Annotated in this window: 43 protein-coding genes (1 of these 43 running past the window's edge); 15 read left to right on the top strand and 28 right to left on the bottom strand. The window is 68.1% G+C overall.

The genetic code is table 11. The features are described from left to right. The 4 genes from FBZ88_RS19700 to FBZ88_RS19685 all read right to left on the bottom strand — a co-directional run. Nucleotides 1–1,569, bottom strand: the start of a protein-coding gene (locus FBZ88_RS19700; RefSeq protein WP_145618874.1) for an MBG domain-containing protein. 9,009 nt of this gene lie to the left of the window's left edge; 1,569 of the gene's 10,578 nt are visible here — the first part of the coding sequence; it begins with the start codon at nucleotides 1,567–1,569; its stop codon lies off the left edge, out of view. 17 nt (nucleotides 1,570–1,586) lie between these two features. Beyond that, nucleotides 1,587–3,197: a ShlB/FhaC/HecB family hemolysin secretion/activation protein gene (locus FBZ88_RS19695; RefSeq protein WP_246138753.1), complete on the bottom strand. Its 1,611-nt coding sequence runs from the start codon at nucleotides 3,195–3,197 to the stop codon at nucleotides 1,587–1,589. A gap of 438 nt (nucleotides 3,198–3,635) precedes the next feature. Further along, nucleotides 3,636–3,917, bottom strand: coding sequence for a hypothetical protein (locus tag FBZ88_RS19690; RefSeq protein WP_145618872.1), 282 nt, complete (start codon nucleotides 3,915–3,917; stop codon nucleotides 3,636–3,638). A gap of 54 nt (nucleotides 3,918–3,971) precedes the next feature. Beyond that, on the bottom strand, nucleotides 3,972–4,352 hold the full coding sequence (locus FBZ88_RS19685; RefSeq protein WP_145618871.1) for a DUF4267 domain-containing protein: 381 nt from the start codon (nucleotides 4,350–4,352) through the stop codon (nucleotides 3,972–3,974). 96 nt (nucleotides 4,353–4,448) lie between these two features. On the opposite strand from FBZ88_RS19685, the gene FBZ88_RS19680 reads away from it, so the two are divergent. Next, nucleotides 4,449–5,018, top strand: a complete 570-nt coding sequence (locus FBZ88_RS19680; RefSeq protein ID WP_145618870.1) for a TetR/AcrR family transcriptional regulator — start codon at nucleotides 4,449–4,451, stop codon at nucleotides 5,016–5,018. Between the two features lie 167 nt (nucleotides 5,019–5,185). Continuing rightward, nucleotides 5,186–6,661: an AMP-binding protein gene (locus FBZ88_RS19675; RefSeq protein ID WP_145618869.1), complete on the top strand. Its 1,476-nt coding sequence runs from the start codon at nucleotides 5,186–5,188 to the stop codon at nucleotides 6,659–6,661. 1 nt (nucleotide 6,662) lies between these two features. Here the strand turns inward: FBZ88_RS19675 and FBZ88_RS19670 are convergent, their stop codons facing one another. Further along, complete coding sequence (locus FBZ88_RS19670; RefSeq protein WP_145618868.1) at nucleotides 6,663–7,343, bottom strand: TetR/AcrR family transcriptional regulator; 681 nt, start codon at nucleotides 7,341–7,343, stop codon at nucleotides 6,663–6,665. Between the two features lie 209 nt (nucleotides 7,344–7,552). On the opposite strand from FBZ88_RS19670, the gene FBZ88_RS19665 reads away from it, so the two are divergent. From FBZ88_RS19665 to FBZ88_RS19625, 9 genes are all read left to right on the top strand, one after another. Beyond that, a complete protein-coding gene (locus FBZ88_RS19665; RefSeq protein ID WP_145618867.1) occupies nucleotides 7,553–10,192 on the top strand; it encodes a TonB-dependent receptor plug domain-containing protein in 2,640 nt (879 codons plus the stop codon). A gap of 122 nt (nucleotides 10,193–10,314) precedes the next feature. Next, nucleotides 10,315–11,646, top strand: coding sequence for a spinster family MFS transporter (locus tag FBZ88_RS19660; protein WP_145618866.1), 1,332 nt, complete (start codon nucleotides 10,315–10,317; stop codon nucleotides 11,644–11,646). Next, nucleotides 11,646–13,283, top strand: a complete 1,638-nt coding sequence (locus FBZ88_RS19655) for a carboxylesterase/lipase family protein (RefSeq protein WP_145618865.1) — start codon at nucleotides 11,646–11,648, stop codon at nucleotides 13,281–13,283. Before FBZ88_RS19660 ends, FBZ88_RS19655 begins: the two co-directional genes overlap by 1 nt. A gap of 246 nt (nucleotides 13,284–13,529) precedes the next feature. Beyond that, nucleotides 13,530–14,480 (top strand): helix-turn-helix transcriptional regulator, encoded by a 951-nt coding sequence (locus FBZ88_RS19650; RefSeq protein WP_145618864.1) that lies wholly within the window; start codon nucleotides 13,530–13,532, stop codon nucleotides 14,478–14,480. A 485-nt stretch (nucleotides 14,481–14,965) separates the two neighbouring features. Further along, nucleotides 14,966–21,280, top strand: coding sequence for a HAMP domain-containing protein (locus tag FBZ88_RS19645; RefSeq protein ID WP_211102727.1), 6,315 nt, complete (start codon nucleotides 14,966–14,968; stop codon nucleotides 21,278–21,280). A gap of 14 nt (nucleotides 21,281–21,294) precedes the next feature. Further along, nucleotides 21,295–23,205 (top strand): response regulator, encoded by a 1,911-nt coding sequence (locus FBZ88_RS19640; RefSeq protein ID WP_145618863.1) that lies wholly within the window; start codon nucleotides 21,295–21,297, stop codon nucleotides 23,203–23,205. A gap of 91 nt (nucleotides 23,206–23,296) precedes the next feature. Continuing rightward, a complete protein-coding gene (locus FBZ88_RS19635) occupies nucleotides 23,297–23,662 on the top strand; it encodes a hypothetical protein (protein ID WP_145618862.1) in 366 nt (121 codons plus the stop codon). 4 nt (nucleotides 23,663–23,666) lie between these two features. After that, the gene (locus FBZ88_RS19630) at nucleotides 23,667–23,933 is read left to right on the top strand and encodes a DUF5985 family protein (protein ID WP_145618861.1); all 267 of its coding nucleotides are present in this window, start codon (nucleotides 23,667–23,669) and stop codon (nucleotides 23,931–23,933) included. Continuing rightward, complete coding sequence (locus FBZ88_RS19625) at nucleotides 23,933–24,235, top strand: DUF5985 family protein (protein WP_246138752.1); 303 nt, start codon at nucleotides 23,933–23,935, stop codon at nucleotides 24,233–24,235. The genes FBZ88_RS19630 and FBZ88_RS19625 overlap by 1 nt, the downstream gene beginning before the upstream one ends. Nucleotides 24,236–24,260: 25 nt before the next feature. Here FBZ88_RS19625 and FBZ88_RS19620 read toward each other — a convergent pair whose 3' ends face one another. The 3 genes from FBZ88_RS19620 to FBZ88_RS19610 all read right to left on the bottom strand — a co-directional run bounded on the left by FBZ88_RS19620 (nucleotide 24,261) and on the right by FBZ88_RS19610 (nucleotide 26,866). Further along, nucleotides 24,261–25,613: an amino acid permease gene (locus FBZ88_RS19620; protein WP_211102726.1), complete on the bottom strand. Its 1,353-nt coding sequence runs from the start codon at nucleotides 25,611–25,613 to the stop codon at nucleotides 24,261–24,263. Nucleotides 25,614–25,714: 101 nt separating this feature from the next. Further along, entirely contained in the window at nucleotides 25,715–25,954 is a 240-nt protein-coding gene (locus tag FBZ88_RS19615) for a hypothetical protein (RefSeq protein ID WP_145618860.1), read from the bottom strand. A gap of 138 nt (nucleotides 25,955–26,092) precedes the next feature. Beyond that, nucleotides 26,093–26,866 carry a DUF899 domain-containing protein gene (locus FBZ88_RS19610; protein ID WP_186464495.1) on the bottom strand — a complete coding sequence of 258 codons (774 nt, stop codon included), beginning with the start codon at nucleotides 26,864–26,866 and terminating at the stop codon, nucleotides 26,093–26,095. Nucleotides 26,867–26,985: 119 nt separating this feature from the next. On the opposite strand from FBZ88_RS19610, the gene FBZ88_RS19605 reads away from it, so the two are divergent. Then, nucleotides 26,986–28,206 carry a helix-turn-helix domain-containing protein gene (locus FBZ88_RS19605; RefSeq protein ID WP_145618859.1) on the top strand — a complete coding sequence of 407 codons (1,221 nt, stop codon included), beginning with the start codon at nucleotides 26,986–26,988 and terminating at the stop codon, nucleotides 28,204–28,206. 32 nt (nucleotides 28,207–28,238) lie between these two features. After that, nucleotides 28,239–28,874, top strand: a complete 636-nt coding sequence (locus FBZ88_RS19600; RefSeq protein ID WP_145618858.1) for a Vgb family protein — start codon at nucleotides 28,239–28,241, stop codon at nucleotides 28,872–28,874. A gap of 10 nt (nucleotides 28,875–28,884) precedes the next feature. On the opposite strand, the gene FBZ88_RS19595 is transcribed toward FBZ88_RS19600, so the two are convergent. Further along, entirely contained in the window at nucleotides 28,885–31,842 is a 2,958-nt protein-coding gene (locus FBZ88_RS19595) for an ATP-binding protein (RefSeq protein ID WP_145618857.1), read from the bottom strand. A gap of 245 nt (nucleotides 31,843–32,087) precedes the next feature. On the opposite strand from FBZ88_RS19595, the gene FBZ88_RS19590 reads away from it, so the two are divergent. Then, entirely contained in the window at nucleotides 32,088–33,299 is a 1,212-nt protein-coding gene (locus FBZ88_RS19590) for an MFS transporter (protein ID WP_211102724.1), read from the top strand. 22 nt (nucleotides 33,300–33,321) lie between these two features. Here the strand turns inward: FBZ88_RS19590 and FBZ88_RS19585 are convergent, their stop codons facing one another. The 18 genes from FBZ88_RS19585 to FBZ88_RS19500 all read right to left on the bottom strand — a co-directional run bounded on the left by FBZ88_RS19585 (nucleotide 33,322) and on the right by FBZ88_RS19500 (nucleotide 55,125). After that, the gene (locus tag FBZ88_RS19585) at nucleotides 33,322–33,786 is read right to left on the bottom strand and encodes a nuclear transport factor 2 family protein (RefSeq protein ID WP_145618855.1); all 465 of its coding nucleotides are present in this window, start codon (nucleotides 33,784–33,786) and stop codon (nucleotides 33,322–33,324) included. A gap of 38 nt (nucleotides 33,787–33,824) precedes the next feature. After that, nucleotides 33,825–34,355 carry a cytochrome P460 family protein gene (locus tag FBZ88_RS19580; RefSeq protein ID WP_145618854.1) on the bottom strand — a complete coding sequence of 177 codons (531 nt, stop codon included), beginning with the start codon at nucleotides 34,353–34,355 and terminating at the stop codon, nucleotides 33,825–33,827. Nucleotides 34,356–34,365: 10 nt separating this feature from the next. Next, entirely contained in the window at nucleotides 34,366–35,421 is a 1,056-nt protein-coding gene (locus FBZ88_RS19575; protein WP_145618853.1) for an alpha/beta fold hydrolase, read from the bottom strand. 113 nt (nucleotides 35,422–35,534) lie between these two features. Then, nucleotides 35,535–36,974, bottom strand: a complete 1,440-nt coding sequence (locus FBZ88_RS19570; protein WP_145618852.1) for an aldehyde dehydrogenase family protein — start codon at nucleotides 36,972–36,974, stop codon at nucleotides 35,535–35,537. Nucleotides 36,975–36,997: 23 nt separating this feature from the next. Continuing rightward, nucleotides 36,998–37,789 (bottom strand): alpha/beta fold hydrolase, encoded by a 792-nt coding sequence (locus FBZ88_RS19565; protein ID WP_145618851.1) that lies wholly within the window; start codon nucleotides 37,787–37,789, stop codon nucleotides 36,998–37,000. 29 nt (nucleotides 37,790–37,818) lie between these two features. Continuing rightward, nucleotides 37,819–39,087, bottom strand: coding sequence for an epoxide hydrolase family protein (locus tag FBZ88_RS19560; protein WP_145618850.1), 1,269 nt, complete (start codon nucleotides 39,085–39,087; stop codon nucleotides 37,819–37,821). A gap of 145 nt (nucleotides 39,088–39,232) precedes the next feature. Next, nucleotides 39,233–39,958: a GntR family transcriptional regulator gene (locus FBZ88_RS31395; protein WP_145618849.1), complete on the bottom strand. Its 726-nt coding sequence runs from the start codon at nucleotides 39,956–39,958 to the stop codon at nucleotides 39,233–39,235. 36 nt (nucleotides 39,959–39,994) lie between these two features. Beyond that, a complete protein-coding gene (locus tag FBZ88_RS19550; RefSeq protein WP_145618848.1) occupies nucleotides 39,995–40,879 on the bottom strand; it encodes an N-acetylmuramic acid 6-phosphate etherase in 885 nt (294 codons plus the stop codon). Beyond that, a complete protein-coding gene (locus FBZ88_RS19545; RefSeq protein ID WP_145618847.1) occupies nucleotides 40,880–42,466 on the bottom strand; it encodes a sodium:solute symporter family transporter in 1,587 nt (528 codons plus the stop codon). It abuts the gene before it with no gap. A 94-nt stretch (nucleotides 42,467–42,560) separates the two neighbouring features. Beyond that, nucleotides 42,561–45,293 carry a TonB-dependent receptor plug domain-containing protein gene (locus FBZ88_RS19540; RefSeq protein ID WP_145618846.1) on the bottom strand — a complete coding sequence of 911 codons (2,733 nt, stop codon included), beginning with the start codon at nucleotides 45,291–45,293 and terminating at the stop codon, nucleotides 42,561–42,563. Between the two features lie 190 nt (nucleotides 45,294–45,483). Then, nucleotides 45,484–46,611 carry an anhydro-N-acetylmuramic acid kinase gene (locus FBZ88_RS19535; RefSeq protein ID WP_145618845.1) on the bottom strand — a complete coding sequence of 376 codons (1,128 nt, stop codon included), beginning with the start codon at nucleotides 46,609–46,611 and terminating at the stop codon, nucleotides 45,484–45,486. Nucleotides 46,612–46,824: 213 nt separating this feature from the next. Then, nucleotides 46,825–47,694 carry a glucosamine kinase nucleotide-binding domain-containing protein gene (locus FBZ88_RS19530; protein ID WP_145618844.1) on the bottom strand — a complete coding sequence of 290 codons (870 nt, stop codon included), beginning with the start codon at nucleotides 47,692–47,694 and terminating at the stop codon, nucleotides 46,825–46,827. Then, the gene (gene murA, locus FBZ88_RS19525; RefSeq protein ID WP_145618843.1) at nucleotides 47,694–48,956 is read right to left on the bottom strand and encodes a UDP-N-acetylglucosamine 1-carboxyvinyltransferase; all 1,263 of its coding nucleotides are present in this window, start codon (nucleotides 48,954–48,956) and stop codon (nucleotides 47,694–47,696) included. Before murA ends, FBZ88_RS19530 begins: the two co-directional genes overlap by 1 nt. Nucleotides 48,957–49,044: 88 nt before the next feature. Then, the gene (locus FBZ88_RS19520) at nucleotides 49,045–50,127 is read right to left on the bottom strand and encodes a branched-chain amino acid aminotransferase (protein ID WP_145618842.1); all 1,083 of its coding nucleotides are present in this window, start codon (nucleotides 50,125–50,127) and stop codon (nucleotides 49,045–49,047) included. Nucleotides 50,128–50,149: 22 nt separating this feature from the next. Continuing rightward, the gene (gene lpdA, locus FBZ88_RS19515; RefSeq protein WP_145618841.1) at nucleotides 50,150–51,565 is read right to left on the bottom strand and encodes a dihydrolipoyl dehydrogenase; all 1,416 of its coding nucleotides are present in this window, start codon (nucleotides 51,563–51,565) and stop codon (nucleotides 50,150–50,152) included. 4 nt (nucleotides 51,566–51,569) lie between these two features. Beyond that, the gene (locus FBZ88_RS19510) at nucleotides 51,570–52,850 is read right to left on the bottom strand and encodes a dihydrolipoamide acetyltransferase family protein (protein ID WP_145618840.1); all 1,281 of its coding nucleotides are present in this window, start codon (nucleotides 52,848–52,850) and stop codon (nucleotides 51,570–51,572) included. Nucleotides 52,851–52,853: 3 nt separating this feature from the next. Beyond that, nucleotides 52,854–53,867 (bottom strand): alpha-ketoacid dehydrogenase subunit beta, encoded by a 1,014-nt coding sequence (locus FBZ88_RS19505; protein WP_145618839.1) that lies wholly within the window; start codon nucleotides 53,865–53,867, stop codon nucleotides 52,854–52,856. Between the two features lie 4 nt (nucleotides 53,868–53,871). Then, the gene (locus FBZ88_RS19500) at nucleotides 53,872–55,125 is read right to left on the bottom strand and encodes a thiamine pyrophosphate-dependent enzyme (RefSeq protein WP_145618838.1); all 1,254 of its coding nucleotides are present in this window, start codon (nucleotides 55,123–55,125) and stop codon (nucleotides 53,872–53,874) included. 132 nt (nucleotides 55,126–55,257) lie between these two features. On the opposite strand from FBZ88_RS19500, the gene FBZ88_RS19495 reads away from it, so the two are divergent. Further along, a complete protein-coding gene (locus FBZ88_RS19495; protein ID WP_145618837.1) occupies nucleotides 55,258–55,731 on the top strand; it encodes an Lrp/AsnC family transcriptional regulator in 474 nt (157 codons plus the stop codon). 56 nt (nucleotides 55,732–55,787) lie between these two features. Here FBZ88_RS19495 and FBZ88_RS31015 read toward each other — a convergent pair. Beyond that, a partial coding sequence (locus FBZ88_RS31015) for an autotransporter family protein (protein ID WP_246138751.1) occupies nucleotides 55,788–57,671 on the bottom strand: 1,884 nt, incomplete at its 5' end.

The raw sequence follows: 57,671 nt of genomic DNA, 5'->3' as shown, positions 1-57,671 counted from the left end.
GCCGCTGCCGGTGATGGCGGCCAGGGCCGCCGCCGACGTGACCAGGGTATAGGCCGTGCTGTTGACCGTCAGGCTGGTGGTCAGCGACACCGGGGCGGTCACCCGGAACACACCGCCGCTGCCGCCGTCATTGGTCAGGACCACCAGGCTGGTGCCCGACAGCGCGGCGTTGATGGACACGCCGTGATAGGCATCCAGCGTCAGGCTGTTGGCCGAGGACCAGGTGATGCCGGCATTGACGGCGATGTCGCCCAGGCCGCTGGCCTTGGTGACCCCGCCGGCGGTGACGCCGGTGTACCCCACGCTGGTATTGGTGGTCTGCAGCGTGACGCTGCCGCTGGCCAGCGCCGTTTGGATGGCGGCGGCATAGGCGGCGTTCACCGTCAGGTCGACGGGGTCCAGCAGCCAGGTGCCGCCCTTGCCATGGGCCGCCCCCACATCCACCGTCGCCCCGTCGAAGGCCAGCGCGTGGCCGGACGTCTCAATGGCGCCGCCGTCACCCCACAAGCTGCCGCCCCGGGCCAGCAGCACGCCGTGGGCGGCGGTGTCCTGGCTGTTGACCGTGACCGACCCGCCCTTGCCCGTCTCCGTGGCCGAAGCGTCGATGCGGCTGGCGGCATCCATGGTGACGGAGGCCGTCTCCGCCGTTCCCACCGTGACCGTGCCGCCGCCGGTGGCGCCCTTGGCGCTCAGCGTGGCGCCCTGCAGGGTGATGGGGCCGTTGGCGTCCAGGACCAGCTTGCCGCCCTCGCGGGTGAGGGAGTCGGCCTCGATGACGCCGGTGGCCTTGATGACGCCGCCGGCCACGATGTTCAGCGCCTGGGCCGTGAGGTAGACGGTGCCGCCGGGCGCGCGGATGATGCCACCAGCCTCGATCTGCGCCTCGACCGTGGCGGGATCCACCTTGAGGGGAGCGCCGCCGTCCGGCGTCAGCGTGACGGTCTCCCCCGCCGCCAGCACCACCGAGCCCAACTGCGCCTGGATCAGGCCCTGGTTGCGGATCTGCGCCGCCAGCAGCACCACCGAGCCATTACGGGCGGTGATGGTGCCGCCATTGACCACCGAGCCGGTGGCCGATCCCCGGTTGAAAACCAGCCGGCCCTTCTGGAAATCCTCATCCGCGATGTCCATGGTCGAAGCGACCAGGCCGCCCACGTCCACCGTGGCGCCGCCGCCAAAGACCACGCCGCCGGGATTGACCAGGATGACCGTGCCGGGCGCCTTGATCGCGCCCTCGATCAGGGAGGGGTCGCCGCCGCGTACGCGGTTCAGCGTCATGGCCGAGCTGTTGGGCTGCTGGAAATTCACCGTGGCGCCGGCGCCAACGTTGAACTGCTGCCAGCTGATGATGGCCTTGTCCGACGTTTGGGTGACGGTCATCACCGGACCGGTGGAACTGATGCCCGCCGTGCCGGCCTGGACCTGTCCACCCGTAGGCAATGTGCCCGGTGCCGGCGTGCCCGCCATGGCCGGCAGGGTCAACGCCTGCATCACCGACAGCACGGCGGTGCATCCCAGCAGCCTGGCGCGCAGGGGAAGGCGGAACGGAAGCGCGGAGCGGCTGGCCATTATTCCTCCTGGGCCCCCTAGACCGACAATACCACTTGCATCCAGGCCCGCAGTTCGCGCCGCCGGCCATCCAGATCCAGGTTTTGGGCGGTGCGCCCGGCGTCGGAACCGATGCGGTGGGCGACGGTGGCCTTCATCTGCACGTTGCCGGCCGGCGTCCATTGAACGCTGGCGCCAACCCCCTGCAGGAAATAGTGATTGTGCGGCGAGCCCACGCCCTCCCAGCCGCCCCAGGTTTCCTTGTGCTGCTCCACCCAGCCGCCGTCCCAGAAGGCGGAAAAGCGGACACTGGTGGACACCTGCTGCCCCACCTCCAGGTTCAGCATGGCGCCCTGGTCGCCCCCGCCCTGGTTCAAGGGATAGGCCCGGACGCCGGTGGGGCCGCCCAGGGAAAACTGTTCGGAACTGTTGAGGTTCTTGGACGCGACCTGCGCCGCCAGGGTAGCCAGCATGTCCCCGCCCCGCCACAGGGCCTGGGCGCGGCTGACCGACGCGCTGGCCTTGACATAGTGGCCCTGGGTGCGGGCGGTGGCCTGATCGATGGCCTGGTTGGCGGCATTGTGCGACAGGTCGACGTTGCCCGCCTTGACCTGCACATCGAAGGTGAAGGCGCCCCCACCCTGCCAGTCGTCGCGCATCAGCCGGTGGGCGGCCAGGGTCAACGCGCCCAGCCTGTTGGAGGCCGTAACCACGTCGGCCAGCTTGTCGCTGGTCCATTTGTGCTCCAGGCCGAACGCCAGGTTCACCGGTGCCGCGGAGCTGCGCAGGGCCAGCCAGCGCAGGGTCAGGGCGGCCGTCTGCGCGTCACCCGCGGGTGTGCTGGCGTTGATGTCTTCCGGCACGTCGTATTGCAGCACGGCGCCGCTGGCCTCCAGCCACAGGCCTTCGTGCCAGATGGGCGCCCCGACCAGCATCTGGCCGTATTTCGACGACTGGCTGGCCTGGCCGGTGACGGCGACCTGGTCGCCGATGCCCGCCGCGTCCGTCATGGTGACGATGGCGAGGCCGCGCGTGCCGCCGATTTCGCGCGGCGCGTTGTTGTCGACCAGCGCGGTGGCCGTCAGCAGCGGCGGCTCACGCATCTTGAGGTGGACGTCGGTCGTTCCCTCCTCCGCGCCGGCATCCAGCACGCCCAGCGCCTGCATGCCCGGGATCAGGCCCAGGTTGGACACGCCGGTGGCGACCGCGCTGGGCCGCAGCGGATCGCCCTGCGGGTTTTGGGCGAAGATGAAATCCGCCGCCTGGTCGGCATCCAGGCGGACGTCGCTGGAGGGGTCGACGAGCACCCGCCCCATGCGCGCTTCCAGCACTTGGATGGTGACGACCCCGCCTTCCAGGCTCTGGCGCGGCAGGACGGCACGGGCCAGCAGGTCGTGCTGCGCGTAATAGCGGCTGATGCGGGCTGCCGCCTCACGCAGATCGCCCAAGGTGCAGTCGCGCCCGACATAGGACGTCAACTGATCCCGCAATTCCGCTTCGGGAATGAGGGTGGCGATGATGTGAAAGCCGGTGACGTGCACCGTCTCACCCGCCTTCAGGAATTCACCCTCGGCGGTGGGGGGCGCCAGATCGGGCAGAGCGGGGGCCTGCGGTGCTGCGCGCGGAATGTTGCGCTCAACATCGCGCAATATCTGGCCGGCATCCTGAGCGTGAGACCGCTTGGCCATCGCCAAGGGAACCAGGGCCGTCGCGGCAAGCAACGTTCTCAGTATCCGCAACTTGACACCAAAATATTAGGGCTAGTATCGGCTGCTACCATAATCCGCGCATCTTAATTAAACGTTTACAACAATGATATTTCGCGAAAAATACGTGCAAAACCCACTATATGTAGACCATCTGACAGCGCAAGCACCGCTCCACTCCCTATCCTTAAGGTTAGGGGCGCGGATTGGAACCGTGACGGTCCCATGACAAAGCAAGTCGGGATACAGGGTGACGGAAAAATTATTGCCAGATGCCGGGATTCCTGCCGGCCCGACGGTCGAGCGTGATCGAGTTTTTTCGGATATTGCCCCAAGAACCTGGCGACACAGGCGCGCGCGATTGGGGAAATTTGAAGAGTGTCACACGCCCACAGCGCATGAGACCGCGCCTGCCATGGCGAGCAAAACGGCAAACAGACCGAGGGGCGCGAGCGAGAAGAAGTCACGGCGCCGCACCACCGTGAGAATCGCCGAGGCGATGATGATCGCCCCCGAAGTGAGGCCCGCCTGACGACTGGCCCGAAACGCGACCAGAACCGCGACCAAAATCTCCGGGGCGCTGGTCACGCGACACCACCACCCCGGAAATCCCCAGCGGACGAAACTCATGCGCACGCCGGGCGTGCCGATGGCGTTGAACATCCCCGCGCCGTGGAAGCCGTAGCGAACAACCAGATCGGGAGTATGGGCAGCGTCTCAGGCCACTCCCGCAAGCAGCGGGACCGCGGCCAGAACCATCAGCGCCGCCGTGACGCCATGGATGCCGAAGGCCCGCCCGGTTGAGCCTCTCGCCGCGAGGATAAGCGACATGTCGCCCAACGGAATCATGGCTTCGACCAGCAAGGCGATACCGACCATTTGCGCCCCGCCCCAAACCATCAGGGCGAGAACCACCAATCCTGAGGCGACGTCACGCACACCCTTGAGCCGCAGCCACCAGGCGATGTTCGCCCCCTCCTCAGGAAGCGGCAGGCCGAAACTCAAGGTCGCCGACCTTGGGCTGAAAAGATACAGGACGCCAATGACGATAATTCCGAAAGCCGCCAGCAGCGCCACCGCGATTGAGAACCAGTGCATGTCAACCTCCATGTTTCGATACGGTATATATTCTAGCATTGCTAACTTTTCAAGCTTAATTATAAATTTTCGCGGCCATGGCGAGGGAGGCGGCAAATGGGTATCGCGGAGAGAAAGGGCAGAGAGCGGGCCGAGCGCGAGCAGCGCATCACGGCGGCGGCACGCCTGATCGCGGAAAGCGAAGGATGGAACGCCGTCACGATCCGGCGCCTGGCGGAGGAGATCGAGTACAGCCAGCCCGTCCTCTACTCGCACTTCGAGAACAGGGACGCCATCGTGGCGGCGATCGCCATCGAGGGGTTTGGCGAACTGGCGACAGCGCTCCGCCAGGCCGCACAGGGATCGGCCAGCCGTCAAGGCGCGCTTGAGAGCGTCGCCACGGCCTATCTCGCCTTCGCACGTGCGCACCCAGCCCTGTACGAGGCGATGTTCACCATGGCAACCGGCCTGCGCTTCGCGGAAGCCGATACACGACCCGAGTTGAAGGACGCCTTCGCGGCGCTGGCCGAGGCTGTCGGGCCGTCGCGGGCAGATGCCGAGGTCGCGACCGAGACGTTCTGGGCGGCGCTTCATGGGTTGGCGGATCTGGAGCGTTCCGGCCGGATCAGACAAGGCGCGCGAGCAGCACGCGTCAGGCTTGTGGTCAGTTGCCTGGTCGATCCGTGAAATCGCCCCACGGCACCTTACCGATATATAATTTTCATTTAGTAGTAAATGAATGAACTTGACCGGCTGGCGCCCGCGCTGTAGGTGGTTCTCATTCCCAACCCCATTCGAACGCACCAAAGATGAGAAGGGGTCGGGGAAAGGGCTTCCCGAGAGGCGTTGTCGCTATGTCAAACGATGGTATCGCACTGAGTTCCATCCTGGCCCACCATGCGCGCCGGTCGCCCGGCAGAGCCGCGCTGGTCCTGGAAGGCGTCACCATTCCCTATGCCGAACTGGACGCACGCTCGAACGCGCGCGCCCGCCTGCTGGCGGCGCAAGGCGTCGGCCCGGGTGATTTCGTCACGGTGGCGCTGCCCAATGGCCTCGACTTCTATGAGACCACCTTCGCGATCTGGAAACTGGGCGCCATCCCCAACATCGTGTCGGCCAAGCTTCCGCGGCTGGAAATGGACGCGATCCTTGACATCGTCCGCCCCCGGCTGGTCGTCGGCCATTTGCCCCAGGCTGGAATCCCGGTGCTGCCCCCTGGCCAGGGAGCGGCCCTGGACCAATATTCGGCTGATCCACTGCCGGAGGTGGTTTCACCCCACTGGAAGGCGATGACCAGCGGTGGGTCCACCGGGCGGCCCAAGGTGATCGTCGATGCCATGCCGGCGCGCTGGAATCCGGAAGAGGGCTTCCTGTGCCAGCGTCCCGGCGACATCATCCTGAACCCCGGACCGCTCTACCATAACGCCCCTTTCCACTGCATTTTCACCGGCTTGTTCGTCGGCGGCACCATTGTCGAGATGGGGCGGTTCGATGCGCTGCGCGCGCTGGAGCTCATTGAGGCCCACGGTGTGACCTGGGTGACCATGGTGCCCACCATGATGCATCGCATTTGGCGCCTGGCCCCGGAAACCTTGTCGCGTTTCACCCTGCCCAGCCTGCGCATGATGCTGCACATGGCCGCCCCCTGCGCCACCTGGCTGAAAGAGGCGTGGATCGGCTGGCTGGGCAGCGAGCGGGTCTGGGAATTTTACGGCACGACCGAGGGCATCGGATCGACCATGATCTCCGGCACGGACTGGCTGGCGCATCGTGGCTCGGTCGGCCAGGTGCGCGAGGGGTATGAGCTGGCCATCCTGGATGCCGATGGGCACCGCCGCCGTCCGGGCGAGGTGGGCGAAATCTATTTCCGGCCACAAGGCGGCCCAGGGTCGACCTATCATTATCTGGGCAGCCCGTCCCGGCGCATCGGGGACTGGGAGTCGACCGGCGACCTCGGGTCCGTGGACCAGGATGGCTATCTTTACCTGTCCGACCGCCGCAACGACCTGATCATCTCCGGCGGCGCCAACATCTATCCGGCGGAGGTCGAGGCGGCATTGGACGCGCATCCGGCGGTGCGGACCAGCGCCGTGGTCGGGTTGCCCGACGAGGATTGGGGCGCCCGTGTCCACGCCATCGTCCAGCCGGTCGAGGGCGCGGATCTCAACGACGCGGACCTCCTGGATTTCGTGGCCGAACGGCTGGCGCGCTTCAAGCTGCCCAAGAGCATCGAGTTCACCAGCGAACCCCTGCGGGATGAGGCGGGAAAGGTGCGCCGAGCCGCCCTTCGCGACGCGCGGCTGGGTGGAACACCCCCCCGTCCCGACTAGCCTACCTCGCGCGCTTGTACAGGGCCTCGAAGCCGCCCGCCATGAAGGTCACGAAGCGCTGGCGAGCGGCCTCGAAATCCTCGGACGTGCACAAATTGTCCGACAGGCGGTCGATGCGGCCGGTGCGTGACAGGATCAGCGTGTAGGCGCCGGAGGTGAACTGGAAACTCCAGAAGAGATCTTCCGGAGTGGCGTCCGGCAGGGCCTTCTGCAGAAGGCTGATGAGCCGCAGTGCCAGGGGATCGAAATAGGTGTCCATCAACTCCGCACCATAGCCCGGCGCATTGTTCACCTGCGCGAAGATCCGTCCGAAGTGGCGCCAGCCATCACCCCCGCTGATGTAGATGTCGAACGCCCCTTCGTAATAGGCGCGCAGTATCCCCTCGACGGTGGGGTGGTCCCCGGCCGCCACCTCGTAAGCATCCAGCGCCGCGGTGCGGGTGGTGACCGCATATTGCACGCGGCGCTCAAAGACCGCGTCGAACAGCGCCTTCTTGCCGTCGAAGTAATAGTGAATCAGCGCCGGATGGATGCCCATCCTGTCGGCCACATCCTTGATCGTCACCCCGAAGTACCCGAGCTGGGCGAACAGGTCCTCGCTGGTGTCGAGGATCAACTTCATGGTCGCGGCCCGCTGTTCGGCGCGCGTGCGGCGCCTCTCGGGCTTCGGCTCTGCTGCCATAATCTCCGGCCTTCCTGATCGGACGCGTCGGGAAAAGACGCCATCCACCCCTTCATTCGACAGGGACGATGGGGCGCCCGCCCCGTCCGGTCAAGCAATGACATTGCCCAATGAACTTTTTCATTTATCACTAAATGAATGAACTTGACGACCCATCGGCCATCGGATATCGCTTTGAGAAACCTATAAATAAACAGGGGAGGGAACGCATGCCTGGGACCTCGAAAGCCGCGAGGCGCGTCGCGCTGTCCGGCACATCGCTCGTGACCGTCATGCTTTTCGCGTCGGGCCCCTCATGGGCCCAAACGTCGGCCGCGCCGGCGCAGACCACCGCCGCGACATCAGGTGGCGAGCTGGAAGAGATCATCGTCACCGGTTCCAGAATTCGCGGCGTCCCGCCGGTGGGCTCGAACCTGATCAGTGTCTCGAATGAGGATATCAAGACCGTCGGCGCCACGACGACGGCGGACCTGCTGGCCACCGTGCCGCAGCTGAACAGCTTCAACACCGCCCCGCGCGCCAGCAGTGCTGGGTTCGGCACCTTCGCGCCGGGCCTGCGCGGCCTGCCCTCCAGCGCCACGCTGACGCTGATGAACGGCCACCGCCTGGCCAGCGCCGCGGCCAACGACACAGGGCCGGACTATCCCAACATCCCCAGCCTGGCGCTGGAGCGGGTGGAGGTCGTGCCCGATGGCGCGTCATCGGTTTACGGCTCCGACGCCATAGCCGGCGTGGTCAACTTCATCACCCGCCAGCACTTCTCAGGGGCGGAAGCCGACGTCCGCTACGGCATGTCCGACGGCTATCACTCAGTGTCGGCCAGCGGCGTGATTGGCCGGACTTGGGCCACAGGGTCCTTCCTGGCAGCTTATGAGTTCATGCGGAATACCAATATCACCGGCAGCGAACGGGACTATCGCGTCCAGGACTTCCGGCCTTCCGGCGGTGTCGATACCAGGTCGTACAATTGCCCGTCCGCCAACGTGGTGATCCCGCAGACCGGCGCGCTGACCTACGCCGCCCCCGGCTTCAGGCCCGGCACGATCAATTACTGCGACGGCAACGCTGCGGTCGACTTGCTTCCCCGGTCACGGCTGCACAGCGGCTTCCTGACCGGCCGGCAGGAACTGGGCGAGCGTGTCACCGTGTGGGCCGATCTGCTGTATTCGGACCGCAAGGACATCATCCAGGCGGCCCCGCCGGTCGAGACGCTGACCATCACCAAGGCCAACCCCTACTTCATGGCGCCGCCCGGCACCGGGGCCACGTCGGAAACCGTGCTGTTCCGCGCCGACAACCTCTTCGGCGCCGACCATCTCAACAACACGGACAATACCCGGGTGGGCAATTCGTCGGTGGGCGTCGATGTGCAACTGCCCGCCGATTTGAACCTGAGCGTCTACGGTACCTTCGACTGGTCGACCAACGACGCCTACATTCCCGGCGTCAATCCCGTGGCCCTAGCGGTGGCGGCGGCCGGGACCACAACGGCCACGGCCCTGGATCCCTTCGGCCAGCGCACCGCCCCAGGCGTCGCCGCCGCCATCACCACCTACCCCACCGCCGTCACCGTCACCCAGCACACCAACCTGGGTGCCCTGAAGCTCGACGGGCCCCTGTTCGACCTGCCGGGCGGGCCGCTGAAGTTCGCGGCCGGGGCGGAATTCCGCAACGAGACCTTCACCCAGCGGGGCTTCGTCGGCGCGGCGCCGGTGCCCGAGGATCTGGACCGGGACATCTATTCCGCCTTCGGTGAAGTCTTCGCGCCCATCGTGGGCGCCGGCAATGAGGCGCCGTTGCTGCACCGCCTGTCCCTGTCGGTGTCCGGCCGCTACGACCACTACAGCGACTTCGGATCGACCAGCAATCCCAAGGTCGGCCTCAACTGGGACCCGGTGGAAGACCTGACCATCCGGGGCTCCTACGGCAAATCCTTCCGGGCGCCGGGCATGCGCCAGGTGGGGGCCACCGTGGGCGCCTACTACCTCGACGCCGCCAGCGCCGCCGTCCTGGCCCGCGACCCGTCGCGGGGGGCGGCGCAGGTCAACACGGTCTACCTGGCGGGCGGCAACCGCGACCTGCAGCCCGAGACGGCCCGCACCTACTCCGTCGGCGTCGACTGGCAACCGCACTTCCTGCCGGACTTCCGCGCCAGCGCCACCTTTTACGATATCAAGTTCGACGGCGCGATCGGCACCCCGCCGGCATCGCTGGTCTTCACCGACCCGACATTCGCGTCCGTCGTCTACCGCAACCCCACCCCGGCGCAGCTGGCCAAGCTGCTGGGGGTGGCCACACCGGTCAACCTGCCCAATCCCCTGCCCCAGATCGGCAACCTGCTGGACGAGCGCCTGGGCAATTTCGGCAGCCGCGCCACCAACGGCCTGGACTTCGATTTCGGCTATCACCGGGACGTGGGCTTCGGCACCGTGTTCGCGGGCCTGGCCGGCAACTACATCCTGAAGTTCGACACGCAGCTGTCGCCCACCGCCCCGGTGTCGGACAGCCTGCGGCTGGGCCTGCCGCAATGGACCTTCCGGGCCTCGCTGGGCGCCAGCGTCGGGGCGGTCAGCGTGGTCACCTTCGTCAATTACCAGGACGGCGTGACCAACAGCTTCGCCACCCCCACCGGCACCAGCGTGTACAGCGCCGACCCGTACACGACGGTCGATCTACGCGTCACCTGGACCCTGCCGGACAGCGGCATGACCTCGAAGACCGAACTGGCCCTGCAGATCAACGACCTCTTGGACAAGCGGCCGCCCTACTTCCCCGCGACGGACGGCATCGGCAGCAACTACAATCCCATCGGCCGCTTCGTCGCCCTCAATATCAGAAAAGGCTTTTAGGCAGTCGGGTCACTCTCCCGACGTCGCCGCGGGCCAGCGCCCGCGGCGACGTCGTAGGGCGGCATCGGGCATCGGCACCAGCCACAGGTACCAGCCACAGGTACCAGCCACAGGGATAAGACATGACCATCGTTTCCCCGGCGCCAAAGCCGGTGTCGACTTCGCCCCTAGCCACGGCGCCGCCGCCTGATGCTCGCGCCTGGTACGTGCTGGCGGCGCTTTGCTTCGTCTATGTGCTGAACTTCCTGGACCGGCAGCTGCTGTCCATACTGGCCAAGCCCATCCAGGATGATCTGGGCGTCAGCGACGGCCAGCTGGGCCTGATCAGCGGGCTCTACTTCGCCTTGTTCTATTGCTTCATCTCCATCCCTGTGGCCTGGCTGGCCGACCGCACCAACCGGGTGCGGGTGCTGTCCATCGCCTGCGCCCTGTGGAGCGCGGCCACGGTGGCCTGCGGTCTGTCGGCCACGTATCCGCAGCTGGTGCTGGCGCGCATGACCGTGGGCGTGGGGGAAGCGGGTGGTGTGCCCCCCTCCTACGCCATCATCACCGATTATTTCCCACCGGGGCGGCGGGGTGCCGCTTTGGGCCTGTTCAACCTGGGCCCGCCCCTGGGCCAGGCGCTGGGCGTCGCCTTCGGCGCCTCCATCGCCGCCGCCTACAGCTGGCGCCAAGCCTTCCTGGTGCTGGGCATGTTCGGCGTCGCCGCCGCGCTCATCGTCTGGCTGACCATCCGCGAGCCCAAGCGTGGCGGCCTGGACCTGCCGGCATCGGGCGCCCTTCCCGCGCAGGCCAGGGCCGGATTCCTGGAAACGGTCGCCATGTTCTTCAAGCGCCCTGCCCTGCTGCTGATGGCGCTGGCCTGCGGGGCGACGCAGTTCGTCACCTACGCCGTCATGAATTTCACCGTCCTGTTCCTGATGCGGGAAAAGGGCATGAGCCTGCAGCAGGTGGCGGTGTATTACGCCCTGCTGATCGGCATCGGAATTTCCATCGGCATGTACGCCTCGGGCCGGTTGGTCGACCGGTTCAGCGGCCGATCCAGGCAAGCCTACGCCCTGGTCCCGGCGCTGGGCCTGGCGGGCGCCGTGCCCCTTTTCGTGGGCTTCGTCTGGGCGCCGGGGTGGCAGCTGGCGTTGCTGCTGCTGATCGGTCCGACCATCCTCAATTACTTCTTCCTCTCCCCCGCCGTCACCCTGGTGCAGGAGGCGGTGCGGCCCAACCAGCGCGTGCTGTCGGGCGCCTTGCTGCTGCTGGTCATGAACCTGATCGGCCTGGGCTTCGGCCCCACCTACCTGGGGGCCGCCAGCGACCACTTCCGGGCGGCTCATCCCGGCAATTCCCTGCAACTCGCCTTCTACACCCTAGTCCCCTTCTATTTCCTGGCCATCGCGCTTTTCCTGGTGCTGGCGCGGGTGCTGAAGGCGGAAGCCAACCGGACCGGAGATCACTGATGCGTCTTTTCCTACGCCTGGGCGCCTGCGCCGCGGCCGCCTTGCTGTCCTTCGGCGCCATGGCCGAGGACAATCCCACGGTGCGGGCGCCGGCCGGTAGCGTGGCGGGCCGCAGCAGCGGCGACCTGAACGTCTTCAAGGGCATTCCCTACGCCAAGCCCCCGGTAGGACCGCTGCGGTGGAAGGCGCCGGAGGTCCTGCCCGCCTGGACGGGCGTGCGCGACGCCGGAGCCCCTGGCCTGGCCTGCGTGCAGCCCAGGGCCGCCGGCACCACCGTCTACACCAGCCCGCCACCGGCGATGGGCGAGGATTGCCTGACCCTGAACATCACGGCGCCCAAGCGGGCGAGGAACGCCCCCGTCCTGGTGTGGATCCACGGCGGCACGCTGCTCAGCGGCTATGGCTTCAACGAGATGTATGACGGCGCCGCCCTGGCCCGGCGCGGCGTCATTGTCGTATCCATCAATTACCGGCTGAGCGTCCTGGGCTACATGGCCCATCCGGGTCTGAGCGCGGAGAATCCTGACGGCATTTCCGGCAACTACGGCCTGCTGGACCAGATCGCAGCATTGCGCTGGATCCACGACAATATCGCCGCCTTCGGCGGTGACCCGGCCAACGTCACGGTGTCCGGCGAATCCGCCGGCGCGCTGTCGGTCATGTACCTGATGGCGTCGCCCAAGGCGAAGGGCCTATTCGCCAAAGCGGTGGTGGAGAGCGGCTATATGATCTCCATGCCCGAGCTGAAGCAACCCAACCATGGCGAGTTCGCGGCGGAGGCCATCGGGTCCTACATCGCCGGCCAAGTGGGGGCGACGGATGTGGCGGCCTTGCGCGCCATGGACGCGGAAACGCTGGTGCAAGCGGCAGCCAAGGTCAACTACTTCCCCCTCGGCACGGTGGACGGCAAGGTGCTGACCGGCCAGCTGGTCGACGTGTTCGACAAGGGGGAACAGGCGCCGGTTCCCATCCTGGCCGGGTTCAACAGCGGGGAAATCCGGTCCCTGCGCTGGCTGATCGCCCCGCCGCCGGCCGACGCCAAGGCCTATGAGGCGATGATCCGCGAACGCTACGGCGACCTGGCCGATGAATTCCTGCGGCTCTACCCCGCCACCGGCAAGCTGGAGGAAAGCGAGCTGGCGGCCACCCGCGATGCGCTGTACGGCTGGACGGCCGAGCGGCTGGTGCGGGACCAGACCAGGCTGGGGCAGCCGGGATACCTCTACCTGTTCGACCACGGCTATCCCGCCATGGACGACAAGGGGTTGCACAGCTTCCACGCTTCGGAGATCCCCTATGTCTTCGGCACCATGGCGCACACCCCGTCCTATTGGCCGAAAGCGCCGGACAGTCCGGTCGAACGGCGCCTGACCGCCGCCATGAGCGATTACTGGGCCAGCTTCGCCCGCGACGGAAAGCCGGTGGCGGAAGGCCTGCCCGCCTGGCCCGTCTTCGGCCAGGATGAAGGCTACATGGCCTTCACCGACACGGCGCAACCGGGGCACAAGGTGATGCCGGGCATGTACGCGTTGCACGAGGCCACCGTGTGCCGCCGCCGGGCGGCGGGCAACCTGCCCTGGAACTGGAACACCGGCGTCGTCTCGCCCGTGCTGCCCCCCCATGCGGAGGGTTGCTGACATGCCACTGACGGGACGTGTCGCGATCGTCACCGGGGCCGGCGGCACGCCCTGTTCCTGGTCCGACAGGACGGTGAGGTGAGACCGCGCCCTGGCTGCCCTGCGGCAGCCGGGCGAGGAAGGGCCCTCGCCCGCCGCGCTCTATCGGGTTAAATTTGACAATATTTTTAGACCCTTGGCTGCTACGCTGTCTCCGTTCCGAACCGTTATTGGACCGGTGCCCGTCCTGCCGAGGGGAAATTGGAGATGCAGCCGCCCGCCCTGTCCGCGTCCTCCGCCTCCAACGCCCGCAGCGTGGCGGAAACGAATTTCATTTCCGCGACCATCCTGCACTCGCAGCTGACGGATGACGGCGAACGGCTGAGCGTCCGGCGCACCACCTGTGACGCCCTGCCCGATGTGGAAATGGGCTACGGCGGCATTGACGCCCACCTGGCGCGGCTTTACCTGCAGCCCACCCCCGCCTGCACCATGCAGCAGGGTCGGCGCATGCTGCAGCTGGAACCCCGGGCGCCCATGGAATGCTCGTTCCGCGACATGCGCGACCCCTGCGTCTGGCGCATCGTCCATCCCGTGGACATCATCAGTTTCGAGCTGCCGCGCGGCGCCATGGCCCATTGGGCCCGGGACGCGGGGCTACGGGGCTTCCACGGGCTGGACTATGAATCCGGCCTGACGATGATCGACGACGTCATCACCCATTTCGGCCTGGCGCTGATGGCGCCGCTGGCCACGCCCGGCCGGGCCCCAGCCCTGTTCGTCGACTATATCCTGAACGCCTTCTGCACCTATCTGGTGCGCATCATGGGGCGCGAGCTGCCCGATGGCTGGCGCCGGGGCGGCCTGGCCCTATGGCAGGAACGCCGGGCGAAGGAGATGATGGAGGCGGATCTGCGGGCGCCGGTGACGCTGAAAGAGCTGGCGGACGCCTGCGGCCTGTCGGCGGCGCACTTCGCCCGCGCCTTCCGCCAGTCGGTAGGTGAACCGCCACACCGCTGGCTGACCCGCCGCCGGGTGGAATTGGCCAAGGCATTGCTGACGGCGGGCGAATTACCCCTGGCCGACATCGCCCTGCGCTGCGGCTTCTCCGACCAGAGCCATTTCACCCAGGTCTTTTCCCGCCTGTGCGGCCAGTCCCCGGGTGTCTGGCGCCGCGCCCATCAGCGGGATGTCGTTCCTGGCCGCCGCCCGGTGTGAAGGGCCCGCCTGGCCGTAGCGCAACCATCGCGTCCCGGTCGCCCCGCGCAGCGGCGGCACCATGGCGGCACAGCGCCGGATGTGGCCGGCTGCCCACATGGACAGGGGACGTGAACCGGGGCGCGGGCGACACGCGCCTGGATCCGACAGCGCCGCCGTGACGGCGCCCAACCCGAAAAGGCGTACTCAAAACAGATATATGATCACCGCATTATCCCACTTACCTAAGTTATAGGGCGGCATAGACGGACAGAAGCTGTATCGAACTCTTGGGAACTGCTAGACCATATGAATAGAACGACATGCCAAACCACACCCGTGAAATATCCATACTTGTGAAATCGGCCCAATAGGGGTGCTCCGGTCGGCAAATCCACGGCAGGAACGGATGCGGCGCCCCCTCAGGGAAGAACAGGGCCCCGGCCGCCCCCGGGGCCGAGCGTCATCAATCCGTGGCCCAGCCGGGCCCACGCCGGGAGGCTTCCTTGCAGCTCCAGCACGACACCGCCGACGCCGTCCCCGTTTCGACCGTGGCGTTGGACAGCCCTCCCCCCGGCGGGGCGGAACTGTACCAGTTGCTGGAGGCCTTGCAGGCGGTGAAGGTCGGCGACTTCTCCGTCCGCATGTCCGGCAACCATGTCGGCGTCCTGGGCAAGATCGCCGACACCTTCAACGAGATCGTCGCCGCCAATGAACGGATGGCACAGCAGCTGGAACGGGTGGGCCAGGTGGTGGGGCGCGAGGGCAAGACGCGCCAGCGCGTGAAGTTCAACCTGTCCAGCGGGTCCTGGGGCGACATGGAAGGGTCGGTCAACTCCCTGATCGACGACCTGTTGTGGCCGACGACGGAAGTGACCCGCGCCATCACCGCCGTGGCGCGCGGCGACCTGCTGCAGACCGTGCCGCTGGATGTGGACGGCCGGCCCCTGCAGGGCGAGTTCCTGCGCTCCGCCACCATCGTCAATACCATGATCAAGCAGCTGAACGTCTTCACCTCGGAAGTGACGCGCGTGGCGCGCGAGGTCGGCACCGACGGCAAGCTGGGTGGCCAGGCCCAGGTGCGCGAGGTGACGGGCGTGTGGAAGGACCTGACGGAGTCCGTGAACTCCATGGCGTCCAACCTGACGGCCCAGGTGCGCAACATCGCGGAGGTGACCATCGCCGTGGCCAACGGCGACCTGTCCAAGAAGATCACCGTGGACGTGCGCGGCGAAATCCTGCAGTTGAAGGAAGCCATCAACACCATGGTGGACCAGCTGCGGTCCTTCGCGTCGGAAGTCACGCGCGTGGCGCGCGAGGTCGGCACCGACGGCAAGCTGGGTGGCCAAGCCATCGTGCCCGGCGTCGCCGGCACCTGGAAGGACCTGACGGACTCAGTCAACGCCATGTGCGGCAACCTGACCGACCAGGTGCGCAACATTGCCCAGGTGACGACGGCCGTGGCGCGCGGCGACCTGTCGCGCAAGATCACCGTGGACGTGCGCGGCGAAATCCTGGAGCTGAAGAACACCATCAACACCATGGTGGACCAGCTGAACGCCTTCGCCGGCGAGGTGACGCGCGTGGCCCGCGAAGTGGGCACCGAGGGCAAGCTGGGCGGACAGGCGGTGGTGCCGGGCGTGGGCGGCACCTGGAAGGACCTGACCGACAACGTCAACTTCATGGCCGGCAACCTGACGGCCCAGGTGCGCAACATCGCCGAAGTGTCCACCGCCATCGCCAACGGCGACCTGTCCAAGAAGATCACCGTGAATGTCAGCGGTGAAATCCTGCAGCTGAAGGAAACCATCAACACCATGGTGGACCAGCTGAACGCCTTCGCAGGTGAGGTGACGCGCGTGGCCCGCGAGGTCGGCACCGAGGGCAAGCTGGGCGGCCAGGCCATGGTGCGCGGCGTGGCCGGCACGTGGAAGGACCTGACCGACAGCGTGAACTCCATGGCCGGCAACCTGACCGACCAGGTGCGCAACATCGCCGAGGTCGCCACCGCCGTGGCCAACGGCGACCTGTCGCGCAAGATCACCGTGGACGTGAAGGGTGAGATCCTTCAGCTGAAGGAAACGCTGAACACCATGGTGGACCAGCTGAACGCCTTCGCCGCCGAAGTGACCCGCGTGGCGCGCGAGGTCGGCACCGAGGGCAAGCTGGGCGGACAGGCCCAGGTACCCGGCGTCGCCGGCACCTGGAAGGATCTAACCGACAACGTCAACTCCATGGCCGGCAACCTGACCGGCCAGGTGCGCAACATCGCCGAGGTCGCCACCGCCGTGGCCCAGGGCGACCTGTCCAAGAAGATCACCGTCAACGTCAGCGGCGAAATCCTGCAGCTGAAGGAAACCATCAATACGATGGTGGACCAGCTGAACGCCTTCGCCGCCGAGGTGACTCGCGTGGCCCGCGAGGTCGGCACCGACGGCAAGCTGGGCGGCCAGGCCCAGGTGCCCGGTGTCGCCGGCACCTGGAAGGATTTGACCGACAGCGTGAATTCCATGGCCGGCAACCTGACCGGCCAGGTGCGCAACATCGCCGAGGTGGCCACCGCCATCGCCAACGGCGACCTGTCGCGCAAGATCACCGTGGACGTGCGCGGCGAGATCCTTCAGCTGAAGGAAACGCTGAACACCATGGTGGATCAGCTGAACCGCTTCGCCGGCGAGGTGACGCGCGTGGCGCGCGAGGTCGGCACCGAAGGGCGCCTGGGCGGTCAGGCGCAGGTGCCCGGCGTGGCCGGCACCTGGAAGGATTTGACCGACAGCGTCAACTTCATGGCGTCCAACCTGACCGACCAGGTGCGCAACATCGCCGAGGTGACCACGGCCGTGGCGCGCGGCGACCTGTCGCGCAAGATCACCGTGGACGTGAAGGGCGAAATCCTGGAGCTGAAGAACACCATCAACACCATGGTGGACCAGCTGAACGCCTTCGCCGCGGAGGTGACGCGCGTGGCCCGCGAGGTCGGCACCGAAGGCAAGCTGGGCGGCCAGGCCCAGGTGTCCGGCGTCGCCGGCACCTGGAAGGACCTGACCGACAGCGTCAACTTCATGGCCGGCAACCTGACGGCCCAGGTGCGCAACATCGCCGAGGTGGCCACGGCCATCGCCAACGGTGACCTGTCCAAGAAGATCACCGTGGACGTGCGCGGCGAGATCCTGCTGCTGAAGGAAACGCTGAACACCATGGTGGAGCAGTTGCGCTCCTTCGCGGCCGAGGTGACGCGCGTGGCGCGCGAGGTGGGCACCGAGGGCCGTCTGGGCGGCCAGGCGGTGGTGCCCGGCGTGGGCGGCACCTGGAAGGACCTGACCGACAACGTCAACCTGCTGGCCGCCAACCTGACCACCCAGGTGCGCAACATCGCGGAAGTGACCACGGCCGTGGCGCGCGGCGACCTGTCGCGTAAGATCACCGTGGACGTGAAGGGCGAAATCCTGGAGCTGAAGAACACCATCAACACCATGGTGGACCAGCTGAACGCCTTCGCCGGCGAGGTGACACGCGTGGCCCGTGAGGTCGGCACCGAGGGCAAGCTGGGCGGCCAGGCCCAGGTGCCCGGCGTGGCCGGCACCTGGAAGGACCTGACCGACACCGTGAACGTCATGGCCGCCAACCTGACGGAACAGGTGCGCGGCATCGTGAAGGTGGTGACCGCCGTCGCCAACGGCGACCTGAAGCAGAACCTGGCGGTGAAGTCCAAGGGCGAGGTGGCGGCCCTGGCCGAAACCATCAACAACATGACCAATACGCTCGCCACCTTTGCCGACCAAGTGACGACCGTGGCGCGCGAGGTGGGCGTGGAAGGACGCCTGGGCGGCCAGGCCAACGTGCCGGGTGCGGCCGGCACCTGGAAGGACCTGACCGGCAACGTCAACCTGCTGGCCGCCAACCTGACGACCCAGGTGCGCGCCATCGCCGAGGTGGCGACCGCCGTGACCAAGGGCGACCTGACCCGCTCGATCCAGGTCGATGCCCGCGGCGAGGTGGCGGAGCTGAAAGACAACATCAACACGATGATCGACAATTTGCGGCTGACCACCGACCGCAACACCGAACAGGACTGGCTGAAGACCAACCTGGCCCGCTTCACCAACATGCTGCAGGGCCAGCGCGACCTGTCCACCGTGGGCCGCATGCTGCTGACCGAGCTGACACCCCTGGTCGGCGCCCACCAGGGCGTGATCTACCAGATGGACGAGGAAGGCCCGCGCAGCCTGAGGCTGGTCTCGGGCTATGCCGACGACGCGACCCACGGCCACCCGCAGCGCCTGCAGATCGGCGAGGGGCTGATCGGCCAATGCGCCGCCGACAAGCGCCGCATCCTGATCACGGAGATGCCGCCCAACGTCGTGCCCATCTCCTCCGGCCTGTTCAAGGCCATCCCGCAGAGCGTCGTCGTCCTGCCCGTGCAGTTCGAGGGCCAGGTGAAGGCGGTGATCGAGCTGGCGTCCATGACAGCCTTCACCGGCCTGCAGATGACCTTCCTGGAACAGCTGACCGCCAGCATCGGCATCGTGCTGAACAGCATCGAGGCGACGATGCAGACGGAAGGCCTGCTGAAGCAGTCGCAGCAGCTGGCCGCCGAACTGCAGGCCCAGCAGGGTGAGTTGCAGCAGACCAACGAACAGCTGGAACAGAAGGCGCAGCAGCTGGCCGAGCGCAACGTCGAGGTGGAGCGCAAGAACCAGGAAATCGAACAGGCCCGCCGTGCGCTGGAGGAAAAGGCGACGGAACTGTCCCTGACCTCGAAGTACAAGTCGGAGTTCCTGGCCAACATGAGCCACGAGCTGCGCACGCCGCTGAATTCCATCCTCATCCTGGGCCAGCAGCTGAGCGAGAACCCCGACGGCAACCTGACGCCCAAGCAGGTGGAATTCTCCCGCACCATCCATGGTGCCGGCACCGACCTCTTGAACCTGATCAGCGACATCCTGGACCTGTCGAAGATCGAGTCCGGCACCGTCTCGGTGGAGGCGGAGGAGATCTTCTTCAGCAACCTGCTGGACACCGTGGCGCGGCCCTTCCGGCACGAGGCGGAAAACCGCCGCCTGGCCTTCGACGTGCAGCTGGATCCGGTACTGGGCCGGACGCTCACCACCGACAGCAAGCGCCTGCAGCAGGTGCTGAAGAACCTGCTGTCCAACGCCTTCAAGTTCACCGAGACGGGCGGCGTGCGCCTCACCGTCTCGGCGCCGGCCAACGGCTGGTCGTCGGACCATCCCATCCTGAAGCAGTCGCCCAAGGTGGTGGCCTTCGAGGTCAGCGACACCGGCATCGGCATTCCCACCGAAAAGCAGAAGATCATCTTCGAGGCCTTCCAGCAGGCCGACGCCAGCACCAGCCGCAAGTATGGCGGCACCGGCCTGGGCCTGGCCATCAGCCGCGAGCTGGCCAACCTGCTGGGCGGTGAAATCCACCTGCGCAGCACGCCGGGCAGCGGCAGCACCTTCACCCTGTACATCCCGGCGACCTATCTGGCCCCCGTCCACACCGCCCGCGCCGTGGCGTCCAACGCTGGGGTCAACGACCACCGCCCCGCCCTGGTGCCGGCCGACGCCAACTGGCGCCATGCCGCCGGCCTGCCGGAGCGTGCGCTGGAGCAGGTGGTGGACGACCGGCTGGACATCCAGCCCGGCGACGCCGTCCTGCTGATCGTCGAGGATGACCCGCACTACAGCCGGGTGATGGTCGATCTGGCCCGGGACAAGGGCTTCAAGGTGCTGGTCGCCATGCGCGGCATCGACGCCCTGGACCTGGCGCGCCAGTATCAGCCAACGGCGGTGTCGCTGGACGTGTTCCTGCCCGACATGCTGGGCTGGACGGTGCTGAGCCAGCTGAAGCACAACCCCGCCACCCGCCACATCCCCGTGCAGATCATCACCCTGGATGAGGACCGGCAGCACGGGCTGGCCCGGGGCGCCTTCTCCTTCATGTCCAAGCCGACCTCGCCGGACGTGCTGGACAGCGCGCTGGAGCGGATCAAGGAATACGCCCAGCCGCGGCGCAAGCGCCTGCTGGTGGTGGAGGACAACGCCGCCGAACTGATGAGCATCACCGAGCTGCTGGGCCACGACGACATCGAGGTGCTGGCCGCCGGAACCGGGGCGGAGGCGCTGAGGACCCTGCGCGAGAAGCCGTGCGACTGCGTGGTCCTGGACCTGCGCCTGCCCGACATGACGGGGTTCGAGGTGCTGGAGGTCATCAGCGCCGACAGCAACCTGTGCGACGTGCCGGTGATCGTCTTCACCGGGCGCGAGCTGTCGGCGGAAGAGGATGCCAAGCTGCACGCCATGGCGCGCAGCATAGTCGTCAAGGGCGTGGAATCGCCGGAGCGGCTGCTGGACGAGACGTCGCTGTTCCTGCACCGGGTGGTGGCCGACCTGCCGGCGGACAAGCGCCGCATGCTGGAACGGCTGCACGGCTCGGACGAGGATCTGGTGGGCAGCACCGTGCTGCTGGTGGACGACGACGCCCGCAACATCTTCGCCCTGTCCAGCGTGCTGGAACGCCGGGGCATGCGGGTGCTGGCGGCCACCACGGGGCGCGAGGCCATCACCCTGATCGAGCAGACCCCCGACATCGCCATCGTGCTGATGGACATCATGATGCCGGAGATGGACGGGTATCAGACCATGGGCGTCATCCGCGCCAACCCGGCCTTTCGCCGGCTGCCCATCGTTGCCTTGACGGCCAAGGCGATGAAGGGCGATCGTGAGAAATGCCTGGAAGCGGGGGCCTCTGATTACCTGGCAAAACCGGTCAACACCGAGCAATTGCTGTCGGCGTTGCGCATGTGGCTGCATCGCTGAGGGGACGCTTCACCATGGACGTCACGCCCAAGGCCAACATACTCCTGGTGGATGACCAGCCGGCCAAGCTGCTCAGCTATGAGGTCATCCTGAGCGAGCTGGGGGAGAACCTGATCAAGGCCGGCTCCGCCCGCGAGGCGCTGGAGCATCTGCTGCGGCACGACATCGCCGTCATCCTGGTCGATGTCTGCATGCCCGATCTGGACGGCTTCCAACTGGCCGAGATGATCCGCAGCCACCCCCGCTTCGAGAAGACCGCCATGATCTTCATCTCGGCGGTCATGATGTCGGACGTCGACCGGCTGCGCGGCTATGAGGCGGGGGCGGTCGACTATGTGCCCGTGCCGGTGGTGCCCGAGGTCTTGCGCGCCAAGGTTCGCATCTTCGTCGAGCTGCACCGCAAGACCCGCCAACTGGAGCAGCTGAACGCCGAGCTGGAGCGCCGCGTGGCGGAGCGCACCGCCGACCTGGAGCACACGGCCGCCCGCCTGCAGCAGAGCGAGCGGCGGCGCAGCCTGGCCCTGGCCGCCGGCGGCATGGGGTCCTGGGACTGGAACGCCGATACCGACGAACTGATGTGGGACGACGCCCAGCATCGCATCTTCGGCACCGACCCCGCCCGCTTCGCCGTCACCGCCGCCAGCGCCTGGGCCCTGTTCCACCCCGAGGACCGGGAGGCGCAGATCCGGGCCATCCGCCAGGCCGCCACCACCGGCCAGCGCTATGGCGAGGAGTTCCGCATCATCCGGCCCGACGGCGCCATCCGCTGGTGCTTCGCGGCCGCGGCCCCCACCGGTGACGCGAACGGCCGCCCCCGCCGACTGAGCGGTGTCACCTTGGACATCACCGAGCGCAAGGATGCCGAGGCCCGGCAGATGATGCTGGCGCGCGAGGTCGACCATCGGGCCAAGAACGCCTTGGCGGTCGTCCAGTCGGTGCTGCGCCTGACGCGGGCGCCGTCCGTCCCCGAATTCGTGGAGGCGGTCGAGGGTCGCATCGGCGCCATCGCCTGGGTGCACACGCTGCTGTCGAATTCCCGCTGGCAGGGCGCTGAACTGGTGCGGCTGGTGCGCGAGGAGATGGCCCCCTATCAGTCCGGCGACACGCCGCGCGTGGTGTTCGACGGCCCGGACGTGATGTTGCTGCCCGCGACCGCGCAGTCGCTGGCGCTGAGCATCCATGAGCTCGCCACCAACGCCGCCAAATACGGATCCCTGTCGGTGCCGACCGGCAGCGTCCGGCTGACCTGGCACAGCCGGGCGGATGTCCTGACCCTGACATGGCGGGAAACCGGCGGCCCCTCTGCAACGTTGCCGCGGTCGCGCGGCTTCGGCATCCGCGCCATCACCGAAAGCGTGGAACGGCAACTGTCCGGCCGGGTCGAGATGAACTGGCTGCCCACCGGCCTGGTCTGCACCTTCAGCATTCCCATGAGCGAGGTGGGGAAGCTGGTGGCCGATGACACCGTCCCCGTCGCCCCACCGGCGCCGGAGCCCGCCGCCCCGGCCCACCACCTTCCCCCCGGGCTGCGGGTCCTGGTGGTGGATGACGAGGCCATGGTGGCCATGATGATGGAGCAGGCGCTGCTGGACCTGGGCATGACGGTGGCCGGCCCCGTGGGTACCCTGCCCCAGGCCCTGGTCCTGGCCAAGGCCGGTGGCATCGATTGCGCCATCCTGGACGTCAACCTGCAGGGCACACCGATCTATCCCGTGGCCGATCTGCTGGCCGACGCGGGCGTGCCCTTCATCTTCCTCACCGGGTACGACAAGGTGACGATGGATGGCCGCTATCATAGCGTGCCGGTGCTGCAAAAGCCGGTGCGGCTGTCCGACCTGGAGCGCGTCCTGCTGACGCTCATCGGCCCGGCCGCGTCGCCCCCCGTCCGCGTCTTCGCCACCGGGCAGGTCGCCAGTCTCGCCTGACCTTTCCCACCCCCATCACTGGAGGCAGATCCCGGGCCCGCGGCAACGCCGCGGGCGGCCATGGGCCACCGGGGACTAGACGGTAACGCCCATGCTTTCCGAACGGCACCTTCAGCTCTTGCGTCTTTCCATCCCCTCCGTCTGGGCGTTGGAGACCCTTCTGTTCCTGTATCGGGAACGTGACCGGGCGTGGACTGTGCCCGAACTGGTCCTGCATCTGCGCAGCAGCGCCGCCGCGATCGAGGGGGCCCTGGCCCCCCTCACCCAGGCAGGGCTGGTCGTTGCGGACGGTGACGCCCACCGGTTCCAGCCGGCCGGCCCCATCCTGGAGGCTTTCGTGCGCGACCTCGAAACCGCCTATGCCGAGCAGCCGATATCCGTCATGAGAGCCATCCTTTCGACCCCGAATTCGCGTATCAAGTCTTTCGCCGACGCCTTCAAACTGAGCAAGGATTGAGGCCATGCCGACGCTTGCAGCGGCCGTTTACTTGCTGTGTGGGGCCACCAGCTTTCTGTGCATGGTTCTTCTGATCCGCAAATACCTGCAGGACCGGTCACGCCTGTTGCTGTGGAGCGCGCTCTGCTTCACTGGCCTCGCGATCAACAACTTCCTGCTGTTCCTGGATTTTGTCGTGCTGCCCGACATGGACCTGCGCCCGCTGCGCACGGTGACCGCCTTGATCTCCGTCGGCATTCTGCTGGTCGGACTTATCTGGGAGACGGAGTGATGGGGGCGGGCGTGGAAGAATACGGCAAGGTGCTGAGCTACCTGTCCGGCGGCGTGACGCTGGGCTACTTCCTGGTCGGCCTTTTCTTCCTGCGGTTCTGGGTACGGGTGCGGGACACGCTGTTCCTGGCTTTCGCCACCGCCTTCGGGCTGCTGGCCATCAACCAGGGGATCACCACCTTCGCCGACGTGGCGCAGGGGGAATATCTATGGGCGTTCGGCTTGCGGCTGGTGGCCTTCTCGCTGATCATCGCCGCCATTGTGGGCAAGAACGTGCGACGGCGGGGGAAAGCCCGATCCTGACAGGACCGGGCGTCCTGCCCGGCGGTCATCCCCTCTTGGCCACCTGCCAACCGATGACCATCGCCACCACCCAGGCGGGCGCGACGTAGACGGCCAGGCGGGTATTGTCGTCAAACGCCAGCAGCACCAGGGTCAGGGCGAAGAAGGCCAGCGTCAGATACCCGCTCCACGGCGCGCCGGGCATGCGATAGGGCGAGGGCGCCACCCGGCCCGCCGCCACGGCGCGGCGGTAGAACAGGTGGGAAATGATGATGATCGACCAGGTCCACAGCTGGATCACCACCACCGTGCTCATCACGTAGATGAAGGCCTGCTCGGGCGCCACGTAGTTCACCAGCACGCCGGCCAGCATGAAGACCACCGAGGCGATGATGCCGCGCGTGGGCACGTGCTGGTCGCTGAGCGTGGCGAAGTAGGCCGGCGCCTCCTTGGCGTTGGCCAGGGTGTGCAGCATGCGGCCGCAGGAGAAGATGCCGCTGTTGCAGGCCGAGGCGGCGGCCGTCAGCACGACGAAATTGATCACCCCGGCGGCGGCGGGAATGCCGAAATGGTCGAACACCGTGACGAAGGGGCTGAAGTCCGGCGAGATCTGGTCCCACGGCACCAGCGACATGATCACCACGATGGCACCGATGTAGAACACCAGGATGCGCAGCAGGGCGCCGTTGATGGCGCGCGGCAGGGTCTTGCCCGGATCCTCCGCCTCGCCCGCCGTCACGCCGATCAGCTCGATGCCGCCGAAGGCGAACAGGGCGGCCGGGAAGACCAGCAGGGTGGCCATGGTGCCGTTGGCGAAGAGGCTGCCGTGGGTCCACAGGTTGGAGACGCTGGCGTGGGTGCCCAGACCGCCGGCGTCAAAGCCCAACACCGCCACGCCGAAGATCAGCAGGGCGACGACGGCCAGGACCTTGATCAGGGCGAACCAGAACTCGAACTCGCCGAACACCTTGACGCTGCGCAGGTTGGCGGCCAGCAGCACGCCCAGCATGGCCAGCACCGGCACCCATTGCGGCAGGTTGGGGAACCAGTAACGGATATAGACGCCGACCGCCGTCAGCTCGGCGATGCCGACCATGACCCAGAGGAACCAGTAGGACCAGCCGGAGACGAAGCCGGCCCAGGGCCCCACGAATTCGTGGGCGTACGTGGCGAAGGAACCGGCCACCGGGCGGTAGAGCAGCAGCTCGCCCAGCGCCCGCGCCATGAAGAACACCGCCATGCCACCCAGCGCATAGGCCAGCAGCAGGCTGGGTCCGGCCTTGTGGATGGCCTGCGCCGAGCCCAGAAACAATCCCGATCCGATGGCGCCGCCCAGTGCGATCATCTGCACATGACGGTTCTTAAGGCCGCGAACCAGCCCGCCCGACACTTCGCTCACGCGGCACCGCCGGCAGCTTGATCACAAAACATTAAAATCCCTCTCCCGAAAATTCTTATGTTACTTGACCAAAGCCCGGTGCTTGCCCGCTCCCAGGTAATTCAAGGCTTCCGCCAGCCAATCTTTACTTGGGCAGAAGGGTTCATATCATCTTTTCGGCGCGGTGGCTGCCCCAGATGCGCGCTGGATTGGCGGCCCGCCAGCGCCAGCCAGGGCCCCAGGTGGAAAATAGCCATCAGCAGGTACATCTGCGTCATCCCGCCCAGGGGCCACGCGTCCGCCGGGGTGATGCAGAGCATCGCCGGCCGCGCGGCCTCCTGAATGGCCGTGACCGCCGCCATGACGGCGAAGGTCGGTGCCGCGGCCAGGCGCAGCCAATCCGCGATACGTGGAAGTCCCCTAAACGACATGTCCCGTCTCCTGTGGAAGGAGGGCAAGGGCCCGGGATGCCGCCAAGACGCCGCCCCGGGCCGCCCACCTCAGCGTTGCGGACCGTACTCGTCATGCCGGCGCCACCAGACGCCGCTCTCGTTGCGGCCCAGCGGCGCGCGGTCCAGCCATTGGTAGGCGCCCCACAGGCTGTCCAGGCCCCGCGCATAGGTCGAGTAGGTGTGATAGAGGGCGCCGTCTTCGCCGCGCGCGAACGCGCTCATGCCCGGCCGGTCGCGGGTGTAGGTGGGTGCGTCGGTGCCGCAGGTGGCCGCGAACCGGGCCACCGGTTCCGGCACCACCGTCGTCGCGTCCATGGCGTGGCCGCCGCGCTTGTAGTTGTACTCGATACGGCCGTCGCGCTGCTCCGCCTCGGTAAAGGCGACGTTGTAGTCGAAATTGAAGTCGCCGCCGGCCGATGACGCCCAGGGGAAGGTCCAGCCCATACGCCGCTTATAGGCCTGCAGCTTGGCCAGCGGCGCCCGCGACACCGCCACCAACGCCACGTCATGGTTGGCCAGGTGGACCGCGAAGCCGTTGAACCCGTCCGCGATCATGGAACAGGAGGGGCAGCCCGCCGTGTAATCGGGCCCGAACATGAAGTGATAGACGATCAACTGTGAGCGCCCGCCGAACAGGTCGGCCAGCGTGGCGGGGCCGCCGTCGGTTTCGAAGCGGTAATCCTTGTCCACCCGCACCCAGGGCAGGGCCCGGCGGCGTTGCGCCAGCGCATCGCTTTCGCGCGTCAGCGCCTTTTCCGCCTCCAGCAGGTCCAGCCGCGCCGCCAGCCACTCTTCCCGCGTTCCCGTCACATGTGGTGTCATTATTTTCTCTCCGTCAGTATATCCACCCACCCCTTCCGCCGGGGACAGGGGGCGGTGGTCGGCGCCAGACTGGGCCTGGGCGCCGGAGGGTCGGGAGTGACAAGTGTGACGGGATACGCATGGACTCGCTGATCACGGCCGCCGGACGGGCATTGGCCCTGGGCGACCCGCTGGGCGCGCTGAACCGCGTCGCCCTGCGCGGTGACCCGCCGGCCCTGGCCCTGCGCGGCATCGCCATGGCGCAGCTGGGCGATCTTCCCCGGGCGCGGGCGCTGCTGCGGGGCGCCATGCGCGGCTTCGGCCCAAAGGAGGCCGTGGCCCGTGCGCGTTGTGCCGTGGCGGAGGCGGAAATCGCGCTGGCCGCGCGCGACCTCGGCTTTTCCGCCGCAACCCTGGACCACGCGCGCGAGGTGCTGGAGGCGCGGGGCGACCGCCTGAACGCGGCGCACGCCCGGTACCTGGAGATCCGGCGCCTGCTGTTGGTCGGCCGGCTGGATGAGGCGGAGGGGGCGCTGGCCCAGCTGGATCCCACCCCCTTCCCGCCCGCCCTGCGCGCGGCCCACGAACTGGTGGTGGCCGGCGTCGCCCTGCGGCGCGTGCGGGCTGAACCCGCTCGCGCGGCCCTGACCCGCGCCGGGCACGCCGCGCAACAAGCCGGTATCCCGGCCCTGGCGGCGGAGGTGGACGGTGTCGCCCGCGCCCTGACACTGCCGGCCGCCCGCCTGCTGACACGGGGAACGCAGCGGCTGCTGATGCTGGAGGAAGTCGAGGCGCTGCGGGCCTCGACCATGCTGGTCGTGGATGCCTGCCGCCTGGTGGTGCATGCCGGCGGCACCTTGATTGCGCTGACCCGCCGCCCCGTACTGTTCACGCTGGCCCGTTCGCTGGCCGAGGCCTGGCCAGCCGACGTGTCGCGACGCACGCTGGTGGCCCGCGCCTTCCGCGCCAAGGACGCCGACGAGTCCCACCGGGCGCGCCTGCGGGTGGAAATCGGGCGGCTGCGGGCGTTGCTGCGGCCGCTGGCCCAGGTGCGGGCCACCAGGCAGGGGTTCGCCCTGCAGCCCCTGGAAGCGGCCGAGGTGGCGGTGCTGACCCTGCCGGAGGAGGATGCGCTGGCCACCGTCCTGGCCTTGCTGGCGGATGGCGAGCCATGGTCCAGTTCCGCCCTGGCCATGGCGCTGGGCGCCAGCCAGCGCACCGTCCAGCGCGCGCTGGAAACGCTGGCGGCAGCAGGCAAGGCGCAAGCCTTCGGCCAGGGCCGGGCGCGGCGCTGGACCACCCCGCCCCTGCCGGGATTCACGACGACCTTGTTACTCCCCACCTTCCTGCCGGGCGATTAGCGTGGGACGGACATCCGACGGAGGCGCCCCCCATGAAACGATCAGCCGCTGAAATCCTGCGCGAATACGGCCCCTTCCCCGACATCGACCGCGTGCATGGGGTGACCTATGACGGCCAGCAGGTCTGGTTCGCCGCCGGCGACCGGCTGAACGCCCTGGATCCGGAAGGCGGCGCCGTGCGGCGTTCCATCGAGGTCGCGGCCCACGCCGGCACGGCCTACGACGGCCGGCACCTGTACCAGATCGCCGAGGATCGCATCCAGAAGCTGGACCCCGCCACCGGCCGGGTGCTGTCCACCATCCCCGCCCCGGCCGGGGGTGCCGATTCCGGGCTGGCCTGGGCGGAGGGCACGCTGTGGGTCGGGGAATACCGCGCCCGCAAGATCCACCAGGTCGATCCCGACACGGGAGCCATCCTGCGTTCCATCGAGACCAACCGCTTCGTCACCGGCGTCACCTGGGTCGACGGGGAGCTGTGGCACGGCACCTGGGAAGGGGGCGAAAGCGACCTTCGCCACATCGACCCGCGCACCGGCACCGTCCTGGAGCAGCTGGACATGCCGGCCGGGACCGGCATATCCGGCCTGGAATCCGATGGCGGCGACCGCTTCTTCTGCGGCGGCGGCGACAGCGGCACGCTGCGCGCCGTCCGCCGGCCCCGACCTTAAGGCCGCTGCATCACCAAGGCCAGGCCGACAGCGCGCCGCCGCCATCGGCCGTTCCCGGCAGATCCGCCAGCATCAGCAGCAGCTGGTCGGCCGCCCGCAGGTCGGCGGTGTCCAGCCCTTCCTGGAAGCCGTCGCGCAGGGGCCGCAGCAGGGCCAGTGCCCGGGCCGGCTGGCCCTGGTCCATCCAAAGGCGGGCGAGGTCGATCGCAGCGCGCAATTCCCATGCCTTCGCCGCCTGCCGTCGGCTCCACGCCAGCGCGTCGTGCAGCAGCGCCTCCACCTCCGCCGGTTCGCGGTCGGCCAAGGTCCGCAGGACATTGGCCTTGACGCGCAGCAGCTCGGGCATGGTGAACAGTTCGCCGCTGGCCGTGCAGCGGTCGATGGCGGCGTCCACCAGGTCCAACGCCTCCCCCTGGCGGCCACTGAGCATGAGGCCCTGCGTCAGCGCCAGGCTGAAGGTGGTGGTCAGCAGCTCATACCGGGCGGCGCGCAGGCGGGCCAGGCTTTCCTCCAGCCAGTCCAGCGCGTCGCCGGCGCGGCCCTGCTGGACGGCCAGTTCCCCCCGCAGGCCGCCGCTGGCGGCGATGTACGGCCCCAGGGCGTTGACCTCGGCAGCGCGGGCGAAGTTGGCCAGGCTGACCTCCGCCTTCTCCAGATCGCCCGCCCACAGGTCGACCGACAGTGTCCACAGCAGAGCGATGCAGTGGGTGACCGCGTGCTCCAGTCCCGCCGCCTCGCGCACGGTGCGGGCGGCCACGGCCCGGGCCTGGTCGGCGTGGCCCATCAGCCACAGCGCGCGGGCCAGCGCGATACCCGAACGGTTGCGGTGGTCGAAGCCGTAGTAGATCGTTCGCCGCCGGTCGGACGGCATGCTCTGCCGGATGGAAAACTCCAGTTCCTGGCGCGCGCTGGCCTGATCCCCCGCCAGGTGGTGGGAGATGCCGGCCAGGGAGGCGGCGACGGCCGCCGCCTCCGGCACGTCGATCACCTCGGCCACCTTGACGGCCATTTCCGCCCAGCCATGGGCCGTCCCGTAGTCGCCGATCCTCTCATGGAAGATCTGCAGGCGTCCCAGCAGGCGCAGCTGGCTCCAGTGGTCGTCCAGGGCGATGGCCACCGTCAGCGCGCGGCGCAGCGCCGTCTCCGCCGCCTCGCTGTTGCCACGGGTGAACATCAGCGACAGGCCCAGCGCCGCCTGGATCTCCAGCTCCACCGCCGTGTCGCGGTGGCCGTCCAGGTGCGCCACGGCCCGCGCACACCAGTCACGGCATTCGACCAGCAGCGACATGTTGGTGAAAACCGACACACTCGCCGCCGTCAGGCGGACCGCCAGCACCAGATCGCCGTCGGCACCGAAACTCCAGTCGAGCGCGCTGCGGATGTTGCCCAGCTGGCGCGAGAAATAGTTCACCCGGTCCAGGCAGCGCCGGGTGGGAAAGCCGGCGGCCTCCAGTTCGGTCAGGAAAAAGGCCGCGTGCCGCCGGGCCATGGTGTGAAAGGCTCGCTGCCCCCGGGCCAGAAGCTTTTCCCGGGCGTAGGCGCGTGTCATTTCCAGCAGGCGGTAGGTGCCGGCATTGCTCAGCCGGTCGGGGGAGAGCAGCGACTTGGTGGTCAGCTCGTCCAAGGCGGCCAACGCCACGTCGGTCGGCATGTCCTCGTCCGTCACCACCTGCAGCGCCGCATCGATGGAAAACGGGCCCAGGAAGACCGACAGGCGTTCCAGGGTCAGGCGCTCCGCCTCCGGCAGAAGGTTGTAGCTCCAGTCCAGGGTCGCCTGCAGGGTCTGCTGGCGCGGCAAGGCGGTGCGGCGCCCGGCCCAGGCCAGGCTGAACCGTTCCCCCAGCAGCTGGGCCGTTGCCTCCAGCCCGTGGGCCGCCACCCGCACGGCCGTCAGTTCGATGGGCAGGGCCATGCCGTCCAGCCGGCCGCACATGTCGGATACCAGGCGGACGGCGTCGACATCGAAGCGCAACGCGCTGTTGCCCGCCGACGCGCGCTCCACGAACAGCGCCACCGCCGGATAGGCCAGCAGCGCGTCCAGCGACAGGCCCTCGGCCGCGGTGTCGGGATAGGCCAGCGAGCCCAGCCAGTGTACATGCTCCGCCCGCACGCGCAGCGGCTCGCGGCTGGTGGCAAGGATGCGGACCTGGGGGGCGGCGTCGATGAGGCGTTCCACCACCCGCGACACGGCGTCCACCAGATGCTCGCAATTGTCCAGGATCAGCAACAGGTGTTCCTGGCGGACATGACCCAGGACCACCGCCATGGGATCTTCGGACTGGACGAGCGTGCCCAACGCCGCCGCGATGGCGGAGGCCAGCAAGGCCGGATCCTCCAGGGTGCCCAGATCGACGAAGCGGACCTTGCCGGCGAAGTGGGGCATCAGCATGTGCCCCATCTCCACCGCCAGGGTGGTCTTGCCCACGCCGGCGGCGCCGACGATGGTGAAGAGCGGCGTTTCCGGCACACGGCCCGTCAGCAGTTGCACGTCCCCTTCCCGACCGAAGACCCGCGGCAGGCGGGCCGGCAGACGGCCGGCGGCCTCCATGGAATAGAGGCTGCCGTCACGGGGCGCCGGGGGGGCGACCGCCGGCGTTTCCGCCGCCGGAGCCACCCGCTGCAGGGCGGCGACGAAGGCGTAGCCCACCCCCACCTGGGTCGCGATGTAGCGGGCGCCGTTCTCGCCATCGCCCAGGAGCTTGCGCAGGCCCGCCATGTGGAAGCGCAGGCTGCCATCCTCCACCACCACGTCCGGCCAGACCCGCTTCAGCAGGTCACGCTTGGCCAGCACGCGGCCGGGCTGTTCCACCAGGGCGACCAGCAGGTCGAAGGTGCGGCCGCCGATCTCGACCGGGGCGCCGTCGCGGGTCAGCAGGCGCTCGCCCACGGTCAGGCGGAAGGGACCAAAGGTGACGGGGCCATCCAGGGACGAGACCTGGATCGGGGGAATTTGGGAAGAGGAAGACATGTCGTTCACAAACTGCCGCCTTTTCGCAGCGCGGTCGAGTCACAAGCCATCGCCCGGGCCACAGTGGGCAGGCTCCGGCCGGAGGCGCGCGGACATCGAGGACAAGTGTGTGGTGCTTTCATCCCTTCCCCGCAAGTTAGAGCACGTTAGACCCTGTGAGACATAGGAATTCGGACCTGCCCCCCGTATACAGCGGGCCCGGAACATGGTCAGTCTCCGCGATGCGAACGAACTGGTATTGCAAATTGGGAACCAATTCCCGCCTGGCGTTCTGGACCTCGTTCGCGGGGTTCAGCCTGGATGCCATGGACGTGCAGCTGTACGCCTTCATGCTGCCCGTCCTGGTGGCCTTGTGGCATTTGACCCATGCGCAGGCCGGCCTGCTGGCCACAGTCACCCTGGTCTCTTCCGCCGCCGGTGGTTGGATCGCGGGGATGCTGGCCGACCGGCTGGGCCGCGTCCGGTTGCTGAAGATCACCATCCTGGGCCTGGCCATCTCCACCTGCTTCTGCGGCCTGGTCGACGGCTACGTGTCATTCCTGGCGGCACGGGCGTTCCAGGGGCTGTGCTTCGGCAGCGAATGGACGGTGGGCGCCGTCCTGGTGGCGGAGGCCGCGGCCCCCGAATTCCGGGGCCGTATGGTGGGTGCCGCGCAGAGCGCCTGGCCGGTGGGCTGGGGCCTGGCCGCCGCCAGCGCCACCCTGATCCCCGCGCTGCTGCCGCCGGACTGGGGGTGGCGGGCGCCCTTCATGATCGGGCTGCCGCCGGCCCTTCTGGTGTTTATCTACCGCACGCGCATGAGCGAAACCGAGGCCTTCCTGCAATTGACGCGCGCCCGGCCCGCGTGGAACGGCATCTTCGCCGCCCCCGTGCTGCCCTCCACCCTCAAGGGCTGCCTGCTGACCACCGGCATGCACGGCGGCTATTGGGCCATCGCCACCTGGTGGCCGGCCATGCTGAAGGCGGAGCGGGGGTTTTCCACCGCCACCGCCAGCCTGTATTTCGGCGCGCTGGTGGCCGGGTCCTTCCTGGGCTACGCCTTCGGCGCCTGGCTGGGCGACCGCAAAGGCCGGCGGGAGACGCTGGCCAGTTTCGCCCTGGGCGCCACCCTGCTGCTGCTGGCCTGCACGCTTTATCCCGTGTCCGGCCAGGCGCTGTTGCTGTTGAGCTTCCCGCTGGGCTTCTTCGCGCTGGGCATGTTCAGCGTCATCGGCGCCATCCTGGCGGAGCTATATCCGACCGCTCTGCGCGGGTCCGGCCTGGGCTTCTGCTATAATTTCGGGCGGGGCATGGCGGGCATCACGCCCTTGCTGATCGGTGGCAGCATCCTGGGCCTGGGGCTCCGCCACGCCATCGGCCTGTACGCCACCGCCGCCTATGCCCTGGTGGTGGTGGCCGCCTTCCTGCTGCCCGAGACGCGGGGGCAAGAGCTAAGGAGCGCGCCGGTGGAAAGCTAGGACGGCGGCAAAACCCCAAGCCTTACAGTCCCAGTTCCGAAAGCGAGGGGTGGTCGGCGGGGCGGACACCCAGGCGCCAGCGCAGCATACGCTCGTGTTCCTGTATGGGATGCTCGTTCACGCTGGTCAGGCGACGGCAGATCAGGCCGGTTTCGTCATACTGCCATGCCTCGTTGCCGTAGGAGCGGAACCAGGTGCCGCTGTCGTTGCGGAACTCGCTGGCGAAGCGGACGGCGACGCGGGCGCCATGTGACGCCCATAATTCCTTGATGGTCCGCATCTCGATCTCGCGGCGCCATTTGCGGGTGACGAAGGTCCGGATCTGCTCCCGCCCCCACAGGAAGTCGGCGCGGCTGCGCCAGTGGCAGTCTATGCGGTGGCTGAGGACCACGGCATCGAGATCGCGCAGGTTCCAGCCATCCTCCGCCGTCCGCACCCGTTCGATCAGGCTGGGGTCCAGAACCGGCGCCGCGTTATGCGTGGTCATGAGATGTCCTTAAATTCAAAGACGGCGACGCGGCCGCATCAGGGCGCATACCGGGTGAAGACATAATCCCGGTCCGCCACCAGCGCCTGGTGGCAGCCCCAGCAGGTCTCATGCTGGGCCTGGTCGGCCGGCTTGCCGTTGACGAAGCGGCCGAAGCCCCAGCCGCCGGTGGCGGCGTAGCGCTTGCTGTCCTTGACCATGATCTGCACCGTGGTCGACGCCCCGGGGACGGAGGCGGTGGCGAATTCCGGCGACTGGGTATGCTTCCAAGCCAGCTTCACCAGGACGGTGCCGTCCGGGAACGGCAGCGTGCCCGCCTGGTAGGCCTTGATGGCCGTGGTGTTGCCCACGATGGCGCGCAGCTCATCCAAGGGCGCCGCCTCCTGCGCCGGCGCCACCAGCTGCCAGGCGCGATATCCCTCGGGGATGGTCACGCCATAGAGGGGGGAAGCGGCCCCGGAAGGCGCGCCATCCTGCGCCCCTTCGGCCGACGCCCCCGTCGGCGCCAAGGGCAGGGCCGTGGCGGCTAGCGTGCCAGCCACCAGCAGCGCGCTTGTGAACAGTCGCATGGCGCGTCCCTCACATCTTGTCGGCATCGATGACGGCGCGGACGAAGTCGTCGGGCGCCTCCTGCGGCAGGTTGTGCCCGATGCCGCCGGTCACCAGGCGATGGGCGTACTTGCCGGTGAACTTCTTGGCGTAGGCCGCCGGCTCCGGATGCGGGGCGCCGTTGGCATCGCCTTCCATGGTGATGGTGGGGACGCCGATGGCGGGCGCCTGGGCCAGCCGCTTCTCCAGCTCATCGAACTGCGCCTCGCCTTCCGCCAGGCCCAGGCGCCAACGGTAGTTGTGGATGACGATGTCGACATGGTCCGGATTGTCGAAGGACGCCGCCGAGCGATCGAAGGTGGCATCGTCGAAGCCCCACTTCGGCGAGGCCAGGCGCCAGATCAGCTTGGAAAACTCATGGGTGTTGGCGGCATAGCCGGCCCGGCCGCGCTCGGTGGCGAAATAGAACTGGTACCACCACTGCAGCTCCGCCGCCGGCGGCAGCGGGGCCTTGCCGGCCGCCTGGCTGCCGATGAGATAGCCGCTGACCGACACCATGGCCTTGCAGCGCTCCGGCCACAGCGCGGCCAGGATGTTGACGGTACGCGCGCCCCAGTCGAAGCCGGCGACCACCGCCTGGCGGATGTTCAGCGCGTCCATGAAGGCGATGGCGTCCACAGCCAGGGCCGCCTGCTCGCCATTGCGCATCGCGTTGGCGTCACGCAGGCGCGTCGTACCATAGCCGCGCAGGTGGGGCACGATCACGCGATAGCCGGCGGCGGCCAGCTTGGGTGCCACCTCCGCATAGGCGTGGATGTCATAGGGCCAGCCGTGGAACAGCAGCACCGGCTTGCCATCGGCGGGCCCGATGTCGGCATAGCCCACGGTCAGGGGCCCGGCGTCGATCCGCTTCAGCGACGCGAAGGGATCGGCGCCGCCGGCCGCCGGCTTGCCGGTGGGCGTGGCGGCCGCCGCGCGGGCGGACGCCATGCCCCCGAAGGTGGCGGCCACGGCCGCCGCGGCGCTGGCCCCCAGCAGCTCACGCCGCCGCAGGTCGATCTTGTCGAAGGGGTTCGTGAGGTTCATGACCCAATCACCTTTGATCCGGCGGGGGGAGTGCCGTCCCGCCCGCGTTGCGTTTTCGTCAGGGCTCAGAATAACGATCGGTGCCGGACAGGCCCGTTATGCGTCGTGAGGCCTTATGAGCCGGCCGCCGGCCAGGGGCTTGCGCTGACGGCTTTAAGCTCCAGATGCGCCTCGATGCCGAAGACGCCATATTCCCGACCGACGCCGGACTGCTTGAAGCCGCCGAAGGGGGCCAGCGGTTCATGCGTCAGGCCGTTGATGGCCACGCGGCCGGCGTCCAGACGGTCGGCGATGGCGCGCGCCCTGGTCATGTCCTGGCCGATGAGGTAGGCGTGCAGGCCATAAGGCGTGTCGTTGGCGATGGCCACGGCGTGGTCATCATCGTCATAGGCGATGACGCACAGCACGGGGCCGAAGATTTCCTCCCGCGCGATGGTCATGCTGTTGGTCACGTCGGCGAAGATGGTGGGCTGGACGAAATAGCCGCGCGTGATGCCTTCCGGCCGGCCGGGACCGCCGGTGATCAGCCGTGCCCCCTCCTCCAGCCCCTTGCGGATATAGGCCTGGACGCGATCGTACTGGCGGTGGTTCACCAGGGGCCCCAGGGTGGTGCGGGCGATCCGGGGGTCACCGGGCACAACGTCCCGCACCGCGCCCCGGAGCGCCTGGCAAAAGGCGTCCACGCGGGCACGGGGCACCAGGATACGGGTGCCGGCGATGCAGGCCTGGCCGTTGTTGGCATAGCCGATGGACAGGGCCAGCGCCGCCGCCTTGGCCAGGTCGGCGTCGTCCATCACGATGGTCGGGGATTTGCCGCCCAGTTCCAAGGTCACGCGGGCCATGCGCTCCGCCGCCGTGCGCAGGATGGACTTGCCGACCGGCGTGGATCCGGTGAAGGAGATTTTACGGACGTCCGGATGGGCGACCAGGGCATGACCCGCCGTCGTGCCCCGGCCGTTGACCACGTTGATGACCCCGATCGGGGCGCCGGCCGCGTGCAGGCACTCGGTGAACAGCTGGACCTGCCAGGCGCTGTACTCGCTGGGCTTGACCACCACCGGGCAGCCGGCCGCCAGTGCCCCCGCCATTTTCACGCTGATGGCGTTGTAGACGCTGTTCCAGGGCACGATGTGCGCAGCCACGCCCACCGCCTGGGCCACCACCTTCACCTCATTGATGCGGCGGGTGAAGGCATAGTCCTCCAGCAGCGTGGCGGCGGCCAGGAAATTGTTCGCCGCCAGGCCGGCACGCCAGCGCGCCTGCTCGATGGGACCGCCATATTCCAGGATGGTGGCCTCGGTCAGGTCGTCGGCGCGGCGCCGCACAGCCTCCGCCAGGGCGTTCAGCAGGTCGATGCGTTCCTGCCGGCCGCTGCGCGACCAGGTGGGGAAGGCCCCGGCGGCGCTGGCCACCGCCCGCCGGGCATCCTCCTCATCCGCCAGGACCAGAACGCCCATCGGCGCCTCGGTCGTGGGATTGAGCAACAGCAGTTCCTCGCGGCCGTGGGTCGTCTGGAACGCGCCGCCGATATAGACTGTGTCGATGCGGTACATGGACCTTCCCCCCTTTCCTGCGATCAGGGCGCCGGGCTGGCGGCGGCCTTCTCAATCAGGGCGGCGACGGTGCCGGGATGCGACACCATCACGACGTGGGAGCCGCCCTTGACCACCACCGTCCCGTGGGAATGCGCCCGCTCGGCCATGAAGGCCAGGGCCTGGGGCGGGATGTTCCTGTCCTGGTCGCCATAGACGAACCAGGACGGAACATGGTGCCAGGCGCCTTCACCCGACGCCTCGCCCAAGGCGGCCTGGGCGATGGGGCGTTGCGTCACCGCCATCAGTTTGGCCTCGGCAGCCGGCACGTCGGCGGCGAACTGGTCGGGGAAGCGTTCCTGTTGGATGTAGAGGTCCTTGCCCCCATCCGACAGGGTCACGGCCGGGGCCAGTGTGGGGGCCAGCGTGCTGCCGGGGAACTTGCCGCTGAGGCCGGCCGCCGTCTCCCCCGCCTCGGGCGCGAAGGCGGCGACGAACACCAGGGACCGCACGTTGGCCTTGCCGTTGGCCGCCTCGCTGATGACGGAACCGCCATAGGAATGGCCGACCAGCACCACCGGCCCCGGGATGCTGGCCACGACGTCGGCCACGGCGGCGGCATCGCTTTTAACACCGCGCAGCGGGTTGGCGGCGGCCACCGCCGGATAGCCGTCCTTTTCCAGGATGCGGATGACACCGTTCCAGCTGGACGCGTCGGCGAAGGCGCCGTGCACTAGGACGATGGTGGGCTTCGGGGGCTTGGCGACCGTTTCGGCGGCGGCGACGCCGGCCGTCAGCAGCGCCACCGTGGTGGCGGCGGCGAAGAGTTTCTTCATGATCATTTCCTTGGGAGGGAGAGGACCGCTCAGCGCAGTGAGCGGAAGGCGGCACGCACCTCGGCCGTGAACAGCTCGGGCTGTTCCCACGAGGCGAAATGGCCGCCGTTGCTGGCCTCGCTGAAGTAGACCAGGTTGTGGTAGCAGCGTTCCGCCCAGGTCTTGGGCGCGCGGTAAATCTCACCGGGGAAGACGGTGACGGCGACCGGCAGCGTCTTGATGTCGAAGGCGTTGAAGTTGTTGGAGTGGTCTTCCCAATAGATGCGCGCGGCCGAGGCCCCGGTGCGGGTCAGCCAGTAGAGGGAGATGTCGTCCAGCATCTCCTCCCGCGTCAGCACGCGTTCCGGCTGACCGCCGCTGTAGGTCCAGGTCGCGAACTTGTCGTACATCCAGGCGGCCAGGCCGGCCGGGCTGTCCAGCAGGGAATAGCCGATGGTCTGCGGCCGCGTGACCATCATGTCGGCGTAGCCAGAGCTGTCGCGGTAGAAGGTTTCCAGCGCGTCGAAGGCCGCCCGCTCCTGGGGCGTGAGCGTGGCCGGGGCCGGGCCGCCGGCCTTCAGGATGGCCGCGATCTCCTTCGGCACCGTGGCCGGCATGTTGAGATGGATGGCCATCAGGCCGGGCACGTCTTGCCGCGCCATGCGCTGCGAAATGACCGAGCCGCAGTCGCCGCCCTGGGAAACGTAACGCTCATAGCCCAGGCGACGCATCAACGTGCCCCAGGCGCGGCCGACATGGTCGGACCCCCAGCCCTTGGCCGAGGGTTTGCCCGAAAAGCCGAAGCCGGGAATGGAGGGGATGACCAGGTGAAAGGCGTCGTCGGCGCTGCCGCCGTGAGCCGTGGGGTTGGTCAGCGGGTCGATGACCTTCAGGAATTCCAGGATGGACCCCGGCCAGCCATGGGTCATGATCATGGGCAGGGCCTTGGGGTGCCGGGACTTCACATGGATGAAATGGATGTCCAGCCCGTCGATCTCGGTCATGAACATGGGCAGCGCGTTCAGCTTGGCCTCAAGCTTGCGCCAATCGTAATCCGTGCCCCAGGTGCGCAGCAGCGACTGCATGGTGGCCAGCCGGACCCCCTGGCTGTCGTCGGGCACGGTCTCGGCCTCGGGCCAGATGGTGGCGTTGACGCGGCGGCGCATCTCGGCCAGCGCCTCATCCGGGATTTGGACCGTGAACGGGCGGATGGCCCCGTCGCCGGTGGCGGCCCGCACCGCGCCGGGCAGGGCGCCGAGGGCGCCGGCCGCCGCCGTGGCGGCCAGGAAATGACGGCGTGTCGCCGGGGGGAAATTCATCGATCGCTTCCCTTTTCCGCAGAGGATAGTCCCACGGCGAAATCAGTAAGCGAGAGACGGGCGCCCGGCCCGTTATGGCTTGTGATGCGGCATTGGCGGCTGTCAGCCGCGCCCCCGGTTTAGCCGCCACACCGGCGGACGGGCGTCATTCGCAGCGCAGGTCGCTCATGAACTCATAGCGGTCGCCGCGATAGGCCGAACGCGTGAATTCGACCGGCGTGCCATCCCCCAGGCAGGTGACGCGCTCGATGCGCAGCACCTCGGCATTCTCCCTGACGGAGAAGATGCCGGCCTCCGTCGGCGTGGCGAGCGAGGCGCGGATGCGCTGCTGGCCCTTCACCGGACGATAGCCGTGGGTGCCCAGGGCCTCGTACAGGGAATCGCCCAGTTCCTCCAGCGCCGGCAGGAAGCGCGCCGGCACCACCGCATGCTCTATGGCCAGCGGTTCCCCATCCGACAGGCGGATGCGGCTCAGCCGCGCCACCTTGGTCACCACGGGGATCTCCAGCATGGCCGCCTCATCCTCCGTGGGGCTGGCGTAGGCCTTCATCATCCAGATGACGCCGGGCTTGTCGCCGCGCCGGCGGGCATCGTCGCTGAAGCCGCTGAGGAAGGCCGGGGCCTCTATCCGCGGCGCCACGAAGGTGCCCGACCCGTGCTTGCGGAACAGCAGCCCTTCCTCAATCAGCTTGTCGATGGCCTTGCGGATCGTCACCCGCGACATGCCGGTCAGGTCGCTGAGATTGCGTTCCGACGGCAGGGCGTTGCCGGGGTCGATACCGCCCGAGGCGATCTGTTCCCGCAGTTTCCGCGCGAGCTGCAAATAGATCGGGGTGCTGTCGTCGGGCTGGGGGGCCAATTTATCGCGCATCGGGATCACATATCGCAAAAATGGAGAGATTAAACGTCAAAGGGGGCCGTGGGCCAAGGCCGACTTCAGGTCTTTGGGATACAGCGTCAAGAGTGCGTCGGCCTCCGCAGGGGGGCGGCCCGAAGCGACAAGGACGGCCTTGCGGATGTTATAGTCCGAAACCTTCAGCGCGTCCTCCGCCTCTACTTCGGAGGCACCCGTCAATTCCTGTACGATACCGCAGGCACGGCGCGCCAGCTTTTCGTTGGAAACGCGCATGTCCACCATCAGGCCGCGGTAGACCAGTCCTAATCTTAGCATCATTGTCGTGGATAAAAGATTAAGGACGACTTTCTGCGCCGTGCCCGCCTTCATGCGGGTGGAACCGGCGATGGGCTCGCCCCCCGTCTCCGCCAGGATGGGGTGGTCGCTGGCGTTCAACAGGATGCTGCCGGGGTTGTTGGCAATGCCGATGGTCAGGGCGCCGGCCGCCCGCGCCGCCGCTATGCCCGCCACGGTGAAGGGCGTGCGGCCGCTGGCGGCCACGCCGATGGCGACATCGCTGGGGCCCAGGGCCGCCGCGGCGATCTGGGCGCGGGCGTCGGCCTCATCATCCTCCGCCCCTTCCACGCTTTCCGTCACGGCCAAGGTGCCGCCCGCCAGCACGAACACCAGACGGTCGGCCGGCCAATTGTAGGTGGGGGTCAGTTCCACGCCGTCCTGCACCGCGATGCGGCCGGAGGTGCCGGCACCCATGTAGACGATGCGCCCACCGTCACGCAGCCGCTCGGCCGCCGCCTCGCTGGCGGCGGCGATGCGATCCAGCTGACCGTAAACGGAGGACACGGCGGCGAGCTGCCCCTCCAGCATCGCCTCCAGCGCGACCTTGGTCGGCCATTCGGCGATCTCGACGAAGCGTCGGCCGTAGGTTTCGGTGGACATTCAAATCTCCTGAAGGCGCGCGCGCCGCGCGGCGCCATCCGTCTGGCGGACGGCGCGCCCGCACGCGCATATGGCGAAGGCGGCCAGCGTTCCCACGCACAGCTGCCACGGAAAGGCGAGGTTCTGGAGGCCCGCCGGCAGGGACAGGGCCCGGGCCACGGCCGGCTGCAGGGCCAGCACGACGAGGAAGCCGCCGGCCAGCGCCACCATGACCGAGACGCTGGAGCCCCGGTTGGTGAACAGGGCGGTGAAGTAGACACCCAGCAGCCCGGCATAGGCGAAGTTCATGACCGACAGCACGAAGTCCAGCAGCGGCGCCCGGGTGTAGTGCTGCCAGTAGTAGGAGCCGATGGCCATGACCAGGGTGGCGGCGCTGACCGCCGCCATGCCGAAGCGGCCCGCCATGACGTAATGGTGTTCACCCACCTGGTGCCGGGCGGCGTGCCAGGGGCGGTAGAAATCCTGGATCAGCACCGACGACATGGCGTTCAGCGCCGACATGGTGGTGCCCACCGCCGTGGCGATGACGCCGATGGCCATCATGCCGCGGATGCCGGCCGGCGCCTCCGTCAGGATGAAGTGCATGAGGACGGTGATGTCCTCACCCTGGAAGGCGCGGGCGGGGCCGGCGCCGGCCGCCGCGGGCCCGCGATAGAACAGGTAGAGCAGGCTGCCGATGGCGATGAACAGCCAGACGATGGGGATGGCGGCGGCGATGGACAGGTACAGGCCCTTGGCACTGGTGCGCGCGTCACGGCAGGCCAGCAGGCGCTGCGTCGTGTCCTGGTCCAGCGCGTAGTTGCCGATGAACAGCAGCACGATGCCGGTCAGCGACGCCCACAGGCTGAACGGGGCGGAGAGGCTGGCCGTCAGGTCGAACAGGCGCAGCTTGTCATGCCCCCCCTGGGCCCCATCCGGGGCCGCCGACAGGGTTTGGATCATGTCGCCCAGCGGCATGTCCAGGCGGTGCAGCAGCAGCAGCGTGATGCCGATGGCGGCGCCGACATAGACGATGAACTGCAGCAGGTCGATCCAGACGATGGCCTTCAGCCCCTTGTGGAAGGCGAAAAGGAAGGACGCCAGGATGAGGAAGGCGGACGCGACGGAAACGTTGGCCGCCGTGACGGTGCCAAAGATGATCATGGCCACGGCGATGGCCGCCAGATACAGGCGGGCGCCACCGGCGATGATGCGGCCCACCAGGAACATGCCGCCCGCCGCCTTCATGGCCGATGGCCCGAAGCGCTGGCCCAGCAGCTCATACACCGTGGTGACGTTGTTGGCGTAGAAGCGGGGGATGAAGACGTGGGCGACGATCACCACCGCCAGGAAGGCGCCGAGGAAAGTGCTGAGATAGGTGAAATCACCGCGATAACCGAAGTCGGGGCCGCCCAGGAAGGTGGCGGCGGACTGGGTGGTGGCCAGGACCGAGATGGCGGCCAGCCAGGCCGGAACCTGTCCCGACGCCAGGAAATAATCCCGGGCGTCGCCGCTGTCCTGCCGGTTGACGGCGTAGCCCACGCCGGCGACTGCCAGGAAATACAGGCCCACGACCGCCCAGTCCAAGCCGGAGAAAGCGCCACTCATACCACCCCCAAAACCTTTTCCCCCGATGCGGGAGACCCTTCGATTTGCGGCCGCCGGCGGGCACCACCTGATGGCGATGCCCGCCAACTTCCCCTTACTGGCGGAACGTCAGCGCGATGGAAAACACGCGGCCCTCGACATTGTAGGTGTCGGGGAAGGTGTTGAACACGCCGCCGGCGACGAAGGGCGGGTCCTTGTCCAGGATGTTCTGAATGCCGCCGGACACCGAGATGTCCTTGGTCAGCTTGTACGAGCCCGTCAGGTCGAAGTAGTTCTGCGCCGCGATGGTGCCGTTCTGCCCCGGGGCGCTGTTGCGCACCGAGCCGATGCGCGTCCAGGCCAGGCGGACCATGGCGTCATCGAACAGCCAGCTGACGCTGGCGTTGTGGCGGTAGTCCGGCTGCACCAGCGTGGTGCCGTCGCTGGAACAGGTGGCACCGTAGGTGCCGGCGCATTCCAAGGTGGCCACGGCGGCGTTGGGCTGGAACAGGTATGTGGAGACGATATTGGCCTGGTAGGCGAACTGCAGGCCTGCACCAGGCAGCCAGTCCGGCTCCACGAAATAGGTCATGCCGATGTCGAAACCCTTCTGATCCAGCAGGCCCAGGTTCTGGTTGTTGACGTAGGCGTTCGCCAGGTGGCCGTTGGCCGGGTTGCGCGACACCAGCTTGCACAGCGGGTTGTTGGCCGTCGGGTTGGTGATGTAGCAGCTGGTCAGGGCGTTGACCGGCTGGATGACGCCGATCGCCCCGGTCAGGTTCAGCTGGTAATAGTCCACCGTGATGTTCAGGTGGGGGATGAAGGTGGGGGTGATGACCGCCCCGATGGTCTTGGTCTGGCCGGTTTCCGGCTGGATGTTGGCGTTGCCGCCGTAGAAGTACTGGCCCTCAAGGTACGACGGCGCGAAGGAATTGGTCGAACCCACCGCCGGCGCGCCGAAGCGGGCGCACTGGGCGGCGTTGCCGGTGCCCAGCACGCAAGGATCGCCGGCGTAGCGGGGCGCCAGGCGGGCCACCGTCACCAGGTTGTTGAATGGCAGGGACGAGGTGGCGGCCGCGTATTCGCTGAAGTTCGGCGTGCGGATGACGCGCTGCATGGTGCCGCGGAAGCGAATGTTGTCATCCACCGTCCAGGTGAATTCGCCCTTGGGCGTGCCGTCGGCCCCCCACAGCGAGTATTCGGAGTAGCGGTAGGCGCCGCCGACGTCGAAGCCCTTGATCAGCGGCAGGTCCTTCAAGACCGGCACCAGCAATTCGCCGTAGATTTCCTTCACATCGAAGCTGCCGCTGTAGGCGGCCTGCACACCCTGGCGGAAGGTGTTGCCCGTCAGCAGGGCGGAATCCTGCGTGTAGTTGCCGGTCTCGTTGCGGTACTCATAGCCCAGCGAGAAGCCCACCGGGCCCGCCGGCAGGGAGAACAGGTCGGCCGAGGTGCCGCTCAACACGCCGGAGCCGATCAGCTGCTCGCGGGTGCGATGGAAGGCGTCGAAGGTCAGGCCCAGCTGCTTCACGCTGGACTGGTTGGGGCCGAAGAAGTCGATGGTATTGGCCAGCGAGGCGACGTTGTTCACGCCGGCGGCGCTGGTGACCAGGCCGTCGCCGGTGATGGGCGAATCTTCGGTGGAACGGCCGTACTGCACATAGGCGTCCCATTTGATGTTCTTGGTGATGTCACCGCGCAAACCGGTCTGGATCTGCTCCGTCTCGCGGTCGGTGTGATAGGTGATCAGGCCCAGCTCGGCCAGCGACCGGGTGATGCGCATCTGCGCCGTGCCGTTGACGAAGGTCAGCTGGTTGGCGATCTGCGGCGTCAGGAAGGGGTTGTTCTGGCTGATGGAAACGACCTGGTCGATGGACGGCGGATTGGGGCCGGGCGTGCCCGACTCCTCCGTCTTCGCGCGGGTGTACATGGCGCGGCCGTAGAGTTCGACATTGTCGAACAGGTCATAGTGGTAAAGCGCGGTGGCGTTGTAGCGGTTCAGCGGCTCGATCAGCGGGTATTCGCTGCTGATGTTCGAGGTGGCGGACGGGCTGGTGGTGAACTGGCCGCCGCTGTCGAAACCGAATTTGCGCCCGCTGGCCACATCGGTGAAGACGCCGCCCACGTTGGGAATGGTGCTGGCGGGGGTCAGCGCCCATTTGCGCGACCCGGAATCCACCTCATCCCGCTTGGTGTAGTTCAAGGCGACGACGACATGGCCGCGCCCGTTGTTGATGTTGCCGCCGAAGGTCAGATCGGCACCATATTCGGAGCCGCCATGCTGGGCGCTGCGGTCCGTGACCGTGCCCTCGATCCCCTCGAAATCCCGATCCAGGATGAAGTTCACCACGCCGGCCACGGCGTCGGCGCCGTAGACCGCCGCCGCACCGCCCGTCAGCACGTCCACCCGCTTGATCAGCGCCACCGGGATGCTGCCGACATCGACGGAATTGCGGAAGCTGAACGGCGTGGCACGGGTGCCATCGATCAGCACCAGCGACCGGCTCTGCCCGAAGTTGCGCAGGTCGAAGACCTGGGCGCCGAAGGCATCGCTGCCCTGGGAGGAGGCGCGCACGCCACCCGCCAGCTGCGGCAGCTTGGTCGAGAAATCCTGCACGGTCAGCGCCTGCTGCAGGCGAATGTCCTCGGATGAGGTCGAGGCCACCGGGCTGGCCGCCGTCAGGCTGGGCCGGGGAATGCGCGTGCCCGTCACCACGATCTCTTCCAGGCCGGAATCCGCCGGTTCGGCGCCGGCCGAGGCGGCGGTTTGCGCGTAGGCGTTGCCGGCCAGCGCCGGCAGGAAAAGCAACGGTGCCGCCAGCGCGGCACGCCAATGTTTGTTCCGCATGCTCCAAGCCCCCCTGTTTTTTGATGGTCAGATACCACTTTGCGATATCTGCCTGGCTATTTAATACCAATTAGAACCATCAACCGTCAACCGTCGTTTACAGTTTTCCGACAAACCGCAAATGGCGTTGATATACTTGCGAATTTAGCTGGGTCTGGGGAGATAGCGCCGCCCACTGGACCTGAGTGGTCTACCCACGGGCATGCCGGGCCACGCGCCCTCCGGTCAGGGGCCGGGGCACGCCGGTGGTCAGCGGAAAGCTGATGGGCAAGCCGGCCAGGACACGGGCGGCGAGATAGGCGAAGCATTCCGCCTCCACCGCGTCGCCGCGCCAGCCGACCGCCTCGGCCGGTACGACCTCCACCCGGGCGCGCTCGGCCAGGGCCGCCATGATGGCGGGGTTCTTGCGGCCGCCGCCACAGACGATCAGACGCGCCGGACGGACGGGCAGCAGGTCCAGCCCCCGCCCGACCGCGCCGGCGGTGAAGGCGGTCAGGGTCGCGGCACCATCCGCCAGCCCCAGGCCGGCGGCCATGTCGGCGGTGAAGTCATAGCGGTCGAGCGACTTCGGATAAGGCGCCGTCAGGTAGGGGTGGGCCAACAGGCGGGCCAAGCGCGGCTCGTCCACGCGGCCAGACTTGGCCATGGCGCCATCCCGGTCCATCTCCCCCGCGCCATGGCGCCTGATCCAGTCGTTGATGGGGCCGTTGGCGGGCCCGGTGTCGAAGGCCACGAACCGATCGCGCCCATCCCACCAGGTGATGTTGCCCACCCCGCCCAGGTTCAGGACCGCCACCTTCGGGCCGGTGGGCAGCCCCCGCAGCAGCGCCACGTGGTAACTGGCCGAGAGGGGCGCCCCCTGGCCGCCGGCACGCACATCGGCGGTGCGGAAATCATAAACGACATCGATGCCCAATTGATCGGCCATCAGTTGGCCGTCGGCCAATTGGCGGGTGTCGCCGACGCGGCCGGGCACGGGCGCCCGATGCAGCACCGTCTGGCCGTGGAAGCCGATGGCGGCCACCTCATCCGCCGCGATGCCGTTGTCGGCCAGGAACCGGGCCACCGCGTCCGCCTGGGCGCGCGACAGTCGCCGTTCGGCCTCGGCGAAAATTTCCGGATCCGGTCCTTGGAACTGCCAGGCCAAGGCCCGGGCCACCGCGTCGGCCAGCAGGGCGCGCACATCCGCCGGATAGGGCGCCAAGGTCCACGGCCCAAACTCCAGCACCTCGACGCCATCAGTGCGGACGGCCGCGATATCGATCATCCCATCCAGCACCGTGCCCGTCATCAGGCCGATGGCCCATTTCGCCCGCATCGTCTTCTCCAGTCCTTTTTCTTCAATACCACTTGGATCGCACGGCGCCGGAAGCGGCGCACGCGATTGGGGCCGGCGCTTCCACCAGCTTGAAGCCATGCCATTGATGGAATAGCGCGCCCATGCGCCAAGGTGGCACCCCGCCCCGGCCGCTTTTCGCTCAGCGCACGTATACCAGATCAATACCACAAAGACATCATGAAACTGATAAGGTCAGCCCACCGGCCGCCCGGCCAGGGCCAGGGCGCCCGCCACGGCGTCGCCCAGCGTGGGTGACAGGCGGCGGCGCACATCGGGCGCCAGCCAGGCCGAGAGGACGGTGGCCAGGCCGCCGATCAGGCTGACCCTGGGCGCCCCCGCCGACAGCAGCGCGCGCACCAGGTCGTTCACATGCTCCGCCGCGTTCTGGACGACATGGCGGGCCACGGCGTCGCCCTGGTCGGCCTGGCGCACCACCAGGGGGGCGAAGGTGGCATAGTCGGTGGCGGTGGCCGCGTCCATCCAGCCCACCACCGCCATGGGGTCGTCGTGGAAGCGGGCCATCAGCTCCCGCGTCAGGGCGCTGCCCGTCTCCCGCCCGTCATGGGCGCGCAGGGCGTGGCGCAGGGCGCGCAGGCCGAGATAGGCGCCGCTGCCCTCATCGGAGATGGGGAAGCCATAGCCGCCGAACCGCACCTCCCGCCCCGCGACACGGCCAATGGCGCAGGACCCGGTGCCGACGATGACGATGCCGCCATCGTGGCCGCCGTGGGCGCCCAGGCAGGCGATCATCGCGTCGCTGGTGAAGGCCAGGCTGCCGTAGGGGTGCGGCATGGCTTCCAGGCCCGCGCGGGCGCCAGGGCGGCCGATCCCGGCCACGCCGACGCCGGCATGGACACGGCCCCAGTGCCGCTCATCCAACCCAGCCTCTTTCAGGGCGTGCCCCGCCGCCGTCTGGATGGCCCGCCACGACGCCTCGACGCCGAAGCGGGTGGCGGCGGGGCCGGAGATGCCCTGGCCAAGGACGGCGCCGGCCGCGTCCTCCAACCGCGCCCGGCAGCCGGTGCCCCCGCCATCCACCCCCAGGTACAGCGCGTCGCCCATCAGCCGGGAACCCGCTCGATGTCGGCGCCGCAGCGCACCAGCTTGCGCGCCAGATCCTCATAGCCGCGATCCAGGTGGTAGATGCGGTTGACCACCGTCTCCCCCTCCGCCACCAGGCCCGCCAGGATGAGGCAGACGGAGGCGCGCAGATCCGTCGCCATGACCGGGGCGCCGCGCAGCCGTGGCACCCCGCGCACCAGCACGGTGGTGCCGCGCAGGGTGAGGTCGGCGCCCAGCCGCGCCAGTTCAGGCACGTGCATGAAGCGGTTCTCGAAGATGGTCTCGCGGATGACCGCGGCCCCCTCCGCCACCGACATCAGGGCCATGAACTGGGCCTGAAGATCGGTCGGGAAGCCGGGGAAGGGTTCGGTGGAAATGTCGATGGCGCGCAAGACGCCGGCGCGTTCCACCATCAGCCCCCGGTCGGTGGGGTAGACGCTGGCCCCCACCCGCTCAAGGATCTGGCATTGGGCGGCCATATGTTCCAGGCGCGCGCCGATCAATTCCAGCCGGCCGCCGGTGATGGCGGCGGCCACGGCATAGGTGCCGGCCTCGATACGGTCGGGGATCAGGCTGTGTGTGGCCGGGCGGAAGGCGGTGGGGCCTTGGATGAGGATGCGCGCCGTGCCCGCCCCCTCGATGCGCGCGCCCATGGCCGCCAGGCAGGCGGCCAGGTCGGCCACCTCCGGCTCCCGCGCGGCGTTCAGGATTTCCGTCTCTCCCCGTGCCGCCACCGCCGCCATCAGCGCCGTCTCCGTGGCGCCGACGGAGGGCATGGCCAGGACGATGCGGCCGCCGGTCAACCCACCCTTGGGGGCCTGCGCGGTGACATAACCGCCATCGACCTCCACCTCCGCCCCCAGGGCGCGCAAGGCCTTCAGATGCAGGTCGATCGGCCGGGCACCGATGGCGCAGCCACCGGGCAAAGAGACGCGGGCGGCACCGAAACGCGCCAGCAGCGGCCCCAGCACCAGCGCCGTAGCCCGGGCGCGCCGCACCGTGTCGTAATGCGCCTCGGCATTGACGGCGGCGCCGGCGTCCAGGGTCACCTGATGCGCCTGCCCGCCCGCCACCCGGACGCCATAGCCGCGCGCCAGGGCCAGCATGGTTTCCACATCGGTGATGGCCGGCAGGTTGGCCAGGGTCAGGGGCTGGTCGCTGACCAGGCTGGCGGCGATCAGCGGCAGGGCCGCGTTCTTCGCCCCGGCGATGTCGACCGTCCCTGCCAACACCCGCCCACCACGGACGACCAAACGATCCATGCGCGCCCCTGCCCTTTCATGCTGTCGGCGGCGGAAACGCCAGCCCCCAAGGGATCATGCCAGCTGAAGAAGTGGTCGCAAACTGGTTTTAGAGAACGCGGCGGATCCAGCCATCCACCAACGGGGCCTGGCTGCCGCGCTGCATGCTGACCAGGCGTTCACGCAGGCTGGCCGTGGTCGACCCGCCCTCACCATTGCCGATGACGAAGTCGCCCTCGGCCGTGCGCACGGTGCCGATGGGCGCCAGCACGGCGGCGGTGCCGCAGGCGAAGGCCTCGCGCACCCGGCCGGTGGCGGCGTCCTCCTTCCACTGCGCCAGGGTATACGGCTGCTCCACCACCGTGTGGCCCAGGCTGCGCGCCAGCTGGATGATGCTGTCGCGGGTGATGCCGGGCAGGATGGTGCCGCTGAGCGGCGGGGTCAGCAGACTGCCGTCGTCACGGACGAAGAAGACGTTCATGCCGCCCAGCTCCTCGATCCAGCGATGCTCCGCCGCGTCCAGGAACACCACCTGGTCGCAGCCGTGCTTGCTGGCCTCCAGCTGGGCGATCAGGCTGGCGGCGTAGTTGCCACCGCACTTGGCCGCACCGGTGCCGCCGGGGGCGGCGCGCGTGTAGTTCTCCGGCGCCCAGATGGTGATGGCCTTGGCCCCGCCCTTAAAGTACGCGCCCACCGGGCAGGCGATGACACAGAAGACGTACTCCGACGCCGGCCGCACACCCAGAAAGGCCTCATTGGCGAACATGAAGGGCCGGATGTACAGGCTGGCGCCCTCGCCGCCGGGGATCCAGGCCTGGTCGATGCGCACCAGCTGCTCCACCGCCTCCAGGAACAGCTCCTCCGGGATCAGCGGCATGGCCATGCGCTCGGCCGAGTCCCGAAAGCGCTTGGCATTGGCGTCGGGCCGGAACAGCGTCACGCCACCGTCCGCCGCGCGATAGGCCTTCATGCCCTCGAAGATTTCCTGGGCGTAGTGCAGCACGGCCGCCGCCGGATCGAGCGCGAACGGCACCCGCGCCGTGACCTTGGCATCATGCCAGCCCTGGCCCTCCGTCCAGCGGATCGTCACCATGTGGTCGGTGAATACCTTGCCGAAGCCGGGGTTTTCCAGGATGCGGGCCAGGGTAGCGGCGTCGGTGGGGGTGGCGGTGCGCTCGATGGTGAAGGTCATGGTGGTTCCAAATGTGCCGGGATCAGATGTGGATAGCGTGGCCCAGGGCCTTCAGGGCGCTTTCGTGTACGCCCTCGCTTAACGTCGGATGGGCGTGGATGATGCCGGCCACATCCTCCAGCACGGCGCCCATCTCCAACAGCGTGGCAAACTCGCCGGCCAGTTCGGAGATATGGCGGCCCACGGCCTGCAGGCCCAGGATGCGGTGGTCGGCCTTGCGCGCCACCACCCGGACGAAACCGCCGTCGTCGCCCGCGTCCATGGACAGGGCGCGGCCGTTGGCGGCCCAGGGGAATTGCCCCACCACCGTCTCGATGCCCGCCGGCACCTCGTCGGGGCCTAAGCCCACCGTCACGATCTCCGGCTCCGTGAAGCAGACCGCCACAATCGATACGGGATCGAAACGACGGCGCTTTCCGGCGATGATCTCCGCCACCATCTCGCCCTGGGCGGACGCCTTGTGCGCCAGCATGGGCTCGCCCACCACGTCGCCGATGGCGTAGACGCCCGTCGTCGGTGTGGCGCAGCGGTCGTCCACGGCGATGAAGCGGCCGTTCATGGCCAGGCCCATGGCCTCGCGCCCCCAGCCCTCGGTATTGGGCCGGCGCCCGACCGTGACCAGGATTTGGTCGGCCGGCAGCACTTGGCGCTGGCCATCCTGGGTCTCTATAGCCGGGCCCTCGCCTTCCTGGCCGAGGGCCTTGGCGCCCAGATGCACCGTGACACCGTGCTTTTCCAGCCAACGGCGCACCGGCTGGGTCAGCTGGGCATCGTACAACGGCAGGATGCGGTCCTGCGCCTCCACCACCGTGACCTGGGCGCCCAGCTTGGCGTAGGCGATGCCCAGTTCCAGGCCGATATAGCCGGCACCCACCACGACCAGCCGCTTGGGCACCGCCGACAGCGACAGGGCGCCGGTGGAGGACATGACTTTATCGCCGAACGGCAGGTTGGGCAGTTCCACCGGCAGCGAACCGGTGGCCAGGATGACGTTTTCCGCCACCACGGTGACGGGGCCGTCCGTCGTCTCCACGGTGCAGCGCTTGGCATCGCTGAACACGGCCCTACCGGCCAGGGTGCGCACCTTCGCCCGCTTCAGCAGCGCGGTGACCCCGCCGTTCAGCCGATCGACCACGCCCTCCTTCCAGGCCATGGTCTCGGCAAAGTTCAATTCCGGCTTGGCGTCCAGATGGATGCCGAAGCGGCCGGACGAGGCCGCCGCCAAGGTCATTTCCTCATAGAGGCCGGCGGCATGGATCAGCGCCTTGGACGGGATGCAGCCCCGGATGAGGCAGGTTCCGCCCAGGCGGTCGGCATCCACCAGCACGGTATCCAGCCCCAGCTGGCCGGCGCGGATGGCGGCGACGTAGCCGCCGGGCCCGCCGCCGACAACAAGCACGCCAGCATTGAGGACGGGTGTCTTGATGGTCTCGGCCATGACGTCAGTCCATGAAGATAAGGGCGGGGTGTTCCAGCAGGCGCTTCAGCCGCTGGATGAAACGGGCGGCGTCATAGCCGTCGACGATGCGGTGATCGAAGGAGGACGACAGGTTCATCATCCGGCGCACGGTGATGAAGGACCCGTTGACCACCGGCCGCTCCACCAGCTTGTTGGGGCCGATGATGGCGACCTCGGGATGGTTGATCACCGGCGTGGCGGCGATGCCGCCCAGGGGGCCCAGGCTGGTCAGGGTGATGGTGGACCCGCTCAACTCATCGCGTGACGCGCTGCCGTCGCGCGCGGCCTTGGACACCCGCGCCAGCTCGGCGGCGCAATCCCACAGGTCGCGCGTCTCGGCATGGCGTACCACCGGCACGATCAGGCCGTTCGGCGTCTGCGTGGCGATGCCGATGTGCACGCCCTCATAGGTGTGCAGCACCCCGGCATCGTCGTCATAGCGGCTGTTGATATGCGGGAACTCAGGCAGGATGCGCACCACCGCGCGCATGAAGAAAGGCAGCAGGGTCAGCTTGGGCTGGTCCGGCTGCTTGTTCTCGTTCAGGTCCTGGCGCAGGGCCTCCAGCTCCGTCAGGTCGCATTCCTCCACATAGGTGAAGTGGGGGATGCGGCGCTTGGAATCCTGCATCTTCTCCGCGATCTTGCGGCGCAGGCCGATGATCTTGGTCTCATCCACGCCGTCCCGCGCGGTATAGCGCGCGTCGCCCGTGGGGATGGCGCCGCCGCCGGCGATATAGGCGTCCAGATCCTCCGGCGTGATGCGGCCGCCGGGGCCGGTGCCGGGCACGTACTGCAGCGGGATGCCCAGCTCATGCGCCCGCCGCCGGGTGGCCGGGGCGGCCAGGGGCGCATCCTCGGCCAAGCGGGTGGTGAAGGCCGCCGCCTTCGCCTTGGCCGGCTGCGGCTTGGGCTGCTCCACCGGCTTGGGCGCCGGCTTAGTGTCACCCTTCACCGGTTCCGGTTTCGGTTCCGGCTTGGCCTCCGCCTTGGGTGCCGGGCGGGCGGCGTCGGCGTTGCCGGCCCCCTCCACCTCCAGTTCCACCAGCACGCTGCCCACGGCCATCATCTGGCCGACCTCGCCATGGATGGCGGTGACCACGCCATCCAGGGGGGCACTCATTTCCACCGTGGCCTTGTCGGTCATGACATCGACCAGATCCTGGTCCTCGCGCACATGGTCGCCCGGCTGCACCCGCCATTTGACGATCTCGGCCTCGACCACGCCTTCGCCCACGTCAGGCAGGCGGAACAGATAAGTGCCCATGGGTCAGTCCTCCATGACGCGCTTCAGGGCGGCGGCAAGGCGCGCGGGCCCGGGGAAATAGTCCCACTCGAAAGCATGCGGATAGGGCGTGTCCCAGCCCGCTACCCGGCCGATGGGGCTTTTCAGGTGATAGAAGCAACGCTCCTGCAGCAGGGCCGACAGCTCGCCGCCGAAGCCGCCGAAGCGCGAAGCCTCATGCAGGATGACGCAGCGGCCGGTCTTCTTGACCGAGGCGACGATGGTGTCGATGTCCAGCGGCACGATGCTGCGCAGGTCGATCAGCTCGGCATCTACGCCCGATTCCTCGATGCCCGACTTGGCCACGTGCACCATGGTGCCATAGGCCAGCACCGTCGCCTCGCGCCCTTCCCTCACCACCGCCGCCTTGCCCAGCGGCACGGTGTAGTGCCCCTCCGGCACGTCGGAGCCCGGGGATTCGGCCCAGGTCTTCAACGCACGATCGTGGTGGCCGTCGAAGGGGCCATTGTAGATGCGCTTGGGCTCCAGGAAAATGACGGGGTCGTCATCCTCGATGGACGCGATCAGCAGGCCCTTGGCGTCATAGGGGTTGGAGGGGATGACCGTCTTCAGGCCGGTCACGTGGGCGAAGATGGCCTCCGGGCTTTGGCTGTGGGTCTGCCCGCCGAAGATGCCGCCGCCGTAGGGGGAGCGCACGGTGATGGGCGCCCAGAACTCCCCGCCGGAGCGGTAGCGCAGGCGGGCGGCCTCCGACACCAGCTGGTCGAAAGCCGGCAGGATGTAGTCGGCGAACTGGATTTCCGCCACCGGGCGCAGGCCGTAGGCGCCCATGCCGATGGCGGTGGCGATGATGCCGCCCTCGGAAATGGGCGTGTCGAAGCAGCGCTTCAGCCCATGCTTCTTCTGCAGTCCGTCGGTCACGCGGAAGACGCCGCCGAAATAGCCCACGTCTTCGCCAAACACCAGGACGTCGGGATCGCGCGTCATCATCACATCCAGGGCGGAGTTCAACGCCTGGATCATGTCCATCTTGGGCATGGGATCAGACCCCCAGTTCACGGCGCTGTTCCAGGACGCGCCAGTCGGGCTCCTTGAACACGTCTTCGAACATCTGGCGCACGGGCGGCTTGGACTGGCCCAGCGTGCCGATGCGTTCGCCTTCCTTCACAGCGGCGCGCACGCCGTCGGCCAGTTCCGCCTCCATCTGGGTGTGGCGCTCGGCCGACCATTCGCCGCGCGCGATCAGGTGGGCCTTCAGCCGTTCGATGGGGTCGCCCAGGGGCCAGCACGCCGCCTCCTCCGCCGGGCGATACTTGCTGGGATCGTCGCTGGTGGAATGGCCGGCGGCGCGATAGGTCACGAACTCGATCAGGGTGGCGCCCTTGTTGGTGCGCGCCCGCTCCGCCGCCCAGACGGTGGCGGCCCACACCGCCAGGAAGTCGTTGCCGTCCACCCGCAGGCCGGGCAGGCCGTAGGCGATGGCCTTGGCGGCAAAGGTGGTGGATTCCGCCCCGGCGATGCCGGCGTAGCTGGAAATGGCCCACTGGTTGTTGGTGACGCACAGGATGACCGGGGCGCGGTAGACGGCGGCGAAGGTCAGCGCCTCATGGAAGTCACCCTCCGCCGTGGTGCCGTCGCCGACATAGGCCAGCGCGATCTTGGTGTCGCCGCGATAGGCCGAAGCCATGGCCCAGCCCACCGCCTGGCTGAAGCGCGTGCCCAGATTGCCCGACAGCGAATAGAAGCCGTAGTCGCGGGCGGAAAACAGGATGGGCAGCTGGCGGCCCTTCAGCGGGTCGCCCTCGTTGGAGAAGATCTGGTTGACCAGGTCGAGCATGGGATAATCCCGCGCCCACAGCCAGCTCAGCACCCGGTACGTGGGGAAGCACATGTCGTCACGGTCCAGCATCATGGACTGGGCGGCGCCGATGGCCTCCTCCCCCGTCGACTTCATGTAGAAGCTGGTCTTGCCCTGGCGCTGGGCACGGAACATGCGGTCGTCGAAGGCGCGGGTCTGGGCCATGACCTTGAGGCCGCGACGCAGCGTCTCGGCATCCAGGCCGGGATCCCAGGGGCCAACCGCGTTGCCTTCGTCATCCAGCACGCGGATAAGGCCGTAGGGCAGGTCGCGCATCTCCGGCTCCGCCACGCCGGGATCCGGCCGCCGGATGGCCCCGGCGGGGGAAAAGGGCAGATGGTCGAAGCGGGGCGCCTGGCCCGGCCGGGCCGGCGGCTCCGGTATGTGCAGCTGCAACGGCGGCCGGTTCGGCGCGCCGATTGGGTCTTGGGGCGACATGTTTCCTGGTCCCTCCCGTGCCTTCCTGTTGCCTTCTAGGATGTGGGGTGGGACCTGGAAAAAAAATATCTGATACGCCTTAAGTCAGCCCGTAATAGAAATGGAGAGCGCGCAAAACGGGGGGATTTTAGGATGGCGATTGCGTTGGACCGGATCGACCGGCGTATCCTGCTGGCCTTGCAGGATAATCCCGACATCTCCACCGCCGACCTGGCGGCCAAGGTCGGCCTGTCGCACACCCCCTGCTGGCGCCGCCTGAAGCGGCTGGAGGAGGACGGCATCATCCTGGGCCGGGCCCTGCTCCTGAATGCCAAGGCTCTGGACCTGCCCATCACCGTCTTCGCCGAGGTGCGGCTGAAACAACATGACGAGGACACGCTGGAGGCGCTGGAGCAGGTGGTGCGCACCCGGACGGAGATCGTGGAGTGTTTCTGCATGGCCGGCGGCGAGGGCGACTACCTCATGCGCATCATTGTCAGCAGCGTGGAAAGCTATGAGCATTTCCTGAAAAAGGTGCTGCTGCACCTGCCGGGTGTGGCGGCCGTCAATTCCCGCTTCGCCCTCAGCTGCGTCAAGCTGACCACCAGCCTGCCCATCGTGGCCTGAAACCACCCGGTTCCTGAAAAAGAAGGGCGCCGGCCTTGGTTGCCGACGCCCTTCTCTTAAAAGTCCCAGCTGGCCCGCAAGACGCCGGAGTGGCCCTGGTAGTCGTGACGGAACTCGCCATTGTACTCCAGGCGCAGCTTGAAGCCGTCCGACTGCTCCACCGTGGCGCCCAGGGCCAGGCCCAGGCCGTCGGCCTGCGGCCGGCCGGTGGTGCTGGCGAAGGTCACGCCCGCCAGCGCGCCGGTGGTGGCGATGGGGCCGTTCAGGTAGTCGTGCACCCAGAACACCCGCAGGTCAGGGAACAGGCGGCCAATGCCGGTATCGATGCGGGTGTCCAACTTCACGCCCACCTCGTGGGTGATGGCGTTGGTCACCAGGGCATCGATGTCCAGGTTGGCCGGGCCCGCGTCCCGTTCCCGGTAGTCGTGGTTGGTCAGCCGCACGGCCCGCACGCTGATCTGCGGCGTCAAGGTGAAGTCGGTGGCCATCGGCAGGTCGTAACCCACCGTCACCTTGCCCAGATACTGCTCTCCGCCATAGTTGGCGTTGGCGCGGGCCCCCAGGAACTGGATGATGCGGCGCTGGTCATAGTGGTTGTAGCCCCAGCCCACCTGGCCTTCGATCGACAGGCGCTGATCCGCCCAATCGGGCCGCCAGACGCTGTAGGCGGTCAGCTGATAGCTGCCTACCCGCGTGGTGCTGCCCGCCATGACGCCCTGGCCCACCGACGCGCTGTTCACCCAGCTGAAGGCCAGGCCGGCCATGACCTCGTCGCTGGCGAACCAGTCGGCGCCCAGCACCAGGCCGCTGCTGCTGGCGCGATAGCCCGCCGCCTCCGTCGTCGTGCCGCGCAGGACGCCGCCGCCCAGGATTTCGCCCCAGATGACGCCCTCGCGGCCTTCCGAACCGGCGGCGGCACCTTTCGCCGATCCGTCCATCAGGCTGGCCACCGTTTCCTGATGCTGGCTGATGGCTGTCGTCGTCGGCGTGACCGCCGTCGCCGTCAGCTGCGGCGTCAGCTGGCTGGGGGCCAGCTGCGCCACGGCCACCTGCTTGGCCTCCGCCGACAGTTTCGCCAGGGGTGCCAGTACCTGCTGCGTGAACGCCGCCACCTGCGCGTTGCTGGAGATGGACGAGGAGGCCAGCGCGGCGATCTGGTCCAGGGCGGCGCCCGAGCCCACCGCCGCACCGCCCTGGGCCACGCCCACGGCCGTGTAGTTGGTGGTGGTCCCCGCCACCGTCACCAGCAGGTCGGTGGTGCCGCCCACCGTGACGGTGGCGGAGCTGACGGTGTAACCCGTGGCGTTGAAGCTGACGCCACTGAGGCTGAGGCCGCCGCCTGCCGCAGCGATGGTGTAGGTGCCGGCCTGCAGGGCGTTGCCGCCGGCCCCCTGCAGCGTCACCGATCCGCCCGTCAGGCTGGCGCCGCCGCTGATCACCAGGGTGCCGTAGCTGGTCTGCGACGTGGCGCCGATGACCAGGCTGCCGGCCGTCTGGCTGTAGCTGCCGGTGATGTTCACGGCGCTGGTCACCAGCAGGGTCGCCCCGCTGTTGATCACGCTGTGCCCGGTGACGTTCACCGCGTCCGTCAACCGCACCGCGCCGCTGGTGAAGCGCAGGTTGGACAGGCGGTTGTCGATGGTGCCGCCGGTGAACACGCCCGGCGCGGCATCCGTACCGCCCATAATCGCCAGGTCGTTAGCCGACAGGTTCACGACGTTGCCCGTGACGGTGCCACTATTGGCCAGCGTGCCCAGGGTGCCCGTGGCCGCGATGTACAGCGCCGTGGCGCCGCCCACCGTGTTGGCCAGCGTGCCCGTGACGTTCAGCGTATCCAGGCTGGCCCCGATATAATCGTTGCCCGCCGCCGCCAGCAGGTTGCTGCCGCTGGTCACGGCCGTGGCACTGAGGCCGGTGATGCCGCTGGTGACCGTGGCGCC

Source organism: Nitrospirillum bahiense (assembly GCF_007828025.1).
Taxonomy (GTDB): Bacteria; Pseudomonadota; Alphaproteobacteria; order Azospirillales; family Azospirillaceae; genus Nitrospirillum; species Nitrospirillum amazonense.
The sequence above is the reverse complement of the archived record's forward strand: the minus strand, read 5'-3'. Positions and strand labels throughout refer to the sequence as shown.

Coding starts and splice junctions, on each gene's coding strand:
- FBZ88_RS19690 (WP_145618872.1), bottom strand. CDS start 3,917: ATGTTCAACGCCATCGGCACGCCCGGCGTGCGCATGAGTTTCGTCCGC.
- FBZ88_RS19685 (WP_145618871.1), bottom strand. CDS start 4,352: ATGCACTGGTTCTCAATCGCGGTGGCGCTGCTGGCGGCTTTCGGAATT.
- FBZ88_RS19680 (WP_145618870.1), top strand. CDS start 4,449: ATGGGTATCGCGGAGAGAAAGGGCAGAGAGCGGGCCGAGCGCGAGCAG.
- FBZ88_RS19675 (WP_145618869.1), top strand. CDS start 5,186: ATGTCAAACGATGGTATCGCACTGAGTTCCATCCTGGCCCACCATGCG.
- FBZ88_RS19670 (WP_145618868.1), bottom strand. CDS start 7,343: ATGGCAGCAGAGCCGAAGCCCGAGAGGCGCCGCACGCGCGCCGAACAG.
- FBZ88_RS19665 (WP_145618867.1), top strand. CDS start 7,553: ATGCCTGGGACCTCGAAAGCCGCGAGGCGCGTCGCGCTGTCCGGCACA.
- FBZ88_RS19660 (WP_145618866.1), top strand. CDS start 10,315: ATGACCATCGTTTCCCCGGCGCCAAAGCCGGTGTCGACTTCGCCCCTA.
- FBZ88_RS19655 (WP_145618865.1), top strand. CDS start 11,646: ATGCGTCTTTTCCTACGCCTGGGCGCCTGCGCCGCGGCCGCCTTGCTG.
- FBZ88_RS19650 (WP_145618864.1), top strand. CDS start 13,530: ATGCAGCCGCCCGCCCTGTCCGCGTCCTCCGCCTCCAACGCCCGCAGC.
- FBZ88_RS19640 (WP_145618863.1), top strand. CDS start 21,295: ATGGACGTCACGCCCAAGGCCAACATACTCCTGGTGGATGACCAGCCG.
- FBZ88_RS19635 (WP_145618862.1), top strand. CDS start 23,297: ATGCTTTCCGAACGGCACCTTCAGCTCTTGCGTCTTTCCATCCCCTCC.
- FBZ88_RS19630 (WP_145618861.1), top strand. CDS start 23,667: ATGCCGACGCTTGCAGCGGCCGTTTACTTGCTGTGTGGGGCCACCAGC.
- FBZ88_RS19625 (WP_246138752.1), top strand. CDS start 23,933: ATGGGGGCGGGCGTGGAAGAATACGGCAAGGTGCTGAGCTACCTGTCC.
- FBZ88_RS19615 (WP_145618860.1), bottom strand. CDS start 25,954: ATGGCGGCGGTCACGGCCATTCAGGAGGCCGCGCGGCCGGCGATGCTC.
- FBZ88_RS19610 (WP_186464495.1), bottom strand. CDS start 26,866: ATGACACCACATGTGACGGGAACGCGGGAAGAGTGGCTGGCGGCGCGG.
- FBZ88_RS19605 (WP_145618859.1), top strand. CDS start 26,986: ATGGACTCGCTGATCACGGCCGCCGGACGGGCATTGGCCCTGGGCGAC.
- FBZ88_RS19600 (WP_145618858.1), top strand. CDS start 28,239: ATGAAACGATCAGCCGCTGAAATCCTGCGCGAATACGGCCCCTTCCCC.
- FBZ88_RS19595 (WP_145618857.1), bottom strand. CDS start 31,842: ATGTCTTCCTCTTCCCAAATTCCCCCGATCCAGGTCTCGTCCCTGGAT.
- FBZ88_RS19585 (WP_145618855.1), bottom strand. CDS start 33,786: ATGACCACGCATAACGCGGCGCCGGTTCTGGACCCCAGCCTGATCGAA.
- FBZ88_RS19580 (WP_145618854.1), bottom strand. CDS start 34,355: ATGCGACTGTTCACAAGCGCGCTGCTGGTGGCTGGCACGCTAGCCGCC.
- FBZ88_RS19575 (WP_145618853.1), bottom strand. CDS start 35,421: ATGAACCTCACGAACCCCTTCGACAAGATCGACCTGCGGCGGCGTGAG.
- FBZ88_RS19570 (WP_145618852.1), bottom strand. CDS start 36,974: ATGTACCGCATCGACACAGTCTATATCGGCGGCGCGTTCCAGACGACC.
- FBZ88_RS19565 (WP_145618851.1), bottom strand. CDS start 37,789: ATGAAGAAACTCTTCGCCGCCGCCACCACGGTGGCGCTGCTGACGGCC.
- FBZ88_RS19560 (WP_145618850.1), bottom strand. CDS start 39,087: ATGAATTTCCCCCCGGCGACACGCCGTCATTTCCTGGCCGCCACGGCG.
- FBZ88_RS31395 (WP_145618849.1), bottom strand. CDS start 39,958: ATGCGCGATAAATTGGCCCCCCAGCCCGACGACAGCACCCCGATCTAT.
- FBZ88_RS19550 (WP_145618848.1), bottom strand. CDS start 40,879: ATGTCCACCGAAACCTACGGCCGACGCTTCGTCGAGATCGCCGAATGG.
- FBZ88_RS19545 (WP_145618847.1), bottom strand. CDS start 42,466: ATGAGTGGCGCTTTCTCCGGCTTGGACTGGGCGGTCGTGGGCCTGTAT.
- FBZ88_RS19540 (WP_145618846.1), bottom strand. CDS start 45,293: ATGCGGAACAAACATTGGCGTGCCGCGCTGGCGGCACCGTTGCTTTTC.
- FBZ88_RS19535 (WP_145618845.1), bottom strand. CDS start 46,611: ATGCGGGCGAAATGGGCCATCGGCCTGATGACGGGCACGGTGCTGGAT.
- FBZ88_RS19530 (WP_145618844.1), bottom strand. CDS start 47,694: ATGGGCGACGCGCTGTACCTGGGGGTGGATGGCGGGGGCACCGGCTGC.
- murA (WP_145618843.1), bottom strand. CDS start 48,956: ATGGATCGTTTGGTCGTCCGTGGTGGGCGGGTGTTGGCAGGGACGGTC.
- FBZ88_RS19520 (WP_145618842.1), bottom strand. CDS start 50,127: ATGACCTTCACCATCGAGCGCACCGCCACCCCCACCGACGCCGCTACC.
- lpdA (WP_145618841.1), bottom strand. CDS start 51,565: ATGGCCGAGACCATCAAGACACCCGTCCTCAATGCTGGCGTGCTTGTT.
- FBZ88_RS19510 (WP_145618840.1), bottom strand. CDS start 52,850: ATGGGCACTTATCTGTTCCGCCTGCCTGACGTGGGCGAAGGCGTGGTC.
- FBZ88_RS19505 (WP_145618839.1), bottom strand. CDS start 53,867: ATGCCCAAGATGGACATGATCCAGGCGTTGAACTCCGCCCTGGATGTG.
- FBZ88_RS19500 (WP_145618838.1), bottom strand. CDS start 55,125: ATGTCGCCCCAAGACCCAATCGGCGCGCCGAACCGGCCGCCGTTGCAG.
- FBZ88_RS19495 (WP_145618837.1), top strand. CDS start 55,258: ATGGCGATTGCGTTGGACCGGATCGACCGGCGTATCCTGCTGGCCTTG.